This is a genomic window from Amycolatopsis sp. CFH S0740 (genome assembly GCF_004522315.1).
Classification (GTDB): domain Bacteria; phylum Actinomycetota; class Actinomycetes; order Mycobacteriales; family Pseudonocardiaceae; genus Amycolatopsis; species Amycolatopsis nivea.
This window is the reverse complement of record NZ_SDLS01000034.1, coordinates 57,672-102,288: the sequence shown is the minus strand read 5'-3', so window position 1 is coordinate 102,288 and position 44,617 is coordinate 57,672. Positions and strand designations below refer to the sequence as shown.

Annotated in this window: 46 protein-coding genes (1 of these 46 running past the window's edge); 14 read left to right on the top strand and 32 right to left on the bottom strand. The window is 71.3% G+C overall.

Translation table 11 applies throughout. The features are described from left to right. Nucleotides 1-150: 150 nt before the first annotated feature. A complete protein-coding gene (locus EIZ45_RS38625) occupies nucleotides 151-1,095 on the top strand; it encodes a 5'-3' exonuclease (RefSeq protein ID WP_134668504.1) in 945 nt (314 codons plus the stop codon). A gap of 45 nt (nucleotides 1,096-1,140) precedes the next feature. Here EIZ45_RS38625 and EIZ45_RS38620 read toward each other — a convergent pair whose 3' ends face one another. The 13 genes from EIZ45_RS38620 to pafA form a co-directional block, all read right to left on the bottom strand. Further along, nucleotides 1,141-2,358: a GNAT family N-acetyltransferase gene (locus tag EIZ45_RS38620; protein ID WP_134668502.1), complete on the bottom strand. Its 1,218-nt coding sequence runs from the start codon at nucleotides 2,356-2,358 to the stop codon at nucleotides 1,141-1,143. 56 nt (nucleotides 2,359-2,414) lie between these two features. Continuing rightward, entirely contained in the window at nucleotides 2,415-2,807 is a 393-nt protein-coding gene (locus EIZ45_RS38615) for a DUF4333 domain-containing protein (RefSeq protein ID WP_134668499.1), read from the bottom strand. Between the two features lie 38 nt (nucleotides 2,808-2,845). After that, entirely contained in the window at nucleotides 2,846-4,048 is a 1,203-nt protein-coding gene (locus EIZ45_RS38610; RefSeq protein WP_037806453.1) for a GNAT family N-acetyltransferase, read from the bottom strand. Between the two features lie 51 nt (nucleotides 4,049-4,099). Further along, on the bottom strand, nucleotides 4,100-4,813 hold the full coding sequence (locus EIZ45_RS38605; RefSeq protein WP_134668497.1) for a DUF4333 domain-containing protein: 714 nt from the start codon (nucleotides 4,811-4,813) through the stop codon (nucleotides 4,100-4,102). Between the two features lie 127 nt (nucleotides 4,814-4,940). After that, a complete protein-coding gene (locus EIZ45_RS38600; RefSeq protein ID WP_199817167.1) occupies nucleotides 4,941-7,724 on the bottom strand; it encodes an RNA helicase in 2,784 nt (927 codons plus the stop codon). A 33-nt stretch (nucleotides 7,725-7,757) separates the two neighbouring features. Next, nucleotides 7,758-8,648 (bottom strand): diacylglycerol kinase family protein, encoded by an 891-nt coding sequence (locus EIZ45_RS38595; protein ID WP_134668495.1) that lies wholly within the window; start codon nucleotides 8,646-8,648, stop codon nucleotides 7,758-7,760. A gap of 2 nt (nucleotides 8,649-8,650) precedes the next feature. Further along, entirely contained in the window at nucleotides 8,651-9,628 is a 978-nt protein-coding gene (tatC, locus tag EIZ45_RS38590; RefSeq protein ID WP_134668493.1) for a twin-arginine translocase subunit TatC, read from the bottom strand. Between the two features lie 88 nt (nucleotides 9,629-9,716). Continuing rightward, nucleotides 9,717-10,031: a Sec-independent protein translocase subunit TatA gene (gene tatA, locus EIZ45_RS38585; protein ID WP_043830417.1), complete on the bottom strand. Its 315-nt coding sequence runs from the start codon at nucleotides 10,029-10,031 to the stop codon at nucleotides 9,717-9,719. A 37-nt stretch (nucleotides 10,032-10,068) separates the two neighbouring features. Next, nucleotides 10,069-10,281: a bacteriophage holin gene (locus tag EIZ45_RS38580; protein WP_037806458.1), complete on the bottom strand. Its 213-nt coding sequence runs from the start codon at nucleotides 10,279-10,281 to the stop codon at nucleotides 10,069-10,071. Between the two features lie 10 nt (nucleotides 10,282-10,291). Further along, a complete protein-coding gene (locus EIZ45_RS38575) occupies nucleotides 10,292-11,272 on the bottom strand; it encodes a YafY family protein (protein ID WP_134668490.1) in 981 nt (326 codons plus the stop codon). Then, nucleotides 11,269-12,261, bottom strand: a complete 993-nt coding sequence (locus tag EIZ45_RS38570; RefSeq protein WP_043830422.1) for a YafY family protein — start codon at nucleotides 12,259-12,261, stop codon at nucleotides 11,269-11,271. The genes EIZ45_RS38575 and EIZ45_RS38570 overlap by 4 nt, the downstream gene beginning before the upstream one ends. A 156-nt stretch (nucleotides 12,262-12,417) precedes the next feature. Further along, the gene (locus tag EIZ45_RS38565; RefSeq protein WP_134668488.1) at nucleotides 12,418-13,455 is read right to left on the bottom strand and encodes an oxidoreductase; all 1,038 of its coding nucleotides are present in this window, start codon (nucleotides 13,453-13,455) and stop codon (nucleotides 12,418-12,420) included. A 192-nt stretch (nucleotides 13,456-13,647) separates the two neighbouring features. Beyond that, nucleotides 13,648-15,006, bottom strand: coding sequence for a Pup--protein ligase (pafA, locus tag EIZ45_RS38560; protein WP_037806466.1), 1,359 nt, complete (start codon nucleotides 15,004-15,006; stop codon nucleotides 13,648-13,650). Between the two features lie 205 nt (nucleotides 15,007-15,211). On the opposite strand from pafA, the gene EIZ45_RS38555 reads away from it, so the two are divergent. From EIZ45_RS38555 to EIZ45_RS38540, 4 genes are all read left to right on the top strand, one after another. Beyond that, on the top strand, nucleotides 15,212-16,651 hold the full coding sequence (locus EIZ45_RS38555; protein ID WP_370318235.1) for a bifunctional phosphatase PAP2/diacylglycerol kinase family protein: 1,440 nt from the start codon (nucleotides 15,212-15,214) through the stop codon (nucleotides 16,649-16,651). 285 nt (nucleotides 16,652-16,936) lie between these two features. After that, nucleotides 16,937-18,172 (top strand): esterase family protein, encoded by a 1,236-nt coding sequence (locus EIZ45_RS38550; protein ID WP_134668483.1) that lies wholly within the window; start codon nucleotides 16,937-16,939, stop codon nucleotides 18,170-18,172. Nucleotides 18,173-18,282: 110 nt separating this feature from the next. Then, nucleotides 18,283-18,633: a YciI family protein gene (locus EIZ45_RS38545; protein WP_134668481.1), complete on the top strand. Its 351-nt coding sequence runs from the start codon at nucleotides 18,283-18,285 to the stop codon at nucleotides 18,631-18,633. Further along, entirely contained in the window at nucleotides 18,626-19,861 is a 1,236-nt protein-coding gene (locus EIZ45_RS38540; protein WP_134668479.1) for an RNA polymerase sigma factor, read from the top strand. Before EIZ45_RS38545 ends, EIZ45_RS38540 begins: the two co-directional genes overlap by 8 nt. Here EIZ45_RS38540 and EIZ45_RS38535 read toward each other — a convergent pair. The 5 genes from EIZ45_RS38535 to dop all read right to left on the bottom strand — a co-directional run bounded on the left by EIZ45_RS38535 (nucleotide 19,840) and on the right by dop (nucleotide 24,284). Further along, nucleotides 19,840-20,577 (bottom strand): transglutaminase domain-containing protein, encoded by a 738-nt coding sequence (locus EIZ45_RS38535; RefSeq protein ID WP_134668477.1) that lies wholly within the window; start codon nucleotides 20,575-20,577, stop codon nucleotides 19,840-19,842. The two genes, EIZ45_RS38540 and EIZ45_RS38535, sit on opposite strands and share 22 nt — an antisense overlap. 66 nt (nucleotides 20,578-20,643) lie before the next feature. Then, nucleotides 20,644-21,441 carry a proteasome subunit alpha gene (gene prcA / locus EIZ45_RS38530; protein WP_037806473.1) on the bottom strand — a complete coding sequence of 266 codons (798 nt, stop codon included), beginning with the start codon at nucleotides 21,439-21,441 and terminating at the stop codon, nucleotides 20,644-20,646. A gap of 61 nt (nucleotides 21,442-21,502) precedes the next feature. Then, a complete protein-coding gene (gene prcB, locus EIZ45_RS38525; RefSeq protein WP_043830436.1) occupies nucleotides 21,503-22,360 on the bottom strand; it encodes a proteasome subunit beta in 858 nt (285 codons plus the stop codon). Nucleotides 22,361-22,498: 138 nt separating this feature from the next. Beyond that, a complete protein-coding gene (locus EIZ45_RS38520) occupies nucleotides 22,499-22,693 on the bottom strand; it encodes a ubiquitin-like protein Pup (protein WP_037806475.1) in 195 nt (64 codons plus the stop codon). Nucleotides 22,694-22,781: 88 nt separating this feature from the next. After that, nucleotides 22,782-24,284, bottom strand: coding sequence for a depupylase/deamidase Dop (gene dop, locus EIZ45_RS38515; protein ID WP_037806477.1), 1,503 nt, complete (start codon nucleotides 24,282-24,284; stop codon nucleotides 22,782-22,784). 40 nt (nucleotides 24,285-24,324) lie between these two features. On the opposite strand from dop, the gene EIZ45_RS38510 reads away from it, so the two are divergent. Beyond that, nucleotides 24,325-24,843, top strand: coding sequence for an NUDIX domain-containing protein (locus EIZ45_RS38510; RefSeq protein ID WP_043830439.1), 519 nt, complete (start codon nucleotides 24,325-24,327; stop codon nucleotides 24,841-24,843). A gap of 131 nt (nucleotides 24,844-24,974) precedes the next feature. Here the strand turns inward: EIZ45_RS38510 and EIZ45_RS38505 are convergent, their stop codons facing one another. The 3 genes from EIZ45_RS38505 to EIZ45_RS38495 form a co-directional block, all read right to left on the bottom strand. Next, nucleotides 24,975-25,598 (bottom strand): hypothetical protein, encoded by a 624-nt coding sequence (locus EIZ45_RS38505; protein ID WP_043830441.1) that lies wholly within the window; start codon nucleotides 25,596-25,598, stop codon nucleotides 24,975-24,977. A gap of 70 nt (nucleotides 25,599-25,668) precedes the next feature. Beyond that, on the bottom strand, nucleotides 25,669-26,592 hold the full coding sequence (locus EIZ45_RS38500; protein ID WP_134668474.1) for an aldo/keto reductase: 924 nt from the start codon (nucleotides 26,590-26,592) through the stop codon (nucleotides 25,669-25,671). 95 nt (nucleotides 26,593-26,687) lie between these two features. Then, entirely contained in the window at nucleotides 26,688-27,026 is a 339-nt protein-coding gene (locus EIZ45_RS38495; protein ID WP_134668472.1) for a hypothetical protein, read from the bottom strand. Between the two features lie 120 nt (nucleotides 27,027-27,146). Here EIZ45_RS38495 and EIZ45_RS38490 point away from each other — a divergent pair, with 120 nt between their 5' ends. After that, entirely contained in the window at nucleotides 27,147-28,052 is a 906-nt protein-coding gene (locus EIZ45_RS38490) for a DMT family transporter (RefSeq protein WP_134668469.1), read from the top strand. Between the two features lie 207 nt (nucleotides 28,053-28,259). Here EIZ45_RS38490 and arc read toward each other — a convergent pair whose 3' ends face one another. Further along, a complete protein-coding gene (gene arc, locus EIZ45_RS38485) occupies nucleotides 28,260-30,062 on the bottom strand; it encodes a proteasome ATPase (protein ID WP_037806484.1) in 1,803 nt (600 codons plus the stop codon). Nucleotides 30,063-30,403: 341 nt separating this feature from the next. Here arc and EIZ45_RS38480 point away from each other — a divergent pair, with 341 nt between their 5' ends. Together EIZ45_RS38480 and EIZ45_RS47115 are read left to right on the top strand one after the other, a co-directional pair. Next, entirely contained in the window at nucleotides 30,404-31,321 is a 918-nt protein-coding gene (locus EIZ45_RS38480) for a hypothetical protein (RefSeq protein ID WP_043830449.1), read from the top strand. After that, nucleotides 31,322-31,780 (top strand): hypothetical protein, encoded by a 459-nt coding sequence (locus tag EIZ45_RS47115; RefSeq protein WP_043830452.1) that lies wholly within the window; start codon nucleotides 31,322-31,324, stop codon nucleotides 31,778-31,780. Here the strand turns inward: EIZ45_RS47115 and EIZ45_RS38470 are convergent. From EIZ45_RS38470 to EIZ45_RS38455, 4 genes are all read right to left on the bottom strand, one after another. Continuing rightward, nucleotides 31,777-32,607, bottom strand: coding sequence for a tRNA (adenine-N1)-methyltransferase (locus EIZ45_RS38470; protein ID WP_037806487.1), 831 nt, complete (start codon nucleotides 32,605-32,607; stop codon nucleotides 31,777-31,779). The two genes, EIZ45_RS47115 and EIZ45_RS38470, sit on opposite strands and share 4 nt — an antisense overlap. An 81-nt stretch (nucleotides 32,608-32,688) precedes the next feature. Further along, nucleotides 32,689-33,843 carry a M50 family metallopeptidase gene (locus tag EIZ45_RS38465; protein ID WP_051171941.1) on the bottom strand — a complete coding sequence of 385 codons (1,155 nt, stop codon included), beginning with the start codon at nucleotides 33,841-33,843 and terminating at the stop codon, nucleotides 32,689-32,691. A 146-nt stretch (nucleotides 33,844-33,989) separates the two neighbouring features. Continuing rightward, nucleotides 33,990-35,135 carry a 4-hydroxybenzoate 3-monooxygenase gene (locus tag EIZ45_RS38460; RefSeq protein WP_134668467.1) on the bottom strand — a complete coding sequence of 382 codons (1,146 nt, stop codon included), beginning with the start codon at nucleotides 35,133-35,135 and terminating at the stop codon, nucleotides 33,990-33,992. Between the two features lie 118 nt (nucleotides 35,136-35,253). Next, nucleotides 35,254-35,949, bottom strand: coding sequence for a helix-turn-helix transcriptional regulator (locus EIZ45_RS38455; RefSeq protein ID WP_078870227.1), 696 nt, complete (start codon nucleotides 35,947-35,949; stop codon nucleotides 35,254-35,256). Nucleotides 35,950-36,246: 297 nt separating this feature from the next. Between EIZ45_RS38455 and EIZ45_RS38450 the strand changes: the two genes are divergently transcribed. The 3 genes from EIZ45_RS38450 (at nucleotide 36,247) to EIZ45_RS38440 (ending at nucleotide 38,926) form a co-directional block, all read left to right on the top strand. After that, a complete protein-coding gene (locus EIZ45_RS38450; protein WP_037806489.1) occupies nucleotides 36,247-37,137 on the top strand; it encodes a RecB family exonuclease in 891 nt (296 codons plus the stop codon). Next, complete coding sequence (locus EIZ45_RS38445) at nucleotides 37,137-37,928, top strand: thioesterase family protein (protein WP_134668464.1); 792 nt, start codon at nucleotides 37,137-37,139, stop codon at nucleotides 37,926-37,928. The genes EIZ45_RS38450 and EIZ45_RS38445 overlap by 1 nt, the downstream gene beginning before the upstream one ends. A 62-nt stretch (nucleotides 37,929-37,990) precedes the next feature. After that, on the top strand, nucleotides 37,991-38,926 hold the full coding sequence (locus EIZ45_RS38440; protein WP_134668462.1) for a ParA family protein: 936 nt from the start codon (nucleotides 37,991-37,993) through the stop codon (nucleotides 38,924-38,926). A 66-nt stretch (nucleotides 38,927-38,992) separates the two neighbouring features. On the opposite strand, the gene hisG is transcribed toward EIZ45_RS38440, so the two are convergent. From hisG to EIZ45_RS38425, 3 genes are all read right to left on the bottom strand, one after another. After that, entirely contained in the window at nucleotides 38,993-39,838 is an 846-nt protein-coding gene (gene hisG, locus EIZ45_RS38435; RefSeq protein ID WP_037806495.1) for an ATP phosphoribosyltransferase, read from the bottom strand. Between the two features lie 35 nt (nucleotides 39,839-39,873). Next, nucleotides 39,874-40,137 carry a phosphoribosyl-ATP diphosphatase gene (locus EIZ45_RS38430; protein WP_027927607.1) on the bottom strand — a complete coding sequence of 88 codons (264 nt, stop codon included), beginning with the start codon at nucleotides 40,135-40,137 and terminating at the stop codon, nucleotides 39,874-39,876. A 64-nt stretch (nucleotides 40,138-40,201) separates the two neighbouring features. Next, nucleotides 40,202-40,888, bottom strand: a complete 687-nt coding sequence (locus EIZ45_RS38425; RefSeq protein WP_255443755.1) for an HAD family phosphatase — start codon at nucleotides 40,886-40,888, stop codon at nucleotides 40,202-40,204. Between the two features lie 151 nt (nucleotides 40,889-41,039). Between EIZ45_RS38425 and EIZ45_RS38420 the strand changes: the two genes are divergently transcribed. Both EIZ45_RS38420 and EIZ45_RS38415 read left to right on the top strand, forming a co-directional pair. Beyond that, nucleotides 41,040-41,951 (top strand): PAC2 family protein, encoded by a 912-nt coding sequence (locus EIZ45_RS38420; RefSeq protein ID WP_037806497.1) that lies wholly within the window; start codon nucleotides 41,040-41,042, stop codon nucleotides 41,949-41,951. 263 nt (nucleotides 41,952-42,214) lie between these two features. Next, nucleotides 42,215-42,484 (top strand): hypothetical protein, encoded by a 270-nt coding sequence (locus tag EIZ45_RS38415; RefSeq protein WP_043830464.1) that lies wholly within the window; start codon nucleotides 42,215-42,217, stop codon nucleotides 42,482-42,484. Nucleotides 42,485-42,521: 37 nt separating this feature from the next. Here the strand turns inward: EIZ45_RS38415 and EIZ45_RS38410 are convergent, their stop codons facing one another. The 3 genes in view from EIZ45_RS38410 to EIZ45_RS38400 are tightly spaced (each overlapping or abutting the next) and all read right to left on the bottom strand, a layout consistent with a single transcriptional unit that may run on beyond the window. Further along, a complete protein-coding gene (locus tag EIZ45_RS38410; protein WP_043830467.1) occupies nucleotides 42,522-43,352 on the bottom strand; it encodes a metallophosphoesterase in 831 nt (276 codons plus the stop codon). Beyond that, nucleotides 43,316-44,572, bottom strand: a complete 1,257-nt coding sequence (locus tag EIZ45_RS38405; RefSeq protein WP_043830468.1) for an MFS transporter — start codon at nucleotides 44,570-44,572, stop codon at nucleotides 43,316-43,318. Before EIZ45_RS38405 ends, EIZ45_RS38410 begins: the two co-directional genes overlap by 37 nt. Continuing rightward, nucleotides 44,569-44,617 carry the final stretch of a helix-turn-helix transcriptional regulator gene (locus EIZ45_RS38400; RefSeq protein WP_134668460.1) on the bottom strand. The gene runs 536 nt beyond the window's last position, so 49 of the gene's 585 nt are visible here — the last part of the coding sequence; the start codon falls outside the window, past its right edge; its stop codon occupies nucleotides 44,569-44,571. Before EIZ45_RS38400 ends, EIZ45_RS38405 begins: the two co-directional genes overlap by 4 nt.

Sequence of the window (44,617 nt, the reverse complement as noted above, 5' to 3'; positions counted from 1 at the left end):
GCCAAACCAGACCCGAACACAACCCATTAGGACTCCTTGGGGGAATCTGATTCCCTCAAGGAGTCCTTCACGGGCTTCTGCCTTCGCGGGAGCGGACGCGCCCGGCGCCGCTTTCGGGTCGATCCGGGCCGGACGTGGCAGGCTGTGCGGGTGACCGGACCACTCGCCCTCCTCGATTCCGCGAGCCTCTACTTCCGCTCGTTCTACGCGCTGCCCGATTCGATGACCGCGCCCGACGGGACGCCGGTCAACGCCGTGCGCGGGTTCACCGACACGATCGCGCGCATCCTGACCGACCGCCGTCCGTCGCGGCTGGTCGCCTGTCTCGACGCGGACTGGCGGCCGAAGTTCCGCACCGATCTGCTGCCGAGCTACAAGGCGCACCGGGTCGCGGAGCCCGGGGACGGCGGGGCGGACGTCGAGGAGGTGCCCGACACGCTGACCCCGCAGGTGCCGATCATCCTGGAAGTGCTGGAGGCGTTCGGGTTCGCCGTCGCGGAGGCGGACGGCTACGAGGCGGACGACGTGATCGGCGCGCTCGCGACGCGGGAGAAGGACGCGCCGGTCGAGGTGATCACCGGCGACCGGGACCTGTTCCAGCTGGTGCGCGAGCAGCCGACGCCGACGTCGGTGGTGTACGTCGGGAAGGGCTGGGCGAAGGCGGAAGTGCTGGGGCAGCGAGAAATCGCCGAGAAGTACGGCGTTCCGGCCGAGCACGCCGGGCCCGCGTACGCGGACATGGCCGCGTTGCGCGGCGACCCGTCGGACGGGCTGCCGGGTGTGGCGGGGATCGGCGAGAAGACCGCGGCGAAGCTGATCACCCAGTTCGGTTCGCTGAAGGAACTCGTCGCCGCGGCCTCGGCTGGGGATTCGCGGGTGCCGTTGAAGACCCGGCTGCGGCTGTCCGACGCCGCAGATTACCTGGCTGTCGCACCGACCGTGGTGCGGGTCGCGGTGGACGCGCCGGTGGTGCAGTCCGGGCCGGACGCGGTGCCGTCCGCGCCCGCCGATCCGGATCGGGTGGCGGAACTGGCCGAGCGGTGGAACCTGGGCCGTTCGGTGGAGCGCCTGCTGGCGGCGCTGCCCGGAGCTTGACTTGCCAGGGAGGGTTCCAGCCCGCGGCGGAACCCTCCCTGACGGTCAGAAGTGCGTGCCGGTCCAGGGTTGTGTCCCGGTCCGGAACAGCGCGTCCACCCGGGCGAGGGTTTCCGCGGTCGCGCCGGTGATCCGGCCGGACAACGCGAGCGGCGCGGCTTCCCAGGCACCGAGGTACAGCATCGCGAGGGTGTCCACGTCCAGCTGCAGATCGGCGTCGGCGTCGGTGCGCTCGACCCTGTTGCTGCTGACCCGGTACCGGCCGCGGTTGTCCGGCAGCATCCGGTCGTTCACTTCCAGCACAACGGGTTCCGCGGTGCCGTACGCGCGGGCCGCGAGCGCCGCCTGGACGTCGATCAACCGCAGCCACAGTTCGTCGTCGACGCCGACGGTGTGCGTCCGGCGCGGGTCGACGAGCAGCAGGCCCACCGGGTCGTCCACCGGACGGCAGCGCGCGTGCACGACCTCGATCAGGTCGACCGACAGCAGGAACCGCCACAGTCCGGCCAGTGCTTCCGGCGTCGCCGCGTGCAGTTCGTGGACTTCGAGCGCGGCGCCGCGTTCCGGGTCGAGGTAGCTGTTCTGCGGCACGACGTGGAAGACGGCGAAGCCGTCGTCGCCGTCCGGTCCACTGTGGACGGCGACGCGGTGGTTGCCGCCGTCGGGGTGGAGATGCCAGTTGAACGCGATCGGCCACCAGAGTTCCGGGCGGGCGATCCGGCCGGGGCGGCCGGTGTCGATCCGTTGGTACAGCGAGGGAATCGTCGCGATCGCGTCGTCGGCGGAGAGCAGCCGGACGCGGCCGGGGGCGGCGACGGTTTCGCGCAGCGGGGCCGGTTGCTTGACCTGCAGGGTGGCCATGCGGGTCGCGACGCCGTAGCCGAAGCGGCCGTAGATCAGCGCTTCGCTCGCGTGCAGCGCGGCGACGACGTGGCCGCGCTGGACGAAGTCGTGCAGTTGCCGGTCCATCATCGCGGTGAGCACGCCGCGGCGGGTCCAGTCGGCGCGGACGCCGACGCCGTCGACCGCGGCCATCGGCACGGTGGCGCCGCCGGGGACGGCGAGCTGGGTGGCGAAGGAGCTGGCGATGCCGATGGGTTCGCCGTCGTGGAACGCCCCGGTGCGGCCGTCGGCCTTCCAGGAATCGCCGACCCGGGCCCAGCGCTCGTCCGAGGGCGGGTTTCCGTGCAGGGACCGCACCAGGAGGTCGAAAGTCGCGCGGCTTTCGTCGTCGGTGATCTGGCGTACCACGTAGTCGCTCATGTCCCGATTCAACCAATTTCCGCGGCCGCGCGGCTATCGGATTTAACGCGGCCGAGTCACTGGGGCGGGTCGACGCGGTACTTGCCGTCCGCGCCGGTCACCGTGATGGGGACGTGTTTCGTCGTGCCCGCGATGTCCACAGTGCACTGGAAGCGCGAGCCGTCGGCGACGGGCTGCCGGTCCGGGCAGGACACCGCGCCGACGTTCGCGAGTTTGTAGTCGGTGGTGAGGAGCCGGGTGACGGCCGTGGCCATCACCCGGGAGTCGAACACGCGCATCGCGGAGGAAGAGCTGGGCGCCGCCGCCGAGGACGACGCGACGCCCGGCTCGGCGGGGCTGTCCGGCGTGACGGTGACGGTGCGGGCCGGGGGCGGGGGTGTGCCGCTGTCGCAGCCCGCGGCGGCGAGCATTCCCATGCCGCACAACAACAGCACCCGCACGGCGCGCATCAAACCCCGTTCCTCTGCGCGAAACGTCTGGTCAACGGTCAGAAGAACGTACCGCACCACACCGATTCGCGCGTGCCGAAGAGAACGTCGGCGGCTTCGGGCGCGGCCGGGTCGAGCACCTCGATCCGGCCGGTGTCCGCAAGCGCTGAGGCTCGCCACGTTCCGAAGTAGAGCATGGCGAGGGTGTCCGCGGAGAGCCGCAGCGCGGGTTCCGCGTCGGTGCGGGAGGCGCCGTCGGGTCCGACGAGGTAGCGGCCGTCGTTGGCGGGCAGCGACCGGTCGGCCACCTCGATGACGACGGGTTCGGCCGCTCCGTAGGTGCGGGCGGCGAGCGCGACGGGCACGTCGACCAGCCGGAGCCAGCTCTCGTCGTCGATGCTTTCGGTTTTCGCCATTCGGGGGTCGGTGAACAGCAGCGCGTGCGGTTCGCCGAGCGGGCGCATCGGGAGCACGATCTCGTCGACCAGGTCGACCGAAAGCAGGAACCGCCACAGCCCGGCGAACGCTGCCGGGTTGGCGTAGCTGAACTCCACCACCTGCAGCTTGCCGTTGTCGTGCGCGGCACCTTCTTCGACGTGGTAGATCACGTAGCCGTCGGTGCCGTCCTGGCCGCGGTGCACGGCGGTCTGGACGAGCTTCGCGCGGCGGCGCAGGTGCCCTTCGAACCCCGGCCAGTAGATCTCCGGCCGGGTCATCGCGCCGACGTGGCCGGTTGCGGTCGCGGCATAGAGTTCCGGCCATCGCGGCGCGGCCTCGTCGATGCCGAGCACGGTGACTTCTCCCCCGGCGGGCACGTCGGGGCGCAATTGCGCCCGGTGCTTCTTCACCACGACCTGGTTCGCGAGGGTCGTGACGCCGTAGCCGTAGCGGCCGTAGATCGCGCCCTCGGACGCGTGCAGCAGCGCGAGCGAAACGCCTCGTTCGGCGAGGTCGCCCAGCTGCGCGGCCTGCAGCGCGCTGAGCACGCCGCGGCGGGTGCGTCCGGCGCGGACTCCGACGCCGGTGACCGCGGCCAGCGGGAGCCGTTTGCCGCCGGGGACGACCATTTCGGCCGCGAAGGACCGGGCGGTGCCGACCAGGTCCGGCTCGAAGACGCCCCAGCTGCGTTCGGCCTCGTAGGCCGCGGAGACGCGGTCCCATTCCTCGTCGGTGCCGGGCTGGACGTGCAGCGCGGCCCGGAACAGGTCCCAGGCCGCGCGCTGCTCGTCGGGACGGAGGATGCGGACGGTGCGGTCGCTCATGCCCCGATCATTGCGGGAGCGGCAGCTTGCCCGCCACTGAATTGCGGGGCGTCACTTGGCCGCGGGCGGCGAGACCTCGTAGTTGCCGTCGTTGCCCTTGACGGTGATCGGGACCTGCTGGGGTTTGCCGTTGATGGTGGCGGTGCACTCGAATTTCGCGCCGTCCTCCACCTTCTGCTCGGCCGGGCAGGTGACCCCGCTGACGCCCTGGATCTTGTAGGTGTCGGTGAGCAGCTTCGCGACGTCGGTCTGCATCTGGTTGTTGTTGAAGACCTGGGTCTTGAAGAAGCCGGGCGCGACGAAGCCGAGGATCGCCACGACGGCCACCACGACGACGAGCGCGCCGATCCCGATGAACAGCCCCTTCTTCGACCCGCCCGAGGATTCCGGGGCGGCCCCGCCGGGCTGGCCGTAGTCGTACTGGCCAGGCTGCTGGCCGCCGTACTGCTGTTGCTGCTGCGGATCGCCGTAGGGCTTCTGCTGGCCGTAGGAGGGCGGCTGCTGCCCGTACTGCGACGGCTGCTGTCCCCATTGGGGCTGCTGCGGCTGCTGTTGCTGCGGGTAGCCGCCGGGCTGCTGGCCGTAGTTCGGGTCCTGACCGTAGGGCTGCTGGCCGTACTGCTGGGGCGGGTACGGCTGCTGCTGCGGCCCGCTCTGCGGGTACGCGCCGCCCGGCTGCTGCCCGTAGCCGGGGTCCTGGCCGTAGGGCTGTTGCCCGTACTGGGGCTGCTGCCGCGGGTCGTTGCCGCCATACGGCGTGCTCATCGTTAGCCTCCGCCTTCGTCTGTCCGCATCCGCAGGCCGGGCCGCGGGTGTCGTGCGCGATCCAACCACAGGTCTGGACCTGGCACACGTGTCCGCGCGCAGTCGCTACCAAGGTGTGCCCTCGCGCTCACGCCGCTCCCGCCGCCACGACGCCGCGGCGCAGTGCCCGGACCGCCTGTGCTGCCGCCGCGCCGACCGGGTCCTCCTTGCCGAGGACGTCGCGGACCTGGTCGAGCAGGTCGATGACCTGGCGGCACCAGCGGACGAAGTCGCCCGCGGACAGTTCCTGCCCGTTGGTCTCGGCCGCGGTGAGGACCTTTTCCAGGGATTCGCCGCGCGCCCAGCGGTAGACCGGCCACGCGAACCCGGCGTCGGGTTCGCGGGTGCGGTCGAGGCGGTGGCGGCGTTCGTCCTCGGTGAGTTCGACCCACAGCCTGCTGGTTTCCTGCCACGCGCCGGGGACCGCGCCGCCGGGCAGGCGGGGTTCGCCGGCGGTGTCGCGGCGGGCCTCGAACACGAGGGTGGACACGACGGCGGCGAGTTCGGCCGGGCCGAGGCCGTTCCAGACGCCGTGCCGGATGCATTCGGCGGCGAGCAGGTCGGATTCGCTGTAGAGGCGGGTGAGGCGGCGGCCGTGTTCGGTGACGCGGTCCTCGCCGTCGCCGGGGCGGACGTAGCCGCGTTCGCCGAGCAGCCGCAGGATCCGGTCGAACGCGCGGGCCAGCGAGTGCGTGGTGGCCGCGACCTTCCGTTCGAGCTGTTCGGTTTCGGCCGACAGCCGCTGGTAGCGCTCGACCCAGCGGAGGTTGGCCTCGCGTTCGGCGAGGCCGTGGCAGGGGTGGGCGCGCAGGGCGCGGCGCAGCGAGGCGAGTTCGGCGTCGTCTGCGGCCGCGGTGCGGCGGCGCTGGCGGCCGGGGAGCGCGATGCCGGCGTTGCGCAGCGACGAGGCGATGTCGCGGCGGGTCTTGGGCGAGCGCAGTTCGATGTGCTTGGGCAGCTTGATCCGGCCGAGGGCTTCGACCGGGGCCGGGAAGTCGGCGACCGACAGCGGACCGGACCAGCGGTCCTCGGTGACGACGACCGGGCGGGGTTCGCGGATCGGGTCGAGGCCGGGGTCGACGACCACGGCGAGCCCGGCCCGGCGGCCCGCTGGGACCGGGATGACGTCGCCCTTGCGCAGTTTCTCCAGCGATTGCGCGGTCTCGGCGCGGCGGGACGAGGTGTTCTGCCGCGACAGCGTCTTCTCGCGGGCGGAGATCTGCGCGCGGAGTTCGACGTACTCGAGCATCTGGTCGAAGTCGCCGGAGATCGCGGCCGTGTAGCCCTTGAGGGCTTCCTTGTTGCGTTCGATCCGCCGTGCGGTGCCGACGACCGACCGGTCGGCCTGGAACTGCGCGAACGACTGTTCCAGCAGGTCGCGGGCGGCGTCCGCGCCGACCTGGGCGACGAGGTTGACCGCCATGTTGTAGCCGGGGCGGAACGACGAGCGCAGCGGGTACGTGCGGGTGGACGCGAGACCGGCGACGGCCTTCGGGTCGACCCCGGGCTGCCAGGCGACGACGGCGTGGCCCTCGATGTCGATGCCCCGGCGGCCGGCGCGGCCGGTGAGCTGGGTGTATTCGCCCGGGGTGAGGTCGACGTGCGCCTCGCCGTTGTATTTCACGAGCCGTTCGAGCACGACGGTGCGAGCGGGCATGTTGATGCCGAGCGCGAGGGTTTCGGTCGCGAACACGACCTTCACCAGGCCGCGGACGAACAGTTCCTCGACGGTCTCCTTGAACGCGGGCAGCAGCCCGGCGTGGTGGCCCGCGAAGCCGCGCTCCAGCGCCTCGCGCCATTCCCAGTAGCCGAGGACGCCGAGGTCGCCCTCGGGCAGCTCAGCGGTGCGCTCGTCGACGATCCGGCGGATCTCCTCGACCTGTTCGGGGCCGTTGAGCCGCAGGCCGGAGCGGACGCACTGGGCGACCGCCGCGTCGCAGCCGGCGCGGGAGAAGATGAACACGATCGCGGGCAGCAGCCCGGCGTGGTCGAGCCGTTCGACCACGTCGACGCGCGACGGCGGCCGGAACCGCGGCCCGCGCGGCGGTCCTCCGCGGCGGCCGCCGCGCGGGCCGCGGAAGTTGGGGGCGAAGCGGCCCATGTCGTCGGTTTTGCGCAGCAGCGTGGGGTTGATCCGCAGCTGCTCCCCCGGGTCGGCCTCGTTCTGGCCGGCGAACAGGTCGAGCAGCTGGTTGCCGACGAGCATGTGCTGCCACAGCGGGACCGGGCGGTGCTCGTCGACGACGACGGTGGTGTCGCCGCGGACCTCGACGAGCCATTCGCCGAATTCCTCGGCGTTGCTGACGGTGGCGGACAGGCCGACGACGCGGACGTGCTCGGGCAGGTGGAGGATCACTTCCTCCCAGACCGCGCCGCGGAAGCGGTCGGCGAGGTAGTGGACCTCGTCCATGACGACGTAGCCGAGTTCGGGGATGGCGGAGCTGCCCGCGTAGAGCATGTTGCGCAGCACCTCGGTGGTCATGACGACCACCTGGGCGTTGCCGTTGATCGAGGTGTCGCCGGTGAGCAGGCCGACGGCGTCGTTGCCGTAGCGTTCGACGAGGTCGGCGTACTTCTGGTTGGACAGGGCCTTGATCGGGGTGGTGTAGAAGCATTTGCGGCCCTCGGCGAGGGCGAGGTGGACGGCGAACTCGCCGACGACGGTCTTGCCCGCCCCGGTGGGGGCGCAGACCAGGACGCCGTGGCCCTCTTCGAGCGCTTCGCAGCCGCGGATCTGGAAATCGTCGAATTCGAAGGCCGATTCGGCGGAAAACCGGGTCAGCTGGGGGTGCTTGGCGCGGCGACGGGAGGCAGCGTAGGCCTCGGCCGGCGATGGTGAAGGGCTAGTGGCCACCCCGTCAGGGTTCCACATGCCCCCGACATTCCGCACGCGGCGTGCCGCCGGTCACCGCGGGGGCGCGACGACCGTGAGCGCGGAGGGCACGCAGGTCGCTTCGACCGGCGCCTGGCCTTGGTCTTCGCCGTCGGCGTAGACGGGCCAGCCGGGTGCTTCGATGCGCAGGGTGCGGGTGCGGAAGGTTTCAACGCTGGGCTTGTGCACGTGTTCGCCGGTGCGCAGGTGCGGGAGCATCCGGAGCAGGCGGGCGCGGCCGGGGGCGCCGATGACGGTGACGTCGAAGAGGCCGTCGCCGGGGTCGGCGTCCGGGCAGATCGGGATGCCGCCGCCGTAGAAGGGGGTGTTGCCGACGGCGATCAGGCTCGTGTCCCCGGAGAAGGTGCCTTCGTCGGTGTGCACGACGATCGGGCTGGGCTTGAACGCGGCGAGTTCGGCGAGGATCGCGAGGTCGTAGCGGCGGGGTCCGGCGGGCCAGCGCATCGCGTTCGCGCGGGCGTTGACGGCGGCGTCGAATCCGGCGCACAGCACGGTGGCGAACCAGGTGTCGCCGACGCGGCCGAGGTCGACGCTGCGGCGGTGCCCGGCCTGCAGGGCTTTGGCGAGGGCGTCGGTGGCGGCGCGCGGGTCGGCCGGGACGCCGAGGGCGCGGGCGAAGTCGTTGCCGGTGCCGGAGGGGACGAGGCCGAGCGCGACGCCGTGGTCGGCGCAGAACTGGACGCCCTGGTGGGCCGCTCCGTCGCCGCCGAGGACGATCAGCACGTCGAGGCCTTCGGCGTGCGAGGACCGCATGAGCGCGCGGGATTCCTCGACGCTGGTGGCGGTGAGGAGGTCGAGCCGGTCGACGGCGGGCCGGAGCCGTGCCGCGACCGCTTCGGCGAGGCGGGCCGCGGCACCGCGGCCGGAGGCCGGGTGCACGGCCAGTGCTGCGTTCAGGCCCACGGTCAGGTGATGTCGTCGGTCGAGCCGCCGCGGCCGGACGCCGGTTTCTGCGCGGCCGGTTCCTCGCCGTCGGCGGTGCTCGGCGTGTAGTGGAACGGCGCGGCCTCGTCGTCGGCGAGCTGGTCCCAGCCCTCGTCCTGGCGGACGCGGTCGAGCTTGCGGTCGTGGAAGCGGGCGATCTGGATCGAGATCTCGAACAGCAGGGTGAGCGCGGCGGCGAGGCCGAGCATCGAGAACGGGTCCGAGCCGGGGGTGGCGAACGCGGCGAACACGAACAGCGCGAACACGATGCCGCGGCGCCACTTCTTGAGCTGCTGGTACTTGAGCACGCCGACGCGGTTGAGCATCACGACGAGCAGCGGGAGCTCGAAGCTGACGCCGAAGATCACCAGCAGGGACAGGATGAACGAGATGTACTTGTCCGCGGTGAGCGCGGTGACGAACTGGTCCTGGCCGAATCCGGCGAGCAGCGCGAGCGCGTGCGGGACGAGCAGGTAGGCCAGCACCGCGCCGGCGGCGAAGAGCACCGAGGCGAAGCTGACGAAGATCAGCGCGTACCGGCGTTCCTTGGCGTAGAGGCCGGGGGCGATGAACGCCCAGATCTGGTACAGCCAGGCCGGCGACAGCAGCACCGCGCCGGCCGCGACGCCGACCTTGAGGCGGATCATGAACGCTTCGAACGGCACGGTCTGCAGGAGCCGGCAGCCGGGCTGGTCGCCCGCGAAGCGCTGCGCGGCGGGGATGGCGCAGTAGGGGTGCGTCATGATGTCGCCGAGCGACGGGATCGGGCCGAGGCGCTGCTCGAACCAGATGAACCCGAAGATCGCGCCGATGACGACGAAAACGACCGCCCAGCCGAGGCGGCGGCGGAACTCGTAGATGTGCTCGATGAGCGTCATCGTGCCGTCGGGGTTTTTCCGACGGCTGCGCCGGCTCCGCTTGCTGGACCGGCTGCCGTTGCCGTTGGCGGCTTCCGCCACTGGTCGTTCCGTTCTCGTCAGAGCCCGCCGGGGCGCGCCGCACCGGCGCGCCGCCGTGGACCGGGGACCGGGTGGTGCGCGCGGAGGGTCAGCTCGCGTTCTTCTGCGGCTGGTCGGCCGAGGCCGCCTGCTGCTTCTTCAGTTCGTCGAGCTGGCGCTGGAGGTCGGCGACCTGCTTGTCCTGCGCGGTCTGCGCGGGCGCGGGAGGGGCGATGTGCCGGGTGTCGGCGGACTCGGCCTCGGCTTCGGCCTTCTGTTCGCCGGTCAGGTCCTTGGTCTCGGCCTTGAAGATCTTCATGGACTTGCCGATGGACCGGGCCGCGTCCGGGAGCCGCTTCGCTCCGAACAGCAGAACCACCACGAGCACCAGAACGATGATGTGCCACGGCTGCAGCGCGTTCATGGTCGTCTGCCCTCCTTGTCTGGGGTCTGTGCTGATGTTACTTGTTGCCGGTCGCCGGGCGGCGTTCGGCCACGGCCACACGGAGTGCCGCGGACCGGGCCCGGAGGAGTCCGGTCCGGTCGTGGGTGTCCGCACTGACCATGCTCATGGTGCGGCGGAAGCGGCGCAAGACTCCGGCGGTCCGTACCAGCAGCAGGGCCAGGACGAGCAGGCCGGCCGCGAGCAGCACATAGACGGGCAGGTACGGCACTGAAACCACCTTATCGGTCGGAGATGGACATGAGGTGACGGGCACGCGCCACCGCGTCGGCGGCCCGGCGACCGACTGCCTCGGCGAGTGTGGCGGGGCTCTCCACCTGGGCTTCCCCGCCGAGGCTGAGCACGAGGCGGACCATCCAGGGCTCGTCGCCATACCGCATCGCGATGCGCAGCCGCCCGCCGTCGAGCTCGTCGAGTTCCTCGCACGGGTAGTACTCGGCGACCCAGCGCGCGTCGGGGTCGAGCACGAGATGGGCGACCCGCTGATCGGGACGGGCGGAGAAGACCCCGTCGGACAGGTCGGTGGGCCGCGCGTGGGCGGGCGGAGCCGCGGGTTCGTCCAATACGGTGAGCGCGTCCACCCGATCGAGGCGGAAGAGCCGGACGCCTTCGACCCGGCGGCACCACGCTTCGAGGTAGCCGACGCCTTGGACGATGACGAGCCGCATCGGGTCGACGGTGCGTTCGGTGATCTGGTCGCGCGAGGCGGTGTAGTAGCGCATCCGCAGCGCGCGGCCGTCCTGCAGGGCGCCGGAGACGGTCTCGCGGGTGCGGGCGGCGCGGGCTCCTTCGCGCACTCCTCCCCCGACGACGACTCCGGCCGGGCGGGCCTGCCCGGCGGCGTCCTCGATCTTGGCGATGGCGCGGCGGACCGCGTCGCCGTCGGCCACGCCCGGGGTTTCGGCGAGCGCGCGGAGCGCGACCAGCAGCGCGGTGGCCTCGCCGCCGGTGAGGCGCAGCGGTCGGCTCATCCCGGCGTCGTGGGTGACGACGATGGTGTCGCCTTCGAAGGACAGGTCGATGAGGTCGCCGGGGCCGTAGCCGGGCAGGCCGCACATCCACAGCAGTTCGAGGTCTTTGCGCAGCTGGCGCGGGGTGACGTCGAAGTCCTGCGCGGCCTCGTCGATCCGGATGCCGGGGCGGGCCAGCAGGTAGGGCACGAGCGCGAGGAGTCTCGGCATGCGTTCGCCGGAGGCGCTCATCGGGCGCTCCCCTGCCCGGCGCGGGCGAGCACGGCCTCGAGCCGGTGCTGCACGGATTTCGCGAGCACGTCCGGTTCGAGGACGAGCACGTCCGGGCCCTGCGCGGCGATCCAGTCGGCGGCCGATTCCGGGAAGTACAGGCCGATCTCGATGACGTCGCCTTCCTCGCCCGCGACGGTTTCGCGGCCCACGATGTCGCCGCGGCGGCGGACTCCGGCTGCGCGGCCGTCGGCGACCCACAGCCGGGCGGTCGTGACCGGGGACGGGTCTTCGCTGCCGCCGGTCACCGACACGAGCTGCATCAGGTTGACGCCCTCGGGCCGCACGACCGCGCCCGGTTTCCCGATCGCGGCGACCTTTCCGGTGACGCGGGAGAGCCGGAAGCAGCGGGGCGCGTCGCGGTCGCGGTCGTGCCCGACGACGTACCAGCGGGCGCGCCAGGACACGACGCCCCACGGTTCGAGCGTGCGGATGCGGCGTTCGGGCGAGCCGCTGCGCCGGTACTCGAACCGGACCGCCTGCCCGGCCTGGACGGCGGCGAGCATCGGCGCGAACGCCGGTTCCGCGCGCACCCGCGGTTCGATCACGGTCGGGGCCTGGTCGTCGACCTCGACGCCGGCCGCGCGCAGTTTCACCAGCGCGCCCTGGGCCTGTCCGGTGAGCTCGGGCGAATCCCAGAGCCGGACGGCGAGCCCGACCGCCGCGGCCTCGTCCGGGGCGAGGTCGATCTCGCCGAGTTCGTAGTCGCGGCGCGCGATGCGGTAGCCCTCGACCGGGTCGAAGACGGAGTTGCGGCCGGTTTCGAGCGGGATGCCGAGTTCGCGCAGTTCGGTCTTGTCCCGCTCGAAGGTGCGGAAGAAGGCGTCGTCGCTGGCCGCGTCGGCGTACCCGGGCACGATCCCGCGGATCCGCTCCGCGGTGAGGTACTGCCGGGTGGAGAGCAGGGCCAGCACGAGGTTGACCAGCCGTTCGGCGCGTGCGGTGGACACCAGACGACTCTAGCTCTCCCGGCCGCGCGCGATCGTCAGGTCCAGCCCTCGCGCGTCGCGCCTGGTCAGCCCGCGTGCGACCGAACGGACCCGCCGTGCGCGTCCGGTCACGCACCGCCGTTCCGGGCGGCTTCCCTGCCCGGAACGGGTTCCCTCTTACGGAACCAGCTTCGCGACGCGGCCCTTGGCTCCGCTGGCCCAGCACGCGCCGGACCACGTGCAGTCGACCGTGTCGAAACTGCCGCTGTCGAAGGAGGTCCAGTGCCGTCCGCCGTCGCGGCTCAGATCGCTCCCGCCCGGTCCGACGGCCAGCACCGTGCCGCCGCGCCAGGCGAGCCCGGAACGGTAACCGGCGGGATGCTCCGGCGGCGTGCGCCAGCTGCTCCCGCGGTCATGGCTGAGCGCGACCGCCGGGCCGGGTGCGGTCGGGTTCGCGTAGTCGCCGCCGATCGCGACGCCTTGCCACGGCGTACGGAACGCCACCGCGAACACTCCGGCCGACGCGCTGCTGGGCAACGGGGTTTCAGCCGCGGTCCAGTGCCGCCCGCCGTCGCCGGAGTGCAGGACGCGGGCGTGCGCACCCCCGCCGGTGGCCAGCCACGCGTCGAACGGTCCGGACGTGGTGATGCACTGGCCGCTGGCCGCGAATCCGGCTTCTCCGGGCTCGGCGGGCGGGAAAGCGTCGTCGGGGAGCTGCTTCCAGCTGCGGCCGCCGTCGAAGGTGGCCTGGACGCGAAACTTCCCGTCGACCGGGTCGCTCATCGCGAGACCGCGCCACGGGTCGAAGAAGGCGAGGCAGTCGTAGAAGGCGGCGGAATCGGGATTGCTGAACGTCTGGTGCCAGTGCTTCCCGGCGTCGTCGGTGCGGTAGATCCGGGAATCCGCACCGGGCCCGATCGACAGCACGACGGCGTGGTCGGCGTCGAAGGCCTCGATGTCGCGGAACTCGAGCTTCCCGGTGTCCGGCGGACCGACCGGCCGCCAGCTGTGCCCGCCGTCGACCGTCCGCAGCACGGTGCCCTGGGTGCCGCTGACCCACGCGACCCGCTCGCTCACCGCGGAGAGCCCGCGGAATTGCGCCGCGGTGCCAGTGGGCAGCAGCCGCCACGACGGCAGCGAAGAGGCCGCGGCGACTCCGCCCAAGGACATCGACAGGACCGCTATGAGGACCAGGACCCTCCGGAACGCACTCATGCGGAGATCCTGCCGCACTCGGGTGACGACTTTCGTCGGTTTATGCGCCCGCAGCAACGTTTTCCCGCGCCCGAACCGCTCGCGCAACCCCGCCGCGAGAACGCCGAGGGAGGTTCGGGAGAGGGCCCCTGACGGAATCTGATTCCCTCAGGGGCCCCTCGCGACCATCGAGCCGGTGTTCCGGTGCGGAAATTACAGAGAGCCGATGAGCCGTTCCACGCGCTCGTCGACCGACCGGAACGGGTCCTTGCACAGCACGGTCCGCTGCGCCTGGTCGTTCAGCTTCAGGTGCACCCAGTCGACGGTGAAGTCTCGTCCGGCCGCCTGGGCCGCCGCGATGAAGTCGCCGCGGAGTTTCGCCCGGGTGGTCTGCGGCGGGGTGTCCTTGGCCGCCTCGATCTCGCCGTCGTCGGTGACGCGCCGGACGAGGCCCTTGCGCTGCAGCAGGTCGAAGATGCCCCGGCCGCGGCGGATGTCGTGGTAGGCGAGGTCGAGCTGGGCCACGCGCGGGCTGGACAGGTCCAGGTCGTGCTTGGCCCGGTAGCGCTCGACCAGGCGGTGCTTGATCGCCCAGTCGATCTCGGTGTCGATCTTGCTGAAGTCCTGCTCCTCGACTGCCTCGAGCGCCCGGCCCCACAGCTCCACCACGCGTTCGTTGGCGGGGGTGGACCCGTTCTCCTTCAGGTGCTGGACGGCGCGGGCGTGGTACTCCCGCTGGATGTCCAGCGCGGACGCCTCGCGCCCGCCGGCGAGGCGGACCTGGCGGCGTCCGGTGAGGTCGTGGCTGATCTCCCGGATCGCGCGGATCGGGTTGTCGAGGGTGAAGTCGCGGAACTGGACCCCGGCCTCGATCATCTCGAGCACGAGGTGCGCCGACCCGACCTTGAGCATCGTCGTCGGCTCGGCCATGTTGGAGTCGCCGACGATGACGTGCAGGCGCCGGTAGCGCTCGGCGTCGGCGTGCGGTTCGTCGCGGGTGTTGATGATCGGCCGGGACCGGGTGGTGGCGCTGGAAACGCCCTCCCAGATGTGCTCGGCGCGCTGGGAAAGGCAGTACACCGCGCCGCGCGGGGTCTGCAGCACCTTGCCCGCGCCGCAGATGAGCTGGCGGGTGACGAGGAAGGGCAGCAGCACGTCGGCGATCCGGGAGAACTCCCCGGCACGGGTCACCAGGTAGTTCTCGTGGCAGCCGTAGGAGTTGCCCGCGGAGTCGGTGTTGTTCTTGAACAGGAAGATGTCGCCGCCGATGCCCTCGTCGGCCAGCCTGCGCTCGGCGTCCACGAGGAGGTCCTCGAGGATCCGCTCGCCTGCTTTGTCGTGCGTGACGAGCTGGGTCAGGTCGTCGCACTCCGCTGTCGCGTACTCCGGGTGCGAGCCCACGTCGAGGTAGAGCCTGGAGCCGTTGGACAGGAACACGTTGGACGAGCGTCCCCACGAGACGACCCGCCGGAAGAGGTAGCGCGCGACCTCGTCGGGCGAGAGCCTGCGCTGGCCGTGAAAGGTGCACGTGACCCCGAACTCGGTCTCGATGCCAAAGATCCGCCGCTGCATCCCACCAGAGTAGGCGCTGGACCCCCGCGGAAGGTGCGCCGTTCGGGCGGCGACACGCGGTCGGTACGTTGCAAGTGGTGACATTGCGGCGGAAACCGGTCGCCGGGACCGGTGGGCGATCCGGCGCGGCCAGCGGAGGTGGACGAGAGTGTTCCAGCAGGTCGGCCGGGCATTCCGGCAGGTAGGGCGGCGGGATCGGGCCCTCATGAGGCGCAGTGCGGCGCTCCCCCGCACCCGGGCGGACGACATCGTGACCGCGTTGTCCCGAAGTGCGGACAAATCGCGGCTCTGGTGGGGCGTGGCGGCCGTACTGGCGGTCCGGAAGGGCCCGGCGCGCCGCGGCGCGCTGCGCGGGATCGCCGCCATCGCGGGGGCGAGCGCCGCGGCGAACCTGGTCGCGAAGCCGTTGTTCCCGCGCCGCCGTCCGGCCGAGGAAGAGGTTCCGGCGCACCGTCAGCTGCGGAAACGGCCGACGTCGTCGTCGTTCCCGTCCGGACATTCGGCTTCGGCCGCCGCGTTCGCGACCGCGGTCGCGATGGAGTCGCCGCCGGCCGGGCTGGCGATCGTGCCGCTCGCCGGCGCGGTCGCGTACTCGCGGGTGCACACCGGCGTGCACTGGCCGAGCGACGTCGCCGCGGGGCTCGCGATCGGGACCGGGATCGCCGTGCTGACCCGGCACTGGTGGCCGCTGCACCCGGACGTCCGCGCCCGCACCGCGCACGCCGCGGAAGCGCCGGAGATGCGCGACGGCGAGGACATGCTGGCGCTGGTCAACCCGCATTCGGGCGTCAACGGCCAGGACCCGACCGAGGACGTCCGCTACGCGTGGCCGAAGGCGTCGCTGATCTACCCGGACCCGTCGCGGGATCTGCGCGAGCAGCTCGCCGACGAGATCGAAGCGCACGGTTCGGTCCGCGCGCTCGGCGTGGCGGGCGGGGACGGCACGGTCGCGGCCGTGGCGTCGGTCGCCGCCGAACGCGGGCTGCCGCTGGCGCTCATCCCGGCCGGGACGCTCAACCACTTCGCCCGCGACGTCGGGGTCCGGTCGATGCCGGACGCGGACGAGGCGACCGAGGGCGGGCACGCGGTCGGCATCGACCTGGCCGAGGTCGAGATCGACGGCTCCGGCGAGGCCGGGCACCGCTGGTTCGTCAACACCGCGAGCCTCGGCGGGTATCCGGAAATGGTGCGGCTGCGGGAAAAGCTGCAGACCCGGTTCCCGAAGTGGCCGTCCGCGGCGATCGCGCTGGTACGGGCGATGCGGCGGGCGAAACCGCTGCGGGTGCAGCTGAACGGGAAGCCGACGCAGGTGTGGCTGATCTTCGTCGGCAACGGCACGTACGCGCCGAAGGGGTTCGCTCCGTCGCGGCGCCCGGCGCTCGACACCGGCCTGCTCGACGTCCGGTACGTGCGGGCCGACGTGCGCTGGTCGCGGATCCGGTTCGTGCTGGCGAGCCTCACCAACAGCCTGCACGCGAGCCACGTCTACCGGCAGCGGGACCTGCCCGAGCTGCACGTGCGGCTGCTCGACGGGAACCGCCGGGTCGCCACCGACGGCGAGGTCGGGCCGCTCGGGCGGGAGTTCCGGTTCCGGTCGCGGCCGAGCGCACTGACCGTCTACCGGAATCCGGACAGCGACGCCTGACCGCGCGATGCCCTGAGGTTCCTCCGCCAGCGTTCGGCCGGGCACCGTGTGCTTCGCCGCAGTGCCCGGCCGACCCCGCGCTGACCTGCGCTTTTGCCGTCGGCTCGCCGCATCGGGGGCAGGTCTTGATCGTTTCTTTACCTTTTCTCAACGAATCCACAGCGAGCCCTCAATAGCGTGATCTTCGAGGTGCGGACTGCCCTGTCCGCACCAGTTCACGGCAGGGGTCTTCTCAGTGCGTTTTTCCTCCCGCGGTCACAGCTGCCCGTCTTCGGCAGGCCGTGGATGACCCGGCTGCTCCCGCAGGCGGTCGACCCGGTCCTGCCCCCGTCGGTCACGTCGCAGGCGCGCGACCTCGGGCCGCTCGAATCCCCCTTGCTGTGGCTGGCGTTCGCCGGAGCCGCCGCGGCGGTCCTCGCCGTCACCATCGCGCTCGCGCACCGCCGCCGCGTGCGCCGCTGGGGCGTCAACGGGTCGATCGCGCTGTTCCTGATCGCCGCGGTCACCGCGGTGAACAGCTACGTCGGCTACGTCCGCACGCCCAGCGACCTCGGCAGGCTGCTGCAGCGCGGTTCCGGCGCGATGAACGTCGCGGGCACCCTGCTGCGCAGCACCAGCGACGATCCGGCCGAGGATTCGGACCCCAGCACGCCGGACAGCTCCACCGGCGGGAGCAGCGGCAGCTCTCCCGCCGCCAGCCGCCCGGCGGCTCCGCCCACCGCCAACGGCAGCACCGAAGTGCTGAACGTCCCCGACCCGGCGCACGGCGTGCAGAACGGCGAGAACTACGTCGTCCTCCCGGCCGGCTACCACGATCCGGCGAACGCGGCCAAGCGCTACCCGGTCGTCTACCTGATCCACGGCTACCCCTACGGCGGTCCGCGCGACTGGCTCACCTCCGGCTCCGCGCCGCAGACGCTGAAAAGCCTCGAAGACGCGAACGTCATCCAGCCGATGATCATCGTGAGCGTCGACCTCACCGCCAACCGGCCGAGCACCGACTGGGAATGCCTCAACGTCCCGGGCGGACCGCAGCTGGAGACCTACCTCGCCAGCAGCATCGTCCCGTCGGTCGACCAGCACTACCGCACCTTCGCCGACCGCGGCCACCGCGCGCTCGGCGGCATGTCCGGCGGCGGCTTCGGCGCGCTCAACATCGGGCTGCACCACCTCGACGAGTTCGGCACGCTGCTGATCTCGCTGCCGTACGACGACCTGAACGACTCGGTCGGCGTCCTCGGCGGCAACCAGGCGGCGATCGCGGCGAACACCCCGCGCCGCTACATCCCGACGATGCCGTTCCCGCAGAAGGTCGCCGTGATGCTGACCGTCGGCACCGGCGCGCCGACCGACGTCGCGACCGCGCACCGCATCGCCGGGTCGCTGCAGCGGCGCGGCCAGGAGGTCGTGGTGCACGCCGAACGCGGGTTCAACCACACCTGGCACACCGCCCGCGCGACGCTCCCGTACATGCTCGCCTTCGCCGATCAGAACTTCCGCACCGCGCCTGCCGCCTCCTGAGCGGATTGTCCGGAAAAATATCTTCCGGGCGCTGTCCATCCGGGCGGGCGCCGTTCGTGGTGAGGTCAGTGCGGCACTCCGGCCGCGCTGACCGACGAAGGAGCCCGACCATGAAGTACCTGCTGCTGATCCACGCCGCCGCGGCCACCGAGCAGGGCGGGGCGGCCGGCTGCGAGCCCGCCGACTGGATGGCCTACGACAAGGAAGTCCGCGACGCGGGGGTGTTCGTCAGCGGGGAGTCCCTCGCCGACCTCGTGACCGCGACCAAGGTGCAGGTCGGCGCGGACGGCGAGCGGTCGATCACGACCGACGGCCCGTTCGCCGAGACCCGCGAGCTGCTCGGCGGGTTCTACGTGCTGGACGTGCCGGACCTCGACGCGGCGCTCGACTGGGCGGCCCGCTGCCCGGGTTCGCGGGACGGTTCGGTCGTGGTGCGCCCGATCGCCGACTTCGATGCCTGACGCGCGAGCGTCCGTGGCGGCCGTGTTCCGCGAGGAGCACGGCCGCCTGCTCGGCGCGCTCGTCCGCCGTTTCGGCGACCTCGACCTGGCCGAGGAGGTCGCCGCCGAAGCGGTGGAGGCCGCGCTGGTGCGCTGGCCGGTCGACGGCGTCCCGCCGAAACCCGGCGCGTGGCTGATGACGACCGCGCGCCGCAAGGCCGTCGACCGGCTCCGCCGCGACCAGGCGTACGCGGCGAAACTGGCCGTCCTGCAAGCGGAATCCGACCGAAGCGACCTTCCCCCGCCGCCCGGGGCCGACGGCGACCTGCCCGACGACCGGCTCCAGCTGTTCTTCACCTGCGCTCACCCCGCGCTGGCCGCCGAGGACCGGCTCGCGCTCACCCTGCGCTGCCTCGCCGGACTCACCACGCCCGAGGTGGCGCGGGCGTTCCTCGTGCCGACCGCGACGATGGCGAAACGGATCGTGCGGGCCAAGAACCGGATCCGCGACCACCGCATCCCGTTCCGCGTCCCGGCCGGCGACGAGCTGCGCGCCCGGCTGCCCGGCGTGCTGCAAGTGCTGTATTCGCTGTTCACCGAGGGCTACGCGGCCAGCTCCGGCCCGGACATCCAGCGGCCCGACCTGGCCGAGGAAGCCATCCGGCTGGCCCGGATCCTGCACCGCCTGCTGCCCGACGAACGCGAGAGCACCGGGCTGCTGGCGCTTCTGCTGCTGGTCCACGCCCGCCGCGCCGCGCGCACCGGCCCGGGCGGCGAGTTCGTCCTGCTCGAAGACCAGGACCGGACCTCCTGGGACGCCGCGCTGATCGACGAAGGCCGCGCGCTGGTGCCGGTCGCGCTGACCGGCGGCCCGCCCAAGCCGTACGGGGTGCAGTCGGCGATCGCCGCGCTCCACGCCGAAGCACCGGACGTCGCGCGCACCGACTGGCCGCAGATCGTGGCGCTGTACTACATCCTGCTGACCCTCGCCCCGACCCCGGTGGTCGCGCTCAACCGCGCGGCCGCGGTGGCCATGCGCGACGGACCCGAAGCCGGCCTGAAACTCCTGGACGGGTTAGCCAGCGAGCCGCGACTGCAGGGCTACCACCCGTACGCCGCGGCTCGCGGAGACCTGCTGCACCGCCTCGGCCGCGACGACGAAGCCGCGGCGGCGTACCGGGAAGCGTTGGCCAGCGCGGGAACCGAGCCCGAACGCGCGCATCTGCGTCAACGGCTGGAGGCGCTCTGACGCGGTGCCCACCGGCTCAGCACCGGGTCGACCAGCCTCGCCAACGGACCGGACAGCGTCTGGCCGTGCCGCCGGAACAGCTCGTCGCGCGAATCGAAACGGCCTAGATCCGCCAGCACGGTCGCGGACAGGTCGCACGCTCCGCCGGTTTCGCAGATGACGCCGTCCCAGTCGATCGCCGTGCGGGACACCGCGTCGAACAGCGTTTCCCCGCTGTCATTGGAAAATCCCGGACTCGCCGCCAACGCGGTCAACGGTCCGAACAACTCCCCGACCGGGACCCAGCTGCCGTCGATCCCGAACTCGGGCCACGCCACCAGCACCCGCGACGGCACCAGGGACTTGAGCCGCGGAAACCGCGGATACCAGAACCGGCCGTCCACGAGCAGACCCCGCACCCGCGTCGGAATCCCTTGCGCCCGCGCGACTCCCTCCAGAATCGCCAGCCGCTGACTGCACGAACCCCGCCCGCGACGCAACGTCCGCGAGACCGGCTGCCGCTCCTGCACCGCATACACCGGCCGCACCGCACCGGCGATCACCCGATGCGCGGCCCGCAACCCGGCCAGCCAGTCGTCCGATGCGGTCGCCCGCACCAACGACTGCACCAACGGATCGCGCCAGTCGAGAATCGCCGTCGGCGCTACACCGCCCACCGCGGAACCGGCGCCGGCGACGCGCCGACGCCACCACGGGGTCACCAGCGCACACGTCACCACGCCAGTATCCCCGAAAACGACTGCGGGCCGCCGGAATCGTCCGGCGGCCCGCAGCGCATCACGTCATTCCTTCTCGGCCGAGCCCTCGCCGGAACCCTTGTCCGAGTCCTTGCCGTCGCCCTCGCCGGACTCGTCCGCCTTCTCGGCAGGCTCCTCCTTCGCCGGCAGCAACGCCTCCAGCGCCGCCCCCGACAACCGCCGGAACGCCCGCCGCGGCTTCGCCCGGTCCAGCACCGCGACCTCGAGCTTGATCTCCGCCTCCGCCGCCGACCCGTTCCCGTTCGACGACGTCGCGGTCGCCCGCAACCCCTCGATCGCCGTCGCCAGCGCCGTCCGCAGATCGTGCTCCGGATCCACGACGTCCTTCAGCTTCGTCGTGATCGGCTCCGTCTGCCCGCCCATCACCACGAACGGCGACTCGTCGAAAATCGACCCGTCGAACGTCAACCGGTACAGCTGGTCCTCCGCCGCGGTCGCCCCGACCTCGGCCACGCACACCTCGACCTCGAACGGCTTCAGCTGCTCGGTGAAAATGCTGCCCAGCGTCGCCGCGTACGCGTTCGCCAGCGCCCGCGCGCTCACATCCCGCCGGTCGTACTGGTAGCCCTTCAAATCCGCGTGCCGGATCCCCGCCACCCGCAGATTCTCGAACTCCGAATACCGGCCCACCGCGGCGAACCCGATCCGGTCGTAGATCTCGGACACCTTGTGCAGCGTCGCCGACGGATTCTCCGCCACGAACAGCACCCCGCCCGCGTACTTCAGCACCACCACGCTCCGGCCCCGCGCGATCCCCTTGCGCGCCAGCTCGGAACGCTCCCGCATCAACTGCTCGGGAGAGGCATACAACGGCATCGTCACGGTGTCGGCTCCACGTTCTCCGAAAACTCGGCAATCATTGATTCAGCGGACATCGACGGCCTCACACCGGCCGGTGGTGATTGCGCTCCGCGCGCCCGGCCACCACCGCCTCGGCCACCGCACCCGTCTGCTCCGCGGGCAGCACCACCGCGCCGTCCTCCGCGGTGATGGTGATGACGTTCGGGAAAATCCGCCGCACCATGTCCGGCCCGCCGCTCGCGGTGTCGTCGTCCGCCGCGTCGTACAACGCCTCCAGCGCCGTCCGCACCGCCGCGTCCACGTCCGCGTCCGGGTCGTACAGCTTCTTCAGCGACGACTTCGCGAACAGCGAACCCGAACCGACACTGGCGTACCCGGCGTGCTCCTCGTACCGCCCGCCCGCCGCGTCGTACGACACGATCCGGCCCGCGTGCTTCGCGTCCTCGGCCTCCAGGTCGTACCCGACGAACAACGGCACGACCGCCAGCCCCGCCATCGCCATCTCCAGGTTCGCCTTCACCATCCCGGCCAGCTTGTTCGTCTTGCCGTCCAGCGAAAGCGAAACGCCCTCGATCTTCTCGTAATGCGCCAGCTCCACCGCGTACAGCCGGACCATCTCCACGGCCAGCCCCGCGGTCCCCGCGATGCCCACCGCCGAGTACTCGTCCGTGACGTGCACCTTCTCGATGTCCCGGCTCGCGATCAGGTTCCCCGACGTCGCCCGCCGGTCGCCGGCGATCAGCACCCCGCCGGCGAACGCGACCGCCACGATCGTCGTGCCGTGCGGCACGTCCAGCTCACCCGCCGGCACCCGCCGCGCCGGCAGCAGCTCCGGCGCGGTCGCGCGCACGAAATCCGCGAACGACGACGTCGCCGGCGAAAAGTAGGCCGACGGCAGTCCGGGCCCGGAAAAACCCGCCCCAGAGGAGGTGTTGTCCATACGTGCTCTCGGTTCCCATCTCATCCCGTGCCCGGCAACGCCGAGCACAACCTGCCCCCGGCGCCGCCGCGCGAAACCTCCGGCCCAGCGCGCCCGCCGCACCGCCCCGCACCCGGGGCGGCCGCGACGGGCGGACGGCTACTCGCCGCCCTTCTGCACGTAAGCGCGGACGAAGTCCTCGGCGTTCTCTTCCAGCACGTCGTCGATCTCGTCGAGGATCGTGTCCACGTCCTCGCCGAGCTTCTCCCGCCGCTCCTGGCCCGCCCCGCCGGCGTCGTCGAACTCCTCGTCGGAATCGCCGCCGCCGTGCTTCTCGATCTTCTCCTGCGCCATCTCGCCTCCCGGTCTGGCCGATGTTTCCTAGCCTACCCAGCGGTACCGACGAAAGGGCCTTCAACCGGCCCGAAACGCCGGGATCGCGCTAGTCCGAACCGGTGATCGCCTCCACCAGCTCCTCCGCCGTCGCCGCCGCGTCCAGCAGCTTCCCGACGTGCGCCTTCGTCCCCCGCAACGGCTCCAGCGTCGGGATCCGCACCAGCGACTCCCGGCCCACGTCGAAAATCACCGAATCCCACGACGCCGCCGCGATCGACGACGCGTACTTCTCCAGCGCCCGGCCCCGGAAGTAGGCGCGCGTGTCCGACGGCGGATTCGTGATCGCCGCCTGCACCTCCTCCTCGGTGACCAGCCGCTTCATCGAACCCCGCGTGACCAGCCGGTTGTACAGGCCCTTGCCCAGCCGCACGTCCGAATACTGCAGGTCCACCAGCCGCAGCCGCGGCGCGCCCCACGCCAGCTGGTCCCGCTCCCGGTACCCCTCCAGCAGCCGCAGCTTCGCCGGCCAGTCCAGCCGGTCCGCGCACTCCTGCGGATCCCGCGCCAGCGCGTCCAGCACCTCGCCCCACACCCGCAGCACTTCCTTCGACGCCTCGTCCGCACCCGTGCGCTCGAGATTCGCCGCCGCCAGCTCGTGATACGCGAACTGCAGGTCCAGCCCGGTGAACTTCTTCCCGTTCGCCAGCTCGACCTTCGTCTTCAGCGTCGGGTCGTGGCTGATCTTGTGCACCGCCCGCACCGGCTCGTCCAGCTTCAGGTCGTCGAACCGCACGCCCGCCTCGATCAGGTCCAGCACCAGCGCCGTCGTCCCGACCTTCAGATACGTCGAGTACTCCGAAAGGTTCGCGTCCCCGATGATCACGTGCAGCCGCCGGTACTTGTCCGCGTCCGCGTGCGGCTCGTCGCGCGTGTTGATGATCCCGCGCTTGAGCGTGGTCTCCAGCCCGACCTCGACCTCGATGTAGTCCGAGCGCTGCGAAAGCTGGAAACCCGCCTCCTCGCTCTGCTGCCCGATCCCCACCCGGCCCGAACCGCACATCACTTGCCGCGACGCGAAGAACGGCGTCAGCCCCCCGATCACCGCGGTGAACGGCGTCGACCGCTGCATCAGGTAGTTCTCGTGCGTGCCGTAGCTCGCGCCCTTGCCGTCCACGTTGTTCTTGTACAGCTGCAACGGCGGCTGCCCCGGCACGGTGGCCGCCTTCAGCGCGGCCTCCTCCATCACCCGCTCGCCCGCTTTGTCCCAGATCACCGCGTCCCGCGCGTTCGTGACCTCCGGCGCCGAGTACTCCGGATGCGCGTGGTCCACGTACAGCCGCGCACCGTTGGTGAGGATGACGTTCGCCGCGCCCAGGTCCTCGACGTCCGGGTCGTGCCCGGGACCGCCCGGCCCCGTCAGGTCGAACCCGCGCGCGTCGCGCAACGGCGACTCCACCTCGTAGTCCCAGCGCGCCCGGCGCGCCCTCGGGATGTCCGCAGCCGCGGCGTAGGCCAGCACCACCTGAGTCGAGGTGAGCACCGGGTTCGCCGTGGCGTCCCCGGGCACGGCGATGCCGTACTCGACTTCGGTTCCCATGATCCGACGCATGCCACCACCCTACGGGTTCGACGCGTGCGAGGATGCCCCCATGCCAGGCAGTGACGAACTCGTTGCCCTCTATGACGACGCGGGCCGCCCGGCCGGCGAGGCGCTCCGCTCCCGGGTCCGGACCGAAGGGCTCTGGCACGCCGCCGGCGTCGTCCTCGTCCGATCGGGCGACGGACGCTCGGTCTACGTGCACCTCCGCACCGCGGACAAGGACACGTTCCCCTCCACCTGGGACTGCTGGGCGGGCGGCGTCGTCGCCGCGGGCGAAACCCCCGCCGACTGCGCGCGCCGCGAACTCGCCGAAGAACTCGGCGTCCACGGAGTGGAACCGGAACCGCTGTTCACCAAAATCTACGACGACGGCTCGATCCGCTGCCACAACTTCGCCTTCGAAGTCCGCTGGGACGGCCCGGTGACACTGCAGGCCGAGGAAATCGTCGAAGGACGCTGGATCCCGCTCGACGAACTCCGCGCCTGGGTCTTCGCTCCCGAGCCCGAACCGCCCTTCATCCCCGACGGCCGCGCGGGCGTCCAGGAATGGTTCCGCCGTTACGGCTGAACCCNGGCGTCCAGGAATGGTTCCGCCGTTACGGCTGAACCCCGCGGTACGTGAGGGGAACCCTGAGGGAATCAGATTCCCTCAGGGTTCCCTTCACGTACCTGGCCCCAAGACAGAAGGATCCGACGCTGTTACGGCTGAGCAGTCAGCTTCGCCGCGATCTTCGGCAGCAACCGCTTCGCCGCGTCCTGCGCCCGCGCCGGCGTGCTCGCCGCGACGCTCAACGCCGACACCAGATTCCCCTTCGCCACCAACACCGCGCACGTCGAGCCCTCGCACCACGCCCGCTGCACGGTGATCCCCGGCTGCGGCGGCAACGACACCTCCACGCCCGCGCAATGCGTGCCCGCCACGACATCCTCGCCCGAACGGTCCGCGTACACCATGACCTCGTGCGTCAACGCCGAACCGCTCGGATACACCCAGCTCACCGACTTGCGCTCACCCGCGGCCAACCCGCTCAGACACCCCGAAACGCGACCCGCACCCGGTGCCACGCCCTCCTCGGCAACGTCCGAATCGGACAGCAAAGCGGCCTCCGCGCGCCGCGGATCCGGTGCCGCCGAAGAAGAAACCACCGGAGGATCGACCGCCCGCGACACCGGCGGAGCGACCGGAGCACTCGTGCCCGGCGCGGGAGCCGGATCGTCGTAATAAGTCTCGAGATTGTTGGGCCGGTTGCCGCATCCGGCGAGCCCGCCCAGCGCGCCCAGCCCGACCAGCACAGCGACTGCTGGCACCTGCCGACGACGCACGTTGCCCCTCCGCGCTCAGTGTTGCCCGTCCGCCCCGGGCCATGCTGGGCCCCGAGGGTAATGCAATCGCTCAGCTCCACCCGAGGTGGGATCGATGCGCCCAGTACTCGCGCGCGTCCTGCGCGAGTTGTCCCAGCGCAACGCGGTCCTCGTCGCCGAGGCGCACTCGCGTGGCGGCGAGGTTCGCCGCCAGCTGTGCCGGACTCGACGGACCCAGCACCGCCATCGGAGCCCACTCCTGTCCGAGCACCGCGGCCACCGCGATCGCGTCCGGACCGACACCGTGCTCCCCGGCGATCCGCCGCAGCGTCTCGGGAGCTTCCGCGACGAGCCGTCCGTTCGCGAGAGTTTCCTTGACCAGCACCCGTTTCCCGGCCGCGTGCGCTTCCGCCAGCGCCGAGCCGACCGACGGCTCGAAAACGTTCCAAGTGGACTGGACCGACGCGAACACCGGCTGCCCGGCCGATTCCAGCTCGAACGCCCGGCGCACCACGTCCGCCTGCGCGGGTCCGGATGTTGAGAAACCGACCTCGACGCCGTCGCCGGAAAGCCCGGCCAGCGCGTCGATCAGCGCCGGATCAGTGAAAAGTGGACTGTCCACAGTGAGCGAATGGACCTGGTACAGGTGCACGTGCCCGGCCAGAAGTTCCCGCGTCTGCGCCCACTGTTCGCGGAACCGCGGCAGCGTGTGTTCCTTGACCTCGTGGACGTCCGCGTCGAGCCGCCAGTCGCCGACGTAGCGGTAGCCCCACTTGCTCGACACCGTGACGTCCTGGTGTCCGCGTTCGGCCAGCCAACTGCCGAGAAACTCCTCCGACCGGCCGTAAGACCGCGCGACGTCGACCCATCGGACGCCCGCCGCGTACGCCGCGTCGAGCACCTCGTGCGTCGCGGCCCGCATCGACGGCACATCCCGCACTTCGGGCAAGTCTCGCCCCAGATTGATGTATGCCGGACGGCCGAGCGCGGCCAGCCCCACCGCGATGCGGTCCATCGGGACCCCCTTGTCGTTGCTGTGGTTGGGAAGTCGTGTCGCGAGCTTAGGCGTGGCGACGTGAAACGTTTTCCGATCGCCAGATGTATAGGTCGTTATACACTTTGTTTGTGCCGGAGGATGGCGAGCCATTGGCTGGCGTTTTGGGCTTGGCGGTGGAGTTTTTCGAGGCGGGCGGCGGGTGCGCGGACGTAGCCTTTGCCGAAGACCGGGGCGATCTGACGGAGGCTGGCTCCTTCTTCGCGGGCGGCGAGGAGCGCCCAGTCGGAGGCGTCGGCGCAGGCCGCGGAGGCGCGGCGCAGCTCCCCCAGGAGGTCGATGAGGTCGTTGGCGTTGAGCTCCCCCGCTTGGACGGCGGCGGCGGTCGTCTCGAGCCAGGCCAGGACGTCGGCTTCGGTGATCGGCGGGCGCGGGCGGGCGTTGTCTGTGCTCACGCGCCGCAGTATAGGGCGTTATACACCGAGGTCGAGCACAGTGACCGAAACCTGCTGGACTCCGGGCGTGGCGCGCACGTTGACTGGCCGAAGCAGTCCGCTGGTCGTTTCGGAGGTTCAGTGAGGTTCGGCATCGCCGCCCGGTTCGTCGCGCTCGCCGTCGTGTGGGGCGCGAGTTTTCTGTTCATCAAGGTGGGCCTGGAGGGGCTCTCGCCGGCTCAGGTGGCGCTCGCGCGGGTCGCGCTGGGAGCGTTGACGCTCGGCGCGTTCCTGGTGCTGCGCAGGCGATCGCTCCCCCGCGATCCCGCGCTGTGGGGCCATCTCGCGGTGGTTTCGCTGCTGTTCTGCGTGGGTCCGTTCCTGCTGTACTCGTGGGCCGAGCAGTACGTGGCGTCCGGGCTCGCCAGCATCTTCAACGCCACCACTCCCCTGCTGACCATGCTGTTCGCCGCGGCCGCCCTGCCCGCGGAACGGCTTACCCGGCCGAAAACCGCCGGCCTGCTGATCGGCTTCGCCGGCGTGCTCACCCTGGTCGGAGTCTGGCGCGGCATCGACCTGAGCCACGAAGTTCTCGCGCAGCTCGCCTGTCTCGGTGCCACCACGTGCTACGGCCTGGCTTTCGTGTACCTGCGGAAATTCGTGTCGTCCCGCAACCCCGACCCGGTCGTGGTCGCGTTCGGGCAGACCGGTTTCGCCACCGTGATCCTGCTGGCCGCGACGCCGGCGATCGCCGCGCAGCCGGTGCACCTGAACCTCGCCGTGGTGCTGTCCATGCTGGCGCTCGGCGTGCTGGGCACCGGTGTCGCTTACACCTGGAACACCGCCATCGCCACCGCCTGGGGCGCCGCCAACGCGTCCGCTGTGACCTACCTCACTCCAGTGGTCGGGGTCCTGCTCGGCGTGCTGGTCCTCGACGAACCGGTGCACTGGAACGAACCCGTCGGAGCGCTGCTCGTGGTGCTCGGCATCCTGGCCTCGCACGGACGGCTTTCCCGGGCGCGGCAACCGGTCCTGGAACGGGTCTGAGACGCATGCCAGCTGTGGGCGCGTTTGCCCACGTCGTACGGGCTGGCCCAGGGCCGCGCCAAGTAGCTTCAAGTCAGCGCGTGCCAGCCCGCGGGCGCGGTGCGCGAAGCCGTCCCAGGCCGATGCGCACCACACCCCCATGGGGTCTGAGACGCACCGCGGGGCCGCCGGAGAGAGATCCGGCGGCCCCGCGGCTTTCGCGCTGTCCTACAGGTACTGACCGGTGTTCGTGGCGGTGTCGATGGCCCGCCCCGATTCCTGGTTCTTGCCGGTGACGAGCGTGCGGATGTAGACGATCCGCTCGCCCTTCTTGCCGGAGATCCGGGCCCAGTCGTCCGGGTTGGTGGTGTTGGGCAGGTCCTCGTTCTCCGCGAACTCGTCGACGATCGCGTCCAGCAGGTGCTGCACGCGCAGGCCGGGCTGCTTCGTCTCCAGCACCGACTTGATCGCCGACTTCTTCGCCCGGTCCACGATGTTCTGGATCATCGCGCCCGAGTTGAAGTCGCGGAAGTACAGGACTTCCTTGTCCCCGTTGGCGTAGGTGACCTCCAGGAACCGGTTCTCGTCGCTCTCCTCGTACATCCGCTCGACGGTGTGCTGGATCATCGCGTCGAACGTCGCCTTCTGGTCCCCGCCGAACTCCGCCAGGTCGTCGGCGTGGATCGGCAGGCCCTCGGCCAGGTACTTCGAGAAGATGTCCTTCGCGCCCTCGGCGTCCGGACGCTCGATCTTGATCTTCACGTCGAGCCGGCCCGGCCGCAGGATCGCCGGGTCGATCATGTCCTCGCGGTTGGAGGCGCCGATGACGATGACGTTCTCCAGCCCCTCGACGCCGTCGATCTCCGACAGCAGCTGCGGCACGATCGTGGTCTCCACGTCGGAGGACACGCCCGAGCCGCGGGTGCGGAAGATCGAGTCCATCTCGTCGAAGAACACGATGACCGGGGTGCCCTCGGAGGCCTTTTCCCGCGCCCGCTGGAAGATCAGCCGGATCGACCGCTCGGTCTCGCCGACGAACTTGTTCAGCAGCTCGGGACCCTTGATGTTGAGGAAGTAGGACTTGCCGTCCGCGTTGTCCCCGCGAGCCTCGGCCACCTTCTTGGCCAGGGAGTTCGCCACCGCCTTCGCGATGAGCGTCTTCCCGCAGCCAGGCGGGCCGTAGAGCAGGACGCCCTTCGGCGGGCGCAGCTGGTACTGCTCGTAGAGGTCCGCGTGCAGGAACGGCAGCTCCACGGCGTCGCGGATCTGCTCGATCTGCCGGGTCAGGCCGCCGATGTCCTCGTAGCGGACGTCCGGCACCTCCTCCAGCACGAGGTCCTCGACCTCCGCCTTCGGCACCCGTTCGTAGGCGTAGCCCGCCTTGGAGTCCACCAGGAGCGAGTCGCCCGGTTTGAGCGGCTGCTCGGAGAGCGGACCGGACAACAGGACGACCCGCTCCTCGTCCGCGTGGCCGACCACGAGAGCGCGCGTGGCGCCGCCCTCGACGTCCGGTGCGAGCACTTCGCGCAGCGCGCACACCTCGCCGGTGCGCTCGAAATCGCCGCCTTCGACGACGGTGAGCGCCTCGTTGAGCCGCAACGCCTGCCCGCGCCGCAGCGACGAGACCTCCACCGCGGGCGACACCGAGACGCGCATCTTGCGCCCCGCGGTGTAGACGTCCACCGTGTTGTCCTCGTAGGCCTCGACGAACACCCCGTAACCGCTCGGCGGCTGGGCCAGCCGGTCGACCTCTTCGCGGAGGGCGAGCAGCTGACCCCGCGCTTCGCGCAGGGTTTCGACGAGTTTCGTGTTCCGCTCGGTGAGCTGGCTCACCCGTTCCGACGCCTCGGCGAGACGTTGTTCGAGAACGCGGTTCTGTCGCGGGGAATCGGTGAGCCTGCGGCGCAGCAGCGCCACTTCTTCCTCGAGAAAACGGATCTGCCGGGCTTGTTCCTCTGGTGTCTGCCCTGCTCCGCCGGTTGCTGAAGGGTCGGCCTCCTCGCGCCGACCTCCGGGAAGGTCATGATGCATCGGGCACCTCCTCGGAGTGCTTTTCATTCCACGGTACCGGCGATCACCGACAAGAAAAGGCCTTTCCGCATCACAAGACCGGCGCGTCGCGCTTTTTCTTCCGGCGAAGCACGGCCGCGAGCGCAGCGCAAGCGGCCGATTCGGTGCCGCGGACGGGAATCCGCTCCGCGCGGGTTTCCGCAACGCGGAACTGAACACGCTACGGATGCCCCGCCGGGCACCCGCGGCAAACCCGAGTTGCGGGTTGGCTGCGCGGAAAGGCGCGCGGCTGGCTAGCATCCCCGGGTGGCCGCGCTCCGCACGCGGCCCGCACTTTCGCGAGCACGGCAGGGGGAACCGAGATGACTTATCCGCCGCAGCAGCCCGGCGGCTGGGACCAGGGCGGACAGCAGCCGAACCCGTACGGGGGCCAGCCCGGCGGCCAGCCGCAGTACGGGCAGCCTCAGCAGGGCGGATGGAACCAAGGCGGGCAGCCGCCGCAGTCCGGCGGGTTCCCGGCCGCGCCCGGCCCCGGCACGCCCGGCCAGGGCGGCCCCTACCAGGGCGGATACCCGCAGCAGGGCGGCGGCCAGCAGTACGGGCAGCAGCCGGACCAATTCGGGCAGTTCGGACAGCAGCCCGGCCAGTTCGGGCAGCCGGGCCAGCCGGGTCAGCCGGGCGGGCAGTTCGGGCAGCAGCCGGGCGGGCAGTTCGGCGGGTACGGCGAGGAGCCGCCGAAAAAGAAGAAGACCGGCCTGATCGTCGGCATCGCGGTCGCCGCGGTGGTCGTCCTCGGCGGCGCGACCGGCCTGGTCATCTGGCTGACCGGGGACAGCAAGAAGGACGACAAGACGGCCGCCCCGCCCGCGTCGTCCTCGGCTCCGGCAGCGGGTCCCCAGTCCAGCGGGCCGAGCGGCAGTTCGTCGTCGTCCCCGTCGACCTCGTCGTCGGGTTCGGGCAGCGGCGACTACCCGGCGGCGGCCGGTGCGAAGCCGACCTCGGGCGAGCTGTTCCAGGCCGCGTCCGAGGCGTACAACAGCTCCGACACCGAGGGGCTGTTCTCGATGCTGTGCACCAGCCTCACCAAGGGCCAGAAGCCGGGAAGCGAGAAGATGCCCTCGGGCATCCACTTCGAACTGACCGGCAGCCCGCAGGAGAACGGCGACCAGGCGACGGTGAAGTACCACGTCACCACGTCCACCAAGACCGCCGACGGCACCCTCACCGCCCTGCGCCAGGGCGGGGCCTGGTGCCTCGGGAAGGTCAGCACGGACCACTAGGTGAGACGCCGGCTCGGCACGGCACTCGGCCTGCTCGCAGTCGTTGTCGCGGGCGGCGTCCTCGGCTTGGTCTCGATCGGCCTGCCGGGGCCCGCCCGCACCGTCTCGGAACCGCCCGCTCCCCCGCCTCCGTCGCGAAGCAGCACGTCCTCGGCTCCCGCGCCCGCGGCGGATCAAGCCGCGATAGCGACGCTCGCGCGCACTCTCGTCGACGCCATCACGCGCGCCGACTCCGCCGAATTCGGCACTCTCACTTGCAAACCGCAAACTGCTGCGGCGCTGAAGGAACTCCAAGCCAAATGGGACGCCGCGGGCCCGCTTCGCGTCTCACTGGTTGGACAACCGGCGATCGCGGGCGACGACGCGACAGTGACCGTCCGGGTCGAAGGCACCGGCGGGCACAAGGAAACCCCGTTCCCGCTGCGCCGCGAGAACGGTCGATGGTGCGTCCCTGGTTAGCCTTTGCCCTTGCTGGGCCGTCGTGAAACACGCGGCGACACTGTGCCGTCCGCCAGCCGACGCGCAGTGAGCAGGAACGCGGTGTGCGCGACCATCCGGTGGTCCGGCCGCACCGCGAGACCGACGACGTGCCACGGCCGCATCAGCGTCTCCCACGACTCCGGCTCGGTCCAGCACTGCTGTTCCCGCAGCGATTCCGTGACGCGCGACAGCTGCGTGACAGTCGCGACGTAGACGGTCAGCACTCCGCCGGGCACCAGGTGCGCGGCGACGTTCGGCAACTGGTCCCACGGCGCGAGCATGTCCAGCACGACCCGGTCGACCTCGCCGGTGTGCGTGGCCAGATCCGCGACGGTGAGCGTCCAGTTGTCCGGCTTCTCGCCGAAGAACTTCACGACGTTGCGCTCGGCGTGCTCCGCGTGGTCGTCGCGGATCTCGTAGGAGAACACCTGTCCCGCCGGACCGACCGCGCGCAGCAGCGAGCAGGTGAGCGCGCCCGAACCGGCGCCGGCTTCCAGGACGCGGGCACCCGGGAAGATGTCGCCCCACATCACGATCTGCGCGGCGTCCTTGGGATAGATCACCTGCGCGCCGCGCGGCATCGACAGCACGTAGTCCGGCAGCAGCGGCCGCAGCGCGAGATACGTGCTGCCGCCCGCCGAAGTGACCACGCTGCCCTCGGGACGGCCGATGAGGTCGTCGTGCGCGAGGGCGCCGCGATGCGTGTGGTACTCGCCGCCGTCGGCGAGCGTGAGGGTGTAGTGCCTGCCCTTCGAGTCCGTCAGCTGAACCCGGTCACCTGCACGAAACGGTCCGCTGACCGACAACTTCTTCCTCCACTGCAAAACCCGGAACGCCGACGTCGAATCCTCGCAGGTCGTCCCGCGCCCGTCGTGCGCGGGTGCCCCTCACTGGGCGCGCCGGCCCTGCATCAGCGCGGTCCGCAGGTCTTCGCGGCGCAACACGCCCGCGGGACGGCCTTCGTCGTCGACCACGAGGAACTGCCAGGCGGGCGTCTCGCGCACGCGCTCGGCGATCTCCTCCCCCGGCTCCGACGCGAGCAGCACCGTCTCCGCCCGGATCGGCTCGGCCGCCTGCTCGGCCGGCGCGTGCGGGCTGACGCTCGCCAGCTGCTGCGCGGCTTGTTCGTCCAGCAGTCCCGCCGCGACGCCGTCCGCGCGCACCAGCACGACGCCGCGTCCCGCCGAGGCCGCCAAAGCGTCGGACACCGGGCTTTCCGCGGGCAGCTGCAAGACCGGACGCACCAAATCGGACAGTTCCAGCCCGGCTGGCCAGCCGCGGCGGGCTTCCGCCGCCAGTTCGGAGCGCGCTCCGAGGATCACGAACCACGCCGTCACGACGCACACGCCGAGCCGCAGCCAGCGGTCCGGGCTCTGCATCGCCAGCCCGAGCAGCGCCCAGACGATCAGGCCCGTGGCGACGAGCGCGCCGCCCGCGACCGCGGCCCGGGTCCCCTTGGCTCGCAACCCGGTCATCGCCCAGACCCCGGCGCGCACGAGCCGTCCGCCGTCCAGCGGCAATCCCGGCAGCAGGTTGAAGAAGCCGACCGCGAAGTTGGCCACCGCGCACTCCGCGACGAGCAGCCACACCGCGCCGTCCGGCGGAACCGCGAACAGCAGCAGCGAACAGAACCCGCCCAGCACCAGCGAAACCGCGGGCCCCGCCGCGGCGACGAGCCCTTCCTGGCCCGGCCGTCGCGGCGTACGGGCCACTTCGGACAGTCCGCCGAGAAGGAAAAGCCGCAGCCGCCGTACCGGGATCCCGAGCCGCAGCGCGACGAGGCAGTGCCCGAGTTCGTGCGCTAGCACGGAAAGCCCCAGCAGCACGGCGAACGCGGCGGCGAGCAGCCACGCGGTCGGCGTCGAAACGTCCGGCAGGAACCGCCCGACCAGCGGCGCGTAGAGCACCACGATGATCAGCGAGCCGATCCACCACGAGGGGGCGAGCAAAACGGGCACCCCGCCGACCCGGAACAGCAGCAGGCCGCCGTCCCCGCCGGCGCGCCGGGCGGGCCCGGCGCCGTGCTGACTGGTCGCGGCCATGCCGGACAGAGTAGGGGGCCGGGTGTGGGAAGCCGGTGACCCGGTCTCCCCGGACGGGTGGTGTCGGTCTCGCCCCGGCCGGTCCGTGAAGGGCTCCTTCCGGGAATCTGGTTCCGGCAAGGAGCCCTTCACGGACCCAGCCCGGGTCAGGCGGAGCGCGGCCGGACGAGGTTCTCCAGATTCGCGAGCGCGACCCGCTTCCGGAACTCTCCGCGGTAGGAGGCGTCGCCGGAGTCGTGCATCGCGTCGGTCATCCAGACCGCCGACGCCTGCCGTTCCCAGACGTGCGCCAGACAGGTGTCGGAGTAGCTATCCAGCGAGCTCGGATCGTCCTTCTCCACCTGATGGACGAGCGCGTGCGCGAGCACCTCCGCGTCGTGCAGCGCGAGGCTCATCCCCTCGGCGCTCATCGGCGAAATCAGGTGCGCCGCATCCCCGAGAAGGCACAGCCTGCCGTAGCGCATCGGGCTGAACACGACCCCGCGCAGCGGCACCACCTGCTTCGTCACGATCGGCCCGCGCGGCACCGGCGCGGCGAACCTGGCGCCGAGTTCGTCCCAGACCCGCTCGTCCGGCCAGTCGCTCACAGTGTCGCCGAGCGGACACTGCAGGTAGATCCGGCTCGCGTTCAGCCCACGGGTGATCTGCGCGGCGAAGCCCCGGGAGTGCACTGCCATCACCGCCGACGGATCAGCGGGCACTTCCGCCAGGACGCTCAGCCAGGCGTACCCGAACTCGTGGCTCTGGCAGGCGAGAACTCCCTCCGGGATCGCCGTCCGGCTGACGCCGTGGAAACCGTCGGCCCCGGCGACGAACGCACAGTCGATCGTGTGGGTGCCCTCGCCGTCCCGGTAGCGCACCCGGGGCTGCTCGGTGTCGAGCCCGTCCAGTGCGACGTCCTCCGCCTCGAACCGGAGGTCGCCGCCGTCGCGGAGGAAGATCCGGATGAGGTTCCGGACGAGCACCTGCTGCGGGATGAACGCGCCCGCGCCGTCCTCGCCGGTGTCCATCCGCCAGGTGCGCTTGTCGCCGTGGAGGATCAGCGGCAGAACGGCGTCGGACCGCTCGCCGCCGTGCCCCTCGACGGCCTCGCCGACTCCCCATTCGTGCAGCATCCGCACGCCGCGGCCGTCGAGAGAACCGGCTCTCTGCCGCTGTTCGACGTGCTCGCGGCTGTTCTTTTCCAAGACCGTGCAAGGGATCCCGCTGCGAAGGAGGAACGTGCCGAGCGCGAGCCCGGCCACCCCGCCGCCCACGACGACCACGGTGGTCTTCCCGTTTGCCTGTGCCATGTTTCATTCCCCGAAAGAGTGCTGGTGAACTGGATGATCACCACTCTCTTCCCGGCCGCGGACCGGCGGCCACCGAGCATCGGGCGCCCGGTAACGAAAACCCGCCAACTTGCTCCCGCTACTCGCCGCGGTCGCGCAATCCGGCCTGGTACCGCCCCGGCGTCTGCCCGACCAGCGCCGTGAACGCCCCGATGAACGCCGACGGATTCGACCATCCGCACGCGATCGCCGTGTCGGTCACCGATGCGCCCCCGGTGAGCTGGAACAACGCGTGGTGGATCCGCAACACCGTGCGCCACCGCTGAAAACTCATGCCGAGATCGGCATGGAACAACCGGCTGAGCGTGCGTTCGCTGGCCCCCGCGACGCGCCCCAGCTCAGCCAGGGTCTCGCCCCGCCCCGGGTCCTCGTGCAGCATCTCGGTGACGGCCCGCAACCGGTCGTCGCGCGGCTCCGGAAGATGCAGCGACTCCCCCGGAACCTCCCCGAGCTCGTCGAGCACCACCGCCCGAACCCGCCGCACCGCCTCGGCCGACCGCTCCTTCTCGCCGGTCAACGCCAAAATGCCCGCCCGCAGCAACGGCGACACCGCGAACACGCAAGGCTGCCGAGCCAACGCCCCGCACTCCTCAGCGGGAACAGCGAGAATCCGCGCGTCCGTGCGCCCGTAGAACCGGTGGGAATGCTCGAACCCCGGCGGAGTCCACGTAACGCGATCCGCGGGCGCGACCCAGGTCCCGAACTCGGTAGTGGTGGCGAACACCCCGCTGGCCGCGTAAACCAGCTGCCCGCTCGCATGGGAATGCCGCCCCATCCGATACCCGCCCGGCAACCACCCCGCCCCCCTGCGGCGTCACCCCGCCCACCTTCCCCACCACCCCGACCCTAGCGACAACACCCCCCAACCCAGCCACCAAAACCCAGCCACCCCCAAGCCCTCACTCCCGACCCAGCCCCCACGCGGGATCGCGTCGGCGTGCCGAGGAGCAGCGTGCACGGCCCCCCGGGCCGGGCGCGCTGCTCCTCGGCACGCCGACTTGAAGGCGATCCCGCCGCCCCGGCGGAGCCGGGGCAAACACAATTGTCGTACCCCAGGGTTACGCTCTGCCCCATGTCCGACACCGCTACGGTCACCACCCCTCCCGGTTCCGACGCGCCTGCCCGCAGGCGGCCCGCGTTGTCGCCGTCCCGGGCGAGCGACTTCAAGCAGTGCCCGCTGCTCTACCGGTTCCGCGCGGTCGATCGGCTGCCGGAGGTGCCCACCCGGGCACAGCTGCGCGGCACGCTCGTCCACGCGGTCCTGGAGCGGCTTTTCGCGCTGCCCGCCGCCGAACGCGTCGCGCCGCGGGCGAAGGAGCTGCTCGCGCCGACTTGGACGGAGCTGTCCAGCGACAGTCCGGAGTGGACGGAGCTGTTCGCGGACGGCGAACCCGGGGAGACCGACAAGTGGCTGGCCTCGGCCGAAAAGCTGCTTGATTCGTATTTCGAGCTGGAAGATCCGCGCAGGCTGGAGCCGGAGGCGTGCGAGCTGCACGTGGAGATCGAGCTGGGTTCGGGGGTGCTGCTGCGCGGGTACATCGACCGGGTGGACGTCGCGCCGACCGGCGAGATCCGGGTCGTGGACTACAAAACCGGGGCCGCTCCTCGCGAAATCGGCGAGGCCAAAGCACTCTTCCAGATGAAGTTCTACGCGCTGGTGCTGTGGCGGTTGCGCGGGGTCGTCCCGCGGCAGCTGAAGCTGATGTACCTGACCGACGGCCAGTCGCTGGCCTACACGCCGGACGAGGCCGAGCTGGTCCGGTTCGAGCGCACGCTGGAGGCGATCTGGCAGGCGATCCTGAAGGCGGGCAAGACCGGCGATTTCCGGCCGAACAAGGGCAGGCTGTGCTCGTGGTGCGACCACCAGGCGCATTGCCCGGAGTTCGGCGGGACGCCGCCGGAGTATCCGGGCTGGCCGGAGCCGGATCCGGGCGAGGAGACGGTATTGGACCGGGCCGACTGATGGGCGACGCGTTCTTCCTCCCGCTCGGCGGCGAGCGGTACGAGGCGACTGAGCACACCACCGGTCCGTGGAGTCCCGGCGCGCAGCATTTCGGTCCGCCGTCGGCGCTGCTGGTGCGCGGGCTCGAGCGGCTGGAGTCGCCGCATCCGGCGCAGCTGGCCCGGGTCACGGTGGAAATCCTCGGTCCGGCTCCGGTGGGCGAACTGGAGCAGCGGTCGTGGGTCGAACGGCCGGGCCGGACGGTCGAATTGGTCCAGTCCGAGCTGGCCGCGAACGGCCGGACGGTCGCGCGGGCGTCGGGATGGCGGATCGCGACGTCCGACACCGCCGAGATCGCCACCGACGGCGGTCCGCTGCTGCCCGCGGCCGACGCGGGCAGCGAGGCGGCTTTCCCGGACGACTGGGAGGGCGGTTACCTGCACGCGATCGAATGGCGTGCGGTGCGCGGCTCGATCTCCGCGCCGGGCCCGGCCGCGGTGTGGGCGCGGCAGCGGTATCCGCTGGTAGACGGCGAGGAACCGACGGGGCTGCAGCGGCTGTTCGCCATCGCCGACTCCGGCAACGGGGTGTCGCATTTCCTGCCGGCCGCGAAGTGGTGGTTCATCAACTCGGAACTCACCGTGCACCTGCGCCGGATCCCCGAGGGCGAGTGGATCGGGCTGGACGCGGTCACGCTGGTCGGGCCGCACGGGATCGGCACCGCGAGCAGTACTCTGCACGATCGGTCCGGTCCGGTCGGCACCGGCGCGCAGGCTTTGCTGGTGCGTCCGCGACAGGCCGGGGGCGGATGAGCGCGCCGCGGCGGGCAAGTCCGATAGCCTTCGCGGAACGACCGACAAGGGAGCGCTCCGGCATGCAGATCACCTCGGTGGTCAACCAGAAGGGCGGGGTGGGCAAAACCTCGCTGAGCGTGGGCGCGGCGGCGGCCCTCGCCGAACGCGGCAGGCGGGTGCTGCTCGTCGACCTCGACCCGCAGGGGCACGCGACGACCGAGATGCTCGGCATGGACGAGGTCCCGGCGGACGCGCCGAGCCTGGCGAAGGCGCTGACCAAGCTGTGGAAGGGCCCGATCGAGCAGTTGGCGGTGCCGCATCCGCGCAGCAACCTGGGCCGCGGCGGCGCGTTCGACGTGATCCCGACGTCGCCGGGGATGTTCGACCTGATCCGCAGGCTGGACCAGTTCCGGGTGCCCGGCTGGCAGCTGGCGCGGGTGATCCAGTTCGCGCACTACGACCACGTGATCATCGACTGCCCGCCGGCCCAGGACGTGCTGACGAACAACGCGCTGGCGGCGTCGCACGGGATCCTGGTGCCGGTCCAGCCGGACAAGACGAGCATCCGGGCGCTGCGTCTGCTGTCGGAACAGGTCCGCTACGTCGAGCAGACCACCGGCCGCGCCCCGATCTCGTGGTTCGGCATCGTGCCGGGCCTGTACCGCCGCCCGATCTCGCACTACGCCGCGGCCGCGCTCCAGGAGATGTACTCCTTCGGCGTCCCGATGCTCTCGCACGTCCCGCTGGGCGTCGTGATGAACGAGGCCGCGGCGCACGGCGTCCCGGTCACGACGTTCGCCCCGGAAACCATCCAAGCGGTGTCGTTCCGGGAAATCGCCGAGACCTTGGACAGCTACCTGGCGCAGAACCCGGGCCCCACCGAGGTTCCCGCTGACGACGAGTTCGTCTTCGAGGACTTCATCTCCGAGGTCGCCGTCGCCCGCAACGTCAACGACAACGGCGCGCGCAAGAGGCTGTACGACCTGATGCCGAAGCGCCCGGACCGCCCGCGCTGACCACCGTCCACATGCGACAGAGGGCGTCCCCTCCGAAGAGAAGACGCCCTCTGCTCAAGCGGTTTCCTACAACCGGCAGGAGCGGATGTCGGACGCCAGCACCGCTTTCGCGCCGGTTTCGGCCAGCTCGTCCATGATCCGGTTGACTTCCTTGCGCGGCACCATCGCCCGCACCGCGACCCACTTCTCGTCCGCCAGCGGCGCGACCGTCGGCGACTCCAGTCCCGGCGTGATCGAAATGGCCTGGTCGAGGATGTCCCGCGGGCAGTCGTAGTCGAGCATCATGTAGTGCTGCGCGAAAACGACGCCCTGCAGCCGGGCCGCCAGCTGCGACTTCGCCCGGGATCCTTCGCTCCCGGCCCGCTGCAGCAAGACCGCCTCGGACGCGCAGATCGGCTCCCCGAACGCCACGAGATTGTGCTGCCGCAGCGACCGCCCGGACTCGACCACGTCCGCGATCGCGTCCGCGACCCCGAGCTGGATCGAGATCTCCACGGCGCCGTCGAGCCGGATGACCTCGGCCTCGACGCCGTGGCGGGCGAGGTCGTCGCGGACCAGCCGCGGGTACGACGTCGCGAGCCGCTTTCCGTGCAGGTCGGCCGGTTTCCAGTCCCGTCCGGCGGGAGCGGCGTAGCGGAAGGTCGAGGCGCCGAACCCGAGCGCGAGCACCTCCTCGACCGGCGCGCCCGAATCGAGCGCGAGGTCGCGGCCGGTGATGCCGAGGTCGAGCTCGCCGGACCCGACGTAGATGGCGATGTCCTTCGGGCGGAGGAAGAAGAACTCGACCTCGTTGACCGGGTCGAGGACGGTCAGGTCCTTGCCGTCATGTCGCTTGCGGTAGCCCGCCTCGGAAAGCATCTCCGCCGAAGCGGCGGCGAGGGCTCCCTTGTTCGGCACGGCAACACGCAGCATTTCGGTCTCTCCTCGGTCTCCGGTGCGCGAGCGCGTCACAGGTAGCGGTACACGTCCTCGGTCGAGATTCCCCGGCCGAGCATGAGCACCTGCACCCGGTACAGCAGCTGCGAGATCTCTTCCGACAGCCGGTCGTCGGACTCGTGCTCGGCGGCGATCCACACCTCGCCCGCCTCTTCGAGCACCTTCTTGCCCTGTGCGTGCACCCCGGCGTCCAGTGCGGCGACGGTGCCGGACCCGTCGGGACGGGTACGCGCGCGCTCGGCAAGCTCCGCGAACAGCTCATCGAAGGTCTTCACAGGGCCGAATCCTTTCATCCCGCGCTCGTCCGCGCCGCTCCGGGTGACCCGGAAGCCGCCGAGGTCACAGCTGGGGCAGCAGCGCGGCCAGTTCGGGCACGCCGACGCCGGCCAGCGACGTGCGGAACACCCGGCGCGGACCGTCCGGGACGTCGACGTCGTTGGGCACGACGAGCACCGTGCAGCCAGCGGTTTCGGCCGATTCGGCGCCCGGCGGCGAGTCCTCGACCGCGACGCACCGCTCCGGCGCCACGCCGAGCAGCTCGGCGGCCTTCAGGTACGGCCGCGGGAGGGGTTTGTTCTGGCCGTCGACCTCGTCGCCGCAGACTGTGACGTCGAAGAAATCCCGCCCGATCGTGTCGAGCGCGAGCTCGGTCAGCGCCCGTTCGGTGGAGGTGACCAGCGCGGACTTGAGCCCGGCCGCGCGGACCGCGGCCAGCGCCTCGCGCGCGCCCGGACGCCACGGCAGCGCGTCGTCGAACAGCCCGGCGGTGCGGCGGCGGATCCCCTCCCCCGTCTCCGCGACCGCTTCCGGGGTGACCGGGCGGCCGGTCTGCTCCAGCAGCACGGTGGCGGTGGCGTCCATGTTGGACCCCACGAGGGTCATCCGGACTTCCTCCGACAGCGTGCCGCCGAGCGCCTCGGCGGCCTCGTACAGCGCGACGTCCCACAGTTTCTCGGAATCGACGAGGGTGCCGTCCATGTCCCAGAGGACAGCCGCCAATCCGTCCGAAGAGGACGGTGCAGTCACAGTTTCTCCTTGTCCGGTGCGGCGCCCCGGCGGGGCGCGCTCCCCTCCAGCGTCCCACGCGGGCCGCCGTGAGCGGGGCCACACCCGTTCCGTGACACGCGGGGCCGGACACACTGCGCAGCGTAGGTGGCCGAGGCCGTAGGCTGGTCAGGTGAGTGAGCCTGTCGACGACACCCCGCGGCCCGGCGACCCGGAGCAGGACCGCGCCGATGCCCCGCGCCCGATCATGATCCTGGCCTTCGAGGGCTGGAACGACGCGGGCGACGCGGCCAGCCAGGCGATCGAACACCTCCAGCTTTCCTGGGACGCGACGCCGCTGGCCGAGATCGAGCCGGACGACTACTACGACTTCCAGGTCAGCCGCCCCACGGTGAAGATGGTCGACGGCATCACCCGGCGGGTCGAATGGCCGACCACCCGATTGTCGGTGTGCCGTCCCGAGGGCTTCGACCGCGACCTGGTGCTGGTGCAGGGCCCGGAGCCGAACATGCGCTGGCGCAAGTTCTGCGCGGAGATCGTCGAGCACGTCCAGGAACTGGACGTGTCGATGGTGGTCGCGCTCGGCGCCCTGCTGGCCGACACCGCGCACACCCGCCCGGTCCCGGTCACCGGGTCGGCCTACGACAAGGACACCGCGAGCAAGTACCGGCTCGAGGTGAACAACTACCAGGGCCCGACCGGGATCGTCGGGATCCTCCAGGACTACTGCGTGCAGGCGGGCATCCCGGCGGTGTCGATCTGGGCCGCGGTCCCGCACTACGTCTCGCACCCGCCGTCGCCGAAGGCCACGCTCGCGCTGCTGCACAAGCTGGAGGACGTCCTCGACGTCGAGATCCCGCTGGGCGCGCTGCCGGAGCAGGCCGAGGAATGGCAGCAGACGGTCAGCGAGATGGCCGACGAGGACGAGGAAATCAGCGAGTACGTGCGCAGCCTCGAGGAACGCGGCGACGCCGAGACCGACTTCACCATGGAGGAGGTCTCGGGCGACAAGATCGCCGCCGAGTTCGAGCGCTACCTGCGGCGGCGCCGTCCCGGACAGGACGGCGGGTTCGGCCTCCGCTGACCCCGTCGTGCACGCCGCCCACTGCTCGTGAGCGGCGATGCCGGTTCTAACCGGCGCCGGCACTCACGACCCCTCGCTCCGGCCGCCACGAGCGAGGGAACGCACCGTGATCACTCGACTTCGAACAGTCACCCCAACCGCTCACCCGAATGACGGCGCCTGCGCCGCCGACTGATCGCGCCGCGCTGCTCTGGTGCCGCGGCAAGCCCGTCTCGTTGACTGGCCTGGCGCGAGCGACGTCGCGCGGACCAGGAGGTACGGGAATGTTCGGCAAGGCACTAGCGGCGGTGGTGCTCGCGGCGGGCGCGATCACCGCGTCGGCGGCGACAGCGTCGGCGGCACCGGTTTCGCCGGTGAAGGCGGATGATTTCGGCGCCTGCATGGACTACGCGGTGGGCGAATACGACGTGGAGCCCTGGCTCGCGCACGACGCGTGCGACGCCGGGTCGTTCGAGGAGTGCTACTGGGTCCTGCGCCGCGCCTACGTTCCGGCGCAGGTCGCGGCGACGGCCTGCCGCCTCTCGTTCGACTGATCCGCTGAAGGGGCGCGACCGGGCTGCCCGGTCGCGCTCAGGCGGTGAGCAGTTTCCGCACCGGAACCGCGCCGCGCTCCCGTTTCCGCCACTCGCGCGGATAGCCGAGCGAGACTTCCTCGAACCGCACGCCGTCCGCGGACGTCGTGCGCGGGATGTGCAGGTGCCCGTAGACGGCCAGCTCGGCCCGGTAGCGCAGGTGCCAGTCCTCGGTCTGCGTGGTGCCGCACCAGAGCGCGAAATCGGGGTAGTACAACGGATTCGTCGGGTGCCGGTGCAGCGGCCAGTGCGACATCAGGATCGTGCGGCGGTCGGCCGGGATCGCGTCCAGCCGGTCGCGGCTCACCTTCAGGCGCTGCTCGCACCAAGCCGCGCGCGACTCGTACGGGTCCGGATGCAGGTAGTACTCGTCAGTGCACACGACGCCGATTTCGCGGGCGTGCGCGAGCGCTTCTTCGCGTGTCTTGCCCTCGGTCGCCGGGGTGCGCCAGCTGTAGTCGTAGAACACGAACAGCGGCGCGATGGTCAGCGGTTCCGGGCCGAAGTCCCACACCGGGAACTCGTCCTCGGGCGTGCGCACGTCGATCTCGCGGCACTGCTCGACGAGGAATTCGTACCGCGCCTGGCCGCGCAGCTGGCACGCGTCGTTCGGCGTGGTCCACAGCTCGTGGTTGCCCGGGACCCACACGACCTTCGCGAACCGCTCGCGCAGCCTCGCAAGCGTCTCGCGGATGACCTTGGCGGACTCGGCGACGTCGCCGGCGACGAGCAGCCAGTCGCCGGGATCGTCGGGTACGACCTCGTCGACGATCGGGCCGTTGCCCTCGTGGGTCACGTGGAGGTCGCTGGTGGCGAAGAGAGACGGCACTCGTCCACCGTAACGACTTTCCGCGCCCGGGAGCGCCGGAACCGCCCATTCCCCCACCCCAGAACGACCAGCCCGGCGCTCACGTGGAGACCTGCCTGCACGTTCAGCAGCACTGTCGGCCCGGTCACCGCGACGAGCGCGCCGGCCAGCAGCGAACCGGCCGCCGTGCCCGCGGCCATGAGCGCGTACACCGTGCTCAGCACCCGTCCCGCGCGATCCGGGCCGGTCTCCGCCTGCACGTGCGACAGCAGCCCGGCCCCGGCCACCACGGCGGGGGCGCCGACCGCCATGAACAGCCCGACGTACACCCCGAGCACCGTGGTCGCGCCCGGCAGATTCCAGATCGCCATCGACATCAGCCCGGCGGCGACCAGCCCCCAGCCCTGCAGCAGCACCGGCGCGACCCGGCGCGCCAGCGTCGCCACCGCGAACCCGGCGGCCAGTCCGCCGATCGCCTGGACGCCGCGCAACAACCCGGCGTCGGCCTCGCTGCCGCGCAGGATGTCGAGCACGAACACCACGAACAGCACCAGGAACATGCCCTGCGCGAGCGAGGTCAGCAGCGCCGACACGCTCGTCGCGCGTAGCCGCTTGCCCGCCAGATCGCGGACGCCCGCGAGCCAATCCGTCTGCTCGGGCGCGGTCTTGCGCACCGCCACCCGGCGGAAGGGGAACGCGAGCAGCGTCCCCGCGGCCGCGAGCGCGACGAGGTAGCCGATGATCACGCGATCGAGCCCGCCCCAGCCCAGCAGCGCTCCCCCGGCCCAGCCGCCCGCGAGCCGCGCGACGCTCCCGTTTACGCTCATCAGCCCGTTCGCCGGGGTGACGTCCTCGACGCCGACCAGCTCCGGCACCAGCGCACTGCGCGCCGGTTCGAACACCGACGCCAGCCCCGCTTGCGCCGCCATCACCGCGTAGACCGCCGCGACCGGCAGCTCGGAACTAGCCAGCAGCGGCAGCACCACGACCGCCTGCCCGACGCACACCGTCGCCAGCACGACCCGGCGGTCCCACCGGTCGGCGACGATCCCCGCGACCGGGCTCAGCAGCACCGCGGGCAGCAGGCCGAGCACGATGCTCAACGCCGTCGTGACCGCGGAGCCGGTGCGGACGAACAGGTACACCGGCAGCGCGACCTGCAGCATCCACTCGGCGGTCTCGCCGAAGAACGCGGAGACCCAGAGCCGGGCGAATCCCGGCGCCGCCAGCAGCCGTCTCACGCCGGTTTCCCGTCGTGCCCGATCCGGCGGAAGGCACGCATTCCG

What these genes read in the sequence shown, in the direction of transcription:
- tatA (WP_043830417.1), bottom strand. Translation starts at nt 10,031, where the DNA reads ATGAACGCGCTGCAGCCGTGGCACATCATCGTTCTGGTGCTCGTGGTG.
- hisG (WP_037806495.1), bottom strand. Translation starts at nt 39,838, where the DNA reads ATGCTGCGTGTTGCCGTGCCGAACAAGGGAGCCCTCGCCGCCGCTTCG.
- EIZ45_RS38465 (WP_051171941.1), bottom strand. Translation starts at nt 33,843, where the DNA reads ATGGCCGCGACCAGTCAGCACGGCGCCGGGCCCGCCCGGCGCGCCGGC.
- EIZ45_RS38545 (WP_134668481.1), top strand. Translation starts at nt 18,283, where the DNA reads ATGAAGTACCTGCTGCTGATCCACGCCGCCGCGGCCACCGAGCAGGGC.
- EIZ45_RS38565 (WP_134668488.1), bottom strand. Translation starts at nt 13,455, where the DNA reads ATGAGTGCGTTCCGGAGGGTCCTGGTCCTCATAGCGGTCCTGTCGATG.
- EIZ45_RS38445 (WP_134668464.1), top strand. Translation starts at nt 37,137, where the DNA reads ATGGGCGACGCGTTCTTCCTCCCGCTCGGCGGCGAGCGGTACGAGGCG.
- EIZ45_RS38455 (WP_078870227.1), bottom strand. Translation starts at nt 35,949, where the DNA reads ATGGGGCGGCATTCCCATGCGAGCGGGCAGCTGGTTTACGCGGCCAGC.
- dop (WP_037806477.1), bottom strand. Translation starts at nt 24,284, where the DNA reads ATGCGTCGGATCATGGGAACCGAAGTCGAGTACGGCATCGCCGTGCCC.
- EIZ45_RS38615 (WP_134668499.1), bottom strand. Translation starts at nt 2,807, where the DNA reads ATGCGCGCCGTGCGGGTGCTGTTGTTGTGCGGCATGGGAATGCTCGCC.
- EIZ45_RS38510 (WP_043830439.1), top strand. Translation starts at nt 24,325, where the DNA reads ATGCCAGGCAGTGACGAACTCGTTGCCCTCTATGACGACGCGGGCCGC.
- EIZ45_RS38575 (WP_134668490.1), bottom strand. Translation starts at nt 11,272, where the DNA reads ATGAGCGCCTCCGGCGAACGCATGCCGAGACTCCTCGCGCTCGTGCCC.
- EIZ45_RS38440 (WP_134668462.1), top strand. Translation starts at nt 37,991, where the DNA reads ATGCAGATCACCTCGGTGGTCAACCAGAAGGGCGGGGTGGGCAAAACC.
- EIZ45_RS38415 (WP_043830464.1), top strand. Translation starts at nt 42,215, where the DNA reads ATGTTCGGCAAGGCACTAGCGGCGGTGGTGCTCGCGGCGGGCGCGATC.
- EIZ45_RS38480 (WP_043830449.1), top strand. Translation starts at nt 30,404, where the DNA reads ATGACTTATCCGCCGCAGCAGCCCGGCGGCTGGGACCAGGGCGGACAG.
- EIZ45_RS38550 (WP_134668483.1), top strand. Translation starts at nt 16,937, where the DNA reads ATGACCCGGCTGCTCCCGCAGGCGGTCGACCCGGTCCTGCCCCCGTCG.
- EIZ45_RS38600 (WP_199817167.1), bottom strand. Translation starts at nt 7,724, where the DNA reads ATGTGGAACCCTGACGGGGTGGCCACTAGCCCTTCACCATCGCCGGCC.
- prcB (WP_043830436.1), bottom strand. Translation starts at nt 22,360, where the DNA reads ATGGACAACACCTCCTCTGGGGCGGGTTTTTCCGGGCCCGGACTGCCG.
- EIZ45_RS38520 (WP_037806475.1), bottom strand. Translation starts at nt 22,693, where the DNA reads ATGGCGCAGGAGAAGATCGAGAAGCACGGCGGCGGCGATTCCGACGAG.
- arc (WP_037806484.1), bottom strand. Translation starts at nt 30,062, where the DNA reads ATGCATCATGACCTTCCCGGAGGTCGGCGCGAGGAGGCCGACCCTTCA.
- EIZ45_RS38500 (WP_134668474.1), bottom strand. Translation starts at nt 26,592, where the DNA reads ATGGACCGCATCGCGGTGGGGCTGGCCGCGCTCGGCCGTCCGGCATAC.
- EIZ45_RS38610 (WP_037806453.1), bottom strand. Translation starts at nt 4,048, where the DNA reads ATGAGCGACCGCACCGTCCGCATCCTCCGTCCCGACGAGCAGCGCGCG.
- EIZ45_RS38540 (WP_134668479.1), top strand. Translation starts at nt 18,626, where the DNA reads ATGCCTGACGCGCGAGCGTCCGTGGCGGCCGTGTTCCGCGAGGAGCAC.
- EIZ45_RS38555 (WP_370318235.1), top strand. Translation starts at nt 15,212, where the DNA reads ATGAGGCGCAGTGCGGCGCTCCCCCGCACCCGGGCGGACGACATCGTG.
- pafA (WP_037806466.1), bottom strand. Translation starts at nt 15,006, where the DNA reads ATGCAGCGGCGGATCTTTGGCATCGAGACCGAGTTCGGGGTCACGTGC.
- EIZ45_RS38620 (WP_134668502.1), bottom strand. Translation starts at nt 2,358, where the DNA reads ATGAGCGACTACGTGGTACGCCAGATCACCGACGACGAAAGCCGCGCG.
- EIZ45_RS38605 (WP_134668497.1), bottom strand. Translation starts at nt 4,813, where the DNA reads ATGAGCACGCCGTATGGCGGCAACGACCCGCGGCAGCAGCCCCAGTAC.
- EIZ45_RS38450 (WP_037806489.1), top strand. Translation starts at nt 36,247, where the DNA reads ATGTCCGACACCGCTACGGTCACCACCCCTCCCGGTTCCGACGCGCCT.
- EIZ45_RS38460 (WP_134668467.1), bottom strand. Translation starts at nt 35,135, where the DNA reads ATGGCACAGGCAAACGGGAAGACCACCGTGGTCGTCGTGGGCGGCGGG.